Annotated in this window: 48 protein-coding genes, 2 pseudogenes and 1 riboswitch (1 of these 51 running past the window's edge); of the genes and pseudogenes, 25 read left to right on the top strand and 25 right to left on the bottom strand. The window is 69.8% G+C overall.

Going from position 1 to position 47,214, the window contains the following annotated elements; genetic code table 11:
* A protein-coding gene (locus J2X36_RS08175) for a GAF domain-containing protein (protein ID WP_310348120.1) crosses the window boundary here: on the bottom strand, positions 1-252 show its 5' end (the start). Its footprint begins 258 nt before the window's first position; only the first 252 of its 510 coding nucleotides appear in the window; its start codon is at positions 250-252; its stop codon lies off the left edge, out of view.
* A 203-nt stretch (positions 253-455) separates the two neighbouring features.
* Between J2X36_RS08175 and J2X36_RS08180 the strand changes: the two genes are divergently transcribed.
* The 3 genes from J2X36_RS08180 to truA are packed head-to-tail and all read left to right on the top strand — an operon-like array spanning position 456 to position 2,721.
* On the top strand, positions 456-974 hold the full coding sequence (locus J2X36_RS08180; protein ID WP_310348123.1) for a peptide deformylase: 519 nt from the start codon (positions 456-458) through the stop codon (positions 972-974).
* A 29-nt stretch (positions 975-1,003) separates the two neighbouring features.
* Positions 1,004-1,936 carry a methionyl-tRNA formyltransferase gene (gene fmt / locus J2X36_RS08185; RefSeq protein WP_310348126.1) on the top strand — a complete coding sequence of 311 codons (933 nt, stop codon included), beginning with the start codon at positions 1,004-1,006 and terminating at the stop codon, positions 1,934-1,936.
* Positions 1,936-2,721, top strand: coding sequence for a tRNA pseudouridine(38-40) synthase TruA (gene truA, locus J2X36_RS08190; protein WP_310348129.1), 786 nt, complete (start codon positions 1,936-1,938; stop codon positions 2,719-2,721). Before fmt ends, truA begins: the two co-directional genes overlap by 1 nt.
* Here the strand turns inward: truA and dapE are convergent.
* Complete coding sequence (gene dapE, locus J2X36_RS08195) at positions 2,706-3,866, bottom strand: succinyl-diaminopimelate desuccinylase (RefSeq protein ID WP_310348131.1); 1,161 nt, start codon at positions 3,864-3,866, stop codon at positions 2,706-2,708. The genes truA and dapE overlap by 16 nt on opposite strands.
* 111 nt (positions 3,867-3,977) lie before the next feature.
* Here dapE and J2X36_RS08200 point away from each other — a divergent pair, with 111 nt between their 5' ends.
* Positions 3,978-4,754 carry a molybdopterin-synthase adenylyltransferase MoeB gene (locus J2X36_RS08200; RefSeq protein WP_310348361.1) on the top strand — a complete coding sequence of 259 codons (777 nt, stop codon included), beginning with the start codon at positions 3,978-3,980 and terminating at the stop codon, positions 4,752-4,754.
* 523 nt (positions 4,755-5,277) lie between these two features.
* Here J2X36_RS08200 and J2X36_RS26845 read toward each other — a convergent pair.
* Positions 5,278-6,171: pseudogene (locus J2X36_RS26845) on the bottom strand (acyl-CoA desaturase); the annotation flags it as partial.
* Between the two features lie 82 nt (positions 6,172-6,253).
* Between J2X36_RS26845 and J2X36_RS08210 the strand changes: the two are divergent.
* Complete coding sequence (locus tag J2X36_RS08210) at positions 6,254-6,631, top strand: metalloregulator ArsR/SmtB family transcription factor (protein WP_132251996.1); 378 nt, start codon at positions 6,254-6,256, stop codon at positions 6,629-6,631.
* 554 nt (positions 6,632-7,185) lie between these two features.
* Here J2X36_RS08210 and J2X36_RS08215 read toward each other — a convergent pair.
* The 5 genes from J2X36_RS08215 to rpmI all read right to left on the bottom strand — a co-directional run bounded on the left by J2X36_RS08215 (position 7,186) and on the right by rpmI (position 12,417).
* Complete coding sequence (locus J2X36_RS08215; RefSeq protein ID WP_310348137.1) at positions 7,186-8,019, bottom strand: DUF1186 domain-containing protein; 834 nt, start codon at positions 8,017-8,019, stop codon at positions 7,186-7,188.
* Complete coding sequence (gene pheT / locus J2X36_RS08220) at positions 8,016-10,439, bottom strand: phenylalanine--tRNA ligase subunit beta (protein ID WP_310348140.1); 2,424 nt, start codon at positions 10,437-10,439, stop codon at positions 8,016-8,018. The genes J2X36_RS08215 and pheT overlap by 4 nt, the downstream gene beginning before the upstream one ends.
* A 98-nt stretch (positions 10,440-10,537) precedes the next feature.
* Positions 10,538-11,620, bottom strand: a complete 1,083-nt coding sequence (gene pheS, locus J2X36_RS08225; protein ID WP_310348142.1) for a phenylalanine--tRNA ligase subunit alpha — start codon at positions 11,618-11,620, stop codon at positions 10,538-10,540.
* A 171-nt stretch (positions 11,621-11,791) separates the two neighbouring features.
* On the bottom strand, positions 11,792-12,163 hold the full coding sequence (gene rplT / locus J2X36_RS08230; RefSeq protein WP_310348143.1) for a 50S ribosomal protein L20: 372 nt from the start codon (positions 12,161-12,163) through the stop codon (positions 11,792-11,794).
* A 50-nt stretch (positions 12,164-12,213) separates the two neighbouring features.
* Complete coding sequence (gene rpmI, locus J2X36_RS08235; RefSeq protein WP_007561407.1) at positions 12,214-12,417, bottom strand: 50S ribosomal protein L35; 204 nt, start codon at positions 12,415-12,417, stop codon at positions 12,214-12,216.
* Between the two features lie 432 nt (positions 12,418-12,849).
* On the opposite strand from rpmI, the gene J2X36_RS08240 reads away from it, so the two are divergent.
* On the top strand, positions 12,850-13,983 hold the full coding sequence (locus tag J2X36_RS08240; RefSeq protein ID WP_310348239.1) for a glycosyltransferase family 4 protein: 1,134 nt from the start codon (positions 12,850-12,852) through the stop codon (positions 13,981-13,983).
* 159 nt (positions 13,984-14,142) lie between these two features.
* Positions 14,143-16,476: an amylo-alpha-1,6-glucosidase gene (locus J2X36_RS08245; RefSeq protein ID WP_310348241.1), complete on the top strand. Its 2,334-nt coding sequence runs from the start codon at positions 14,143-14,145 to the stop codon at positions 16,474-16,476.
* A gap of 73 nt (positions 16,477-16,549) precedes the next feature.
* Here the strand turns inward: J2X36_RS08245 and J2X36_RS08250 are convergent, their stop codons facing one another.
* From J2X36_RS08250 to J2X36_RS08260, 3 genes are all read right to left on the bottom strand, one after another.
* Positions 16,550-17,407 carry an FkbM family methyltransferase gene (locus J2X36_RS08250; protein WP_310348243.1) on the bottom strand — a complete coding sequence of 286 codons (858 nt, stop codon included), beginning with the start codon at positions 17,405-17,407 and terminating at the stop codon, positions 16,550-16,552.
* 87 nt (positions 17,408-17,494) lie between these two features.
* Complete coding sequence (gene infC, locus J2X36_RS08255; protein WP_245516469.1) at positions 17,495-18,016, bottom strand: translation initiation factor IF-3; 522 nt, start codon at positions 18,014-18,016, stop codon at positions 17,495-17,497.
* 257 nt (positions 18,017-18,273) lie between these two features.
* Positions 18,274-19,491 (bottom strand): glycosyltransferase family 4 protein, encoded by a 1,218-nt coding sequence (locus J2X36_RS08260; protein WP_310348245.1) that lies wholly within the window; start codon positions 19,489-19,491, stop codon positions 18,274-18,276.
* Between the two features lie 199 nt (positions 19,492-19,690).
* Between J2X36_RS08260 and J2X36_RS08265 the strand changes: the two genes are divergently transcribed.
* Positions 19,691-20,482: an alpha/beta hydrolase gene (locus tag J2X36_RS08265; RefSeq protein WP_310348246.1), complete on the top strand. Its 792-nt coding sequence runs from the start codon at positions 19,691-19,693 to the stop codon at positions 20,480-20,482.
* Positions 20,483-20,516: 34 nt separating this feature from the next.
* Here J2X36_RS08265 and J2X36_RS08270 read toward each other — a convergent pair whose 3' ends face one another.
* Positions 20,517-20,801 carry a DUF1150 domain-containing protein gene (locus tag J2X36_RS08270; RefSeq protein ID WP_132252019.1) on the bottom strand — a complete coding sequence of 95 codons (285 nt, stop codon included), beginning with the start codon at positions 20,799-20,801 and terminating at the stop codon, positions 20,517-20,519.
* A gap of 83 nt (positions 20,802-20,884) precedes the next feature.
* A complete protein-coding gene (locus tag J2X36_RS08275; RefSeq protein ID WP_132252022.1) occupies positions 20,885-21,313 on the bottom strand; it encodes an Hsp20 family protein in 429 nt (142 codons plus the stop codon).
* Between the two features lie 429 nt (positions 21,314-21,742).
* Between J2X36_RS08275 and J2X36_RS08280 the strand changes: the two genes are divergently transcribed.
* From J2X36_RS08280 to J2X36_RS08315, 8 genes are all read left to right on the top strand, one after another.
* Positions 21,743-22,240 carry a hypothetical protein gene (locus tag J2X36_RS08280; RefSeq protein WP_310348254.1) on the top strand — a complete coding sequence of 166 codons (498 nt, stop codon included), beginning with the start codon at positions 21,743-21,745 and terminating at the stop codon, positions 22,238-22,240.
* Between the two features lie 88 nt (positions 22,241-22,328).
* A complete protein-coding gene (locus J2X36_RS08285) occupies positions 22,329-22,805 on the top strand; it encodes a Tat pathway signal protein (RefSeq protein WP_405029752.1) in 477 nt (158 codons plus the stop codon).
* A gap of 90 nt (positions 22,806-22,895) precedes the next feature.
* A complete protein-coding gene (locus J2X36_RS08290) occupies positions 22,896-23,588 on the top strand; it encodes a MotA/TolQ/ExbB proton channel family protein (protein WP_310348260.1) in 693 nt (230 codons plus the stop codon).
* Positions 23,589-23,705: 117 nt separating this feature from the next.
* Positions 23,706-24,212 carry a protein TolR gene (tolR, locus tag J2X36_RS08295; RefSeq protein WP_132252027.1) on the top strand — a complete coding sequence of 169 codons (507 nt, stop codon included), beginning with the start codon at positions 23,706-23,708 and terminating at the stop codon, positions 24,210-24,212.
* 4 nt (positions 24,213-24,216) lie between these two features.
* Positions 24,217-25,251: a TonB family protein gene (locus J2X36_RS08300; protein ID WP_310348263.1), complete on the top strand. Its 1,035-nt coding sequence runs from the start codon at positions 24,217-24,219 to the stop codon at positions 25,249-25,251.
* 338 nt (positions 25,252-25,589) lie between these two features.
* The gene (locus J2X36_RS08305; RefSeq protein ID WP_310348266.1) at positions 25,590-26,909 is read left to right on the top strand and encodes an MFS transporter; all 1,320 of its coding nucleotides are present in this window, start codon (positions 25,590-25,592) and stop codon (positions 26,907-26,909) included.
* 239 nt (positions 26,910-27,148) lie between these two features.
* A complete protein-coding gene (locus J2X36_RS08310) occupies positions 27,149-27,373 on the top strand; it encodes a hypothetical protein (RefSeq protein ID WP_132252033.1) in 225 nt (74 codons plus the stop codon).
* 4 nt (positions 27,374-27,377) lie between these two features.
* Positions 27,378-27,623 (top strand): BrnA antitoxin family protein, encoded by a 246-nt coding sequence (locus tag J2X36_RS08315; RefSeq protein ID WP_132252035.1) that lies wholly within the window; start codon positions 27,378-27,380, stop codon positions 27,621-27,623.
* A gap of 7 nt (positions 27,624-27,630) precedes the next feature.
* Here the strand turns inward: J2X36_RS08315 and J2X36_RS08320 are convergent, their stop codons facing one another.
* Genes J2X36_RS08320 through J2X36_RS08330 form a run of 3 tightly spaced genes read right to left on the bottom strand, consistent with a single transcriptional unit; the run spans position 27,631 to position 29,394 of the window.
* On the bottom strand, positions 27,631-28,098 hold the full coding sequence (locus tag J2X36_RS08320; RefSeq protein WP_132252037.1) for a YaiI/YqxD family protein: 468 nt from the start codon (positions 28,096-28,098) through the stop codon (positions 27,631-27,633).
* Between the two features lies 1 nt (position 28,099).
* Positions 28,100-28,279, bottom strand: coding sequence for a hypothetical protein (locus J2X36_RS08325; protein WP_245516471.1), 180 nt, complete (start codon positions 28,277-28,279; stop codon positions 28,100-28,102).
* A 17-nt stretch (positions 28,280-28,296) separates the two neighbouring features.
* Positions 28,297-29,394 carry an adenylate/guanylate cyclase domain-containing protein gene (locus J2X36_RS08330; RefSeq protein ID WP_310348272.1) on the bottom strand — a complete coding sequence of 366 codons (1,098 nt, stop codon included), beginning with the start codon at positions 29,392-29,394 and terminating at the stop codon, positions 28,297-28,299.
* Positions 29,395-29,659: 265 nt separating this feature from the next.
* Here J2X36_RS08330 and J2X36_RS08335 point away from each other — a divergent pair, with 265 nt between their 5' ends.
* Positions 29,660-30,499 (top strand): aldo/keto reductase, encoded by an 840-nt coding sequence (locus J2X36_RS08335; protein ID WP_132252044.1) that lies wholly within the window; start codon positions 29,660-29,662, stop codon positions 30,497-30,499.
* A gap of 15 nt (positions 30,500-30,514) precedes the next feature.
* On the opposite strand, the gene J2X36_RS08340 is transcribed toward J2X36_RS08335, so the two are convergent.
* A complete protein-coding gene (locus J2X36_RS08340; RefSeq protein WP_132252047.1) occupies positions 30,515-32,068 on the bottom strand; it encodes a diguanylate cyclase in 1,554 nt (517 codons plus the stop codon).
* Between the two features lie 135 nt (positions 32,069-32,203).
* On the bottom strand, positions 32,204-34,402 hold the full coding sequence (locus J2X36_RS08345; RefSeq protein ID WP_310348283.1) for a transglycosylase domain-containing protein: 2,199 nt from the start codon (positions 34,400-34,402) through the stop codon (positions 32,204-32,206).
* 260 nt (positions 34,403-34,662) lie between these two features.
* Between J2X36_RS08345 and J2X36_RS08350 the strand changes: the two genes are divergently transcribed.
* The gene (locus tag J2X36_RS08350) at positions 34,663-35,505 is read left to right on the top strand and encodes a glutamine amidotransferase-related protein (protein WP_310348285.1); all 843 of its coding nucleotides are present in this window, start codon (positions 34,663-34,665) and stop codon (positions 35,503-35,505) included.
* A 2-nt stretch (positions 35,506-35,507) separates the two neighbouring features.
* Here the strand turns inward: J2X36_RS08350 and J2X36_RS08355 are convergent, their stop codons facing one another.
* The 3 genes from J2X36_RS08355 to J2X36_RS08365 form a co-directional block, all read right to left on the bottom strand.
* On the bottom strand, positions 35,508-36,596 hold the full coding sequence (locus J2X36_RS08355) for an acyltransferase family protein (protein WP_310348289.1): 1,089 nt from the start codon (positions 36,594-36,596) through the stop codon (positions 35,508-35,510).
* 111 nt (positions 36,597-36,707) lie between these two features.
* Positions 36,708-37,082, bottom strand: a complete 375-nt coding sequence (locus J2X36_RS08360) for a restriction endonuclease (protein WP_310348292.1) — start codon at positions 37,080-37,082, stop codon at positions 36,708-36,710.
* A 72-nt stretch (positions 37,083-37,154) separates the two neighbouring features.
* On the bottom strand, positions 37,155-37,985 hold the full coding sequence (locus J2X36_RS08365; protein ID WP_310348296.1) for an alpha/beta hydrolase: 831 nt from the start codon (positions 37,983-37,985) through the stop codon (positions 37,155-37,157).
* A 93-nt stretch (positions 37,986-38,078) separates the two neighbouring features.
* Positions 38,079-38,187, top strand: a riboswitch (TPP riboswitch).
* A gap of 71 nt (positions 38,188-38,258) precedes the next feature.
* Between J2X36_RS08365 and thiC the strand changes: the two genes are divergently transcribed.
* The 5 genes from thiC to J2X36_RS08390 all read left to right on the top strand — a co-directional run bounded on the left by thiC (position 38,259) and on the right by J2X36_RS08390 (position 44,534).
* Positions 38,259-40,151, top strand: a complete 1,893-nt coding sequence (thiC, locus tag J2X36_RS08370) for a phosphomethylpyrimidine synthase ThiC (protein WP_132252061.1) — start codon at positions 38,259-38,261, stop codon at positions 40,149-40,151.
* Between the two features lie 503 nt (positions 40,152-40,654).
* Positions 40,655-41,020, top strand: a complete 366-nt coding sequence (locus tag J2X36_RS08375; protein WP_132252064.1) for a flagellar protein FlaG — start codon at positions 40,655-40,657, stop codon at positions 41,018-41,020.
* 136 nt (positions 41,021-41,156) lie between these two features.
* On the top strand, positions 41,157-42,479 hold the full coding sequence (locus J2X36_RS08380; protein ID WP_310348305.1) for a flagellin: 1,323 nt from the start codon (positions 41,157-41,159) through the stop codon (positions 42,477-42,479).
* 188 nt (positions 42,480-42,667) lie between these two features.
* Positions 42,668-43,990, top strand: a complete 1,323-nt coding sequence (locus J2X36_RS08385; protein WP_310348307.1) for a flagellin — start codon at positions 42,668-42,670, stop codon at positions 43,988-43,990.
* Positions 43,991-44,126: 136 nt separating this feature from the next.
* A complete protein-coding gene (locus J2X36_RS08390; protein ID WP_132256951.1) occupies positions 44,127-44,534 on the top strand; it encodes a flagellar biosynthesis repressor FlbT in 408 nt (135 codons plus the stop codon).
* 7 nt (positions 44,535-44,541) lie between these two features.
* Here J2X36_RS08390 and flaF read toward each other — a convergent pair whose 3' ends face one another.
* The gene (gene flaF, locus J2X36_RS08395; RefSeq protein ID WP_310348311.1) at positions 44,542-44,913 is read right to left on the bottom strand and encodes a flagellar biosynthesis regulator FlaF; all 372 of its coding nucleotides are present in this window, start codon (positions 44,911-44,913) and stop codon (positions 44,542-44,544) included.
* A gap of 179 nt (positions 44,914-45,092) precedes the next feature.
* Between flaF and J2X36_RS08400 the strand changes: the two genes are divergently transcribed.
* Complete coding sequence (locus J2X36_RS08400; RefSeq protein WP_132256947.1) at positions 45,093-45,335, top strand: hypothetical protein; 243 nt, start codon at positions 45,093-45,095, stop codon at positions 45,333-45,335.
* 53 nt (positions 45,336-45,388) lie between these two features.
* Here J2X36_RS08400 and J2X36_RS08405 read toward each other — a convergent pair whose 3' ends face one another.
* The 3 genes from J2X36_RS08405 to J2X36_RS08415 all read right to left on the bottom strand — a co-directional run bounded on the left by J2X36_RS08405 (position 45,389) and on the right by J2X36_RS08415 (position 46,608).
* Complete coding sequence (locus tag J2X36_RS08405) at positions 45,389-45,517, bottom strand: hypothetical protein (protein WP_281024598.1); 129 nt, start codon at positions 45,515-45,517, stop codon at positions 45,389-45,391.
* 144 nt (positions 45,518-45,661) lie between these two features.
* Entirely contained in the window at positions 45,662-45,973 is a 312-nt protein-coding gene (locus J2X36_RS08410) for a hypothetical protein (RefSeq protein ID WP_132256945.1), read from the bottom strand.
* Between the two features lie 119 nt (positions 45,974-46,092).
* Positions 46,093-46,608, bottom strand: a complete 516-nt coding sequence (locus J2X36_RS08415) for a metallophosphoesterase family protein (RefSeq protein ID WP_132256943.1) — start codon at positions 46,606-46,608, stop codon at positions 46,093-46,095.
* A gap of 472 nt (positions 46,609-47,080) precedes the next feature.
* Here J2X36_RS08415 and J2X36_RS08420 point away from each other — a divergent pair.
* Positions 47,081-47,214: pseudogene (locus tag J2X36_RS08420) on the top strand (oxalate/formate MFS antiporter); the annotation flags it as partial.

Consider the following 47,214-nt stretch of genomic DNA (forward strand, 5'->3'; position numbering starts at 1 on the left):
CGTCTCGCAGTAGATGCCGGAATCCTTGAGCAGGGTGCGCTCGCCGATCACGTGCGGGTTCCGGGAATCGTCGTTGGCGGCGATCACCTCGATCTCGGGACCGATCATGCGCATGATCAGGCCGACCGGCACGTCGAGGCGCCGCGCAACCTCATTGACGATGTACTGCCAGCTTTCGATGACCTCTTCCGGGACCTCGGGCTTGGCCGCCCGCGGGGTCGACGCGCCGGCGTCGAGACCCTGCTCCACCATGTCGTTCCCCCTTCGGTGTCCGGCGGCGTACTTAGGGCGGCGGCCGGGAGAGTGCAATCTGAGGTAGATTGGACGTGGTCGGGAAGGGCCGGTGTGGAACGGGGGCCGCAAGAGCCGGGCGAATTGACCGGCCCCGTCCCACCCCTTATCTGCGAAAATCCTTCGGGCGCCGCGGTTTGGCGCCGTGCTCCCGGTTCCCCACCATGGCCGTCCGTCCTCTCGTCATCCTGCCCGATAGCCGCCTGCGGCTCGCATCCGAGCCGGTCGGTCCCGTCACGGAGGAGATCCGCAAGCTCGCCGCCGACATGCTGGAGACGATGTACGACGCGCCGGGCGTCGGCCTCGCCGCGATCCAGATCGGTGTGCCGAGGCGCGTCGTGACGATCGACACCTCGAAGGACGAGAACGCCCGCGAGCCGCGGGTCTTCCTCGACCCGGAGATCGTCTGGTCGTCGGAGGAGAAGCGGGTCTACGACGAGGGCTGTCTCTCGATTCCCGAGTTCTACGCCGAGGTGGAGCGGCCGGACCGGGTGCGGGTGCGCTTCCGCGACCTCGACGGCAGAGAGCAGGAGATCGAGGCTGACGGGCTCCTCGCCACCTGCATCCAGCACGAGATCGACCACCTGAACGGCGTTCTGTTCATCGACCACCTGTCGAAGCTGAAGCGCGACCGCGTGGTCAAGAAGTTCGCCAAGGCGGCCAAGCGCGGCGAGGCCGCCTGACGCCCCACGCCGGACGCGAGGGCCGAGGCTTGAGAATCGTCTTCATGGGCACCCCGGATTTCGCGGTGCCGACGCTCGCGCGCATCGCGGAAGACGGCCACACGGTCGTCGCCGTCTACACCCGCGCGCCGGCCAGGGCCGGACGCGGGCTCGGCCTGCGCCCCTCCCCCGTCCATGCGCTGGCCGACGAGCTCGGCGTGCCGGTCCTCACCCCTGCCACCCTGCGCGACGCGGAGTCGGCCGACACGTTTTGCGGGCATGAGGCCGATGTCGCCGTGGTGGTGGCCTACGGGCTTCTCCTGCCGCAGGCGATCCTCGACGCGCCCCGCCACGGCTGCCTCAACCTGCACGGCTCGCTGCTGCCGCGCTGGCGGGGCGCCGCGCCGATCCAGCGCGCGGTGATGGCGGGCGACGCCGAGAGCGGCGTCGGCGTGATGCGGATGGAGGCGGGGCTCGACACCGGCCCCGTCGCCCTGGAGGCGCGAATGGCCCTCCATCCCGGCATGACGGCGGGCGAGTTGCACGACGCGCTGATGCCCCTCGGTGCCGAGCTGATGAGCCGCGCGCTCTCCGAACTCGCGTCCGGCCGCCTCGCCTTCACGCCGCAGCCGAAGACGGGCGTCGTCTACGCCCACAAGATCGCGAACGAGGAGGCGCGGATCGACTGGTCGCGCGGCGCGCGCGAGGTGGCGAACCACGTCAACGGCCTCTCCCCCTTCCCCGGCGCCTTCTTCGAGGCCGATCTCGGCAAGGGGCCGGAGCGCGTGAAGGTGCTGCGGGCCGAGGCGGCGGAAGGGTCGGGCGAGCCCGGCGCGCTCCTCTCGGCCGACGGCCTCGTGGCCTGCGGCGCCGGCGCGGTGCGCCTTGCCGAACTGCGACGGGCCGGCCGTGGCGGCACGGTCTCCGGTTCCGACTTCCTGCGCGGCGCCCGGCTCGAGCCCGGCGCGCGCCTTTCCCGCTGATGCCCCGCTACAAGCTCGTCATCGAGTACGACGGCGCGCCCTTCTGCGGCTGGCAGCGGCAGGCGGAGGATCTCACCGTCCAGGGCGCGATCGAGGCGGCGGTGACGCGCTTCTCCGGCGAGGGTGCCCGCCTCACCTGCGCGGGCCGGACGGATGCGGGCGTCCACGCGATCCATCAGGTCGCCCATCTCGACCTCGCCAAGGCGTGGCGCACGGACACGGTGCGCGACGCGCTGAACGCGCATCTGCGCCCGCTGCCCGTGGCGATCCTCTCGGCCGAGATCGTCGGCCCCGATTTCGACGCGCGCCACTCCGCGATCCGGCGCCATTACCGCTACCGCATCCTGAACCGGCGCAGCCCCGCGGCGCTGACGCGGGCCCATGTCTGGCACGTGCCCTGGCCGCTCGACGCCGAGCTGATGGGGGCTGCCGCGAGGCGCCTCCTGGGGCGACACGACTTCACGGCCTTCCGCGCCGCCGAGTGCCAGGCGGCGAGCCCGGTGCGCACCCTGGAGCAACTCGACGTGGCGCGGAGGCCGATGGGGCTGCACGACGAGATCGTGATCGCCACCTCGGCCCGTTCCTTCCTGCACCATCAGGTCCGCAGCATGGTCGGCACCCTGATGCTGGCCGGAAGCCGCCGCCTCAGCGCCGACGACGTCGCCGACATCCTGGCCTCGCGCGACCGCAGCCGTTGCGGCCCGATGGCGCCGTCCTGCGGCCTCACGTTCGTCGGCGTCGATTACGCGGAAGGCCCCGCCCCGCCTGATCAGGCTGGGAAGTAGGATTCCAGCACCCGACGGTAGATCGCGGTCAGCCGATCGAGGTCGGCGACCGGCACCCGCTCGTCCACCTGATGCATGGTCTCGCCGACGAGGCCGAACTCGACGACGGGGCAGGCATCCTTGATGAAGCGCGCGTCCGAGGTTCCGCCGGTGGTGGAGAGGGCGGGCCTCAGACCCGTCTCCGCCTCGATCGCCTCGCCCACCAGATCCACGAAGGCGTCGGGCCGCGTCAGGAAGGCGGGGGAGTTCGAGGGCTGCAGGTCGAGGCTGAAGCGCACCGTGTTCCCGGCCGCGGATTCCAGGCGGCGCCGGATCTCGGCGCCCAGCCTGTCGGCGGTCCAGCCTTCGTTGAAGCGGATGTTGAACACGGCGCGCGCGTCGGCGGGGATCACGTTGGTCGCCGCGTTGCCGACGTCGATCGTCGTGAATTCGAGGTTCGAGGCGTCGAAATGCGCCGTGCCGCCGTCGATCGGCTCGGCGACGAGGGCGGAGGCGAGGCGCAGCATGCCGGGGATCGGGTTCTCGGCGCGGTGCGGATAGGCGACATGACCCTGGCGCCCGTGCACCGTGATCTTGCCCGTGAGCGAGCCGCGCCGGCCGATCTTGATCATCTCGCCGAGCCGGCTCGGATTGGTCGGCTCGCCGAGCAGGCAATGGTCGAAGCGCTCGCCGCGCCCCTGCGCCCAGGCGAGGAGCTTGACCGTGCCGTTGACGGCGGGACCCTCCTCGTCCCCCGTGATCAGGAAGGCGATGGAGCCGCCGAAATCCGGCCCGCGCGCGCCGAGAAAATCGAGCGTCGCGGCCATCAGGCAGGCGATGCCGCCCTTCATGTCCACGGCGCCGCGCCCGTAGAGCACGCCCTCGGTCACCTCGCCCGAGAACGGCCCGTGGCGCCACGCGCCCGCTTCGCCCGGCGGCACCACGTCGGTGTGGCCGGCGAGGAGAAGGCAGGGCTCTGCCGTGCCGATGCGCGCGTAGAGGTTGTCGATGTCGGGCGTGCCGGGCTCGGAGAAGACGGGGCGCTCCACCGCGAACCCGGCCTCGCCGAGGATCCGGCCCATGAGGTCGAGGGCGCCGCCCTCCTCCGGCGTCACGGAGGGGCAGCGGATCAGGGCCTGGGCGAGATCGAGGGGCGAGTGGGGCACGAGGCAACGCGGCGCGGTGGACGGGGCGGCCACCCTAGTGAAGCGGGGCCCCGAACGGAACAGGCCCGGAGGGGCTTCCGCCCGGCGCGAAGCGGGTCTATGGCCCTCGCCATGGCCCTCTCCGCCGACGAGATCGAACGCTACGCCCGCCACCTCGTGCTGCGCGAGGTCGGCGGCCCCGGTCAGGCGAAGCTGAAGGCCGCGCGGATCCTAGTGATCGGCGCGGGCGGGCTCGGGGCGCCGCTGATCCAGTATCTCGCCGCCGCCGGCATCGGTACGATCGGCATCGTGGACGACGACGCGGTGTCGCTGTCCAACCTGCAGCGACAGGTCATCCACGGCACGCCCGACATCGGCCGTCCGAAGGTCGAGAGTGCGGCGGAGGCGGTGGCGCGCCTCAACCCGCATGTGCGGATCGTCCCGCACGCCACCCGGATCACGGCCGAGAACGCGCCCGCCCTCCTCGCCGAGTATGATTGCGTCGCGGACGGCTCGGACAATTTCACGACCCGCTACGCCGTCTCGGATGCCTGCTTCCACGCGAGCAAGCCGCTTGTGACGGCGGCGCTCGGTCAGTTCGACGGCTCGCTCACGACGATCCGCGCCCACGAGACCGGTCCCGACGGGCACCCGAACCCGACCTACCGCTGCCTCTTCCCGAGCCCGCCGCCACCCGGCAGCGTGCCTCCCTGCGCCGAGGCCGGCGTGCTCGGCGCGCTCGCCGGCGTCATGGGCTCGCTGATGGCGCTGGAGGTGATCCGTGCGGTCGCCGGCTTCGGAGAGCCGCTGGTGGGCCGCCTCCTCATGGTCGATGCCCGCGCTATGCGGTTCGAGACCCTGTCCTACGGTTGGGACGAGGCGAACCCGCTGAGCGGGATGCGCACCTGACCCACAGGTAGAAGGCGAGCGCCGACACGGCGGGGCTCAAGAGGAACAAGAGATTGTCGGCGCCGGTGAGGAAGCTGGAGAGCTTCTCCAGGAAGCCGCGACCGCGGCCGGCCGAGTCGGGTCCGGCCGACATGACCATGCCGACGAAGAGCCAGACGACGACGGGGGCCGCGAGGCACCAGAGGGCGGTACGCCGCGCGATCGAGCGCCGGAAGGCGATGCCGCAGACCACCGCGATCGCGATCAGCGGGTGGATGAGGGCGACCACGATCGTGAGGAGGCAGAGCGCGCTGACCGCAGTGATCGCCAACTCGTCGACGGAAACATGCCAGGGACTCGAGAATGCGTCGCCGTAGTGGTGCCACCTGTGCAGCTCGCTGCCGAGCGGGATCAGGACGAAGAGGCCCGCGGCGACCCCGATTACGCCGGCGATCGCAACGCTCGCCGCGACCGCGGGCCCGGAGAGCGGATCCGGCGCGTGTGCAGCGCTGTTCTCAGGGCGGGGTTCATCGGCCTCGGGGAGAATCCGGCGCACCCCTGGGCGCTGTTCCAGCGTGTGCGGCGTCTTGAGACCCCAGACCCAGCCCAGCCGCTCGAACAGGCGCAACAGCCACCAGCCCGGATCGGCCTGGCCGGGTTCGAGTCCCATCCGCGCCGAGTTCGGCCACGCGTGGTGATTTCCGTGCCACGCCTCGCCGAAGGTGATCCAGGCGGCGGCCGGAAGGTCGTGGCCCTGCACGGCCGCCCCGTCGACGACCCAGCCCTGCGGGCCGCGGCGATGCGTGAGATGTCCCACGAACCAGTGGCCGGTGAGCGAGACCGTGATTCGCACCGGAATGCCCCAGACGAGCCAGGGCATTCCGCCGGCCGTGTAGAACAGGACGGCCCAGGGCAGCTGCTGCAGCATCCACGTCGCTTCCAGCCAGCGGTAGAACGGGTCCCCGGCAAGGCGCGCCTCCGGGCGAAAACTTGGCGGCCGCGCGAGGTCGAGGCGCGCATGCATCTGCAGCCACGCATCCTTCCAGGGCGGAGCGCGGTGGGCGTGCAGATCGTGGCAGACGGCCTGACGCTGCGACCAATCCCGCATGTCGTGCAGCCGCACCATGCCGACCGGCCCGGCCATGCCGACGAGCGTGCCGAGATACACGAGCGCGTGCTCCAGCCAGAGGGGCGCCCCGAAGCTGCGGTGGATGAGGAGCCGATGCATGCCCACCGAATGGCCGGCGCAGAGTGTCAGCGCCGTCGTGACCGCGAACAGGCCCACCGCGCCCGGCGTCACGTAGAGCGGCCCGAGGATGAGCGCCGCTGCCAGCATCCCGCCGGTCCAGAGGGAGCGGGCCGGCGCCCAGGCGATACGGCCCTCCGTGCTCGAAGTGTCAGGGCCAGCGATCACGCGTTCGGTCGAGAGGCAAGGCATGGCATCACCGTAGGTATTTAGTGAATTAGCTAAATAAGCAGACGACTTTGTCAAGCCCGGCCGTTTCGCCTATGTACCTGCCATGCAGCGCGTCTTCGAAGCTCTGGCCTCAACACCCCGGCGCAAGATCCTCGCCCTGCTCGCCCACAGCGAGCTGAGCGCCGGAGAGATCGCGGCCCGCTTCGAAATGACGAAGCCCTCGATCTCGCAACATCTCGCGGTGCTGGAGGCGGCGGGCCTCGTCGTCAGCGAGAAGCGTGGCCAGTTCGTCTTCTACCGGCAGGTCAGCGAGAACCTGATCAACGCGCTGCACGGCTTCGTGCAGGAGGTCTGCCCGGTGGCGCGCCCGCTCAAGCGTGAGAGTGCCGTGCTCGGCCGGAAGCGGGGGAAGGCGGCGGACGAGGCCGGGAGAGCGGCGGATGAGCCCGTTGACATTCCGGGCCGAGGCAGCGGGCGCTGACCGCCCTGTCCCGATGGTAGGGGTAGGGATCGGTGCAGCAGACACGTCGTTCGGCATTCGGCGTGGTTTCGTACGCAGTTCCACAAAATTCTTGCTCGCCCTGACGGGTGCTGCCCCCTGGAAGCCGGCGATCCTTAAAATAAAGGGGCCATTTTGGTGAACTAGATTGCGTCACGCAAGTATTTTTCTAGAAAATATTTTAAATATTATATAATTTCTCTTGCGATTTTCGTCTACAAAGCGCGACGAGGCACGATCTGGCGTGCGGCAGAAGATTGAGTACAGTTATCAGGTTCGGAGATCGTCACCAGCGGCGAAACACTCCGTTCAGGTCGCGTGTCGCGCAGGCTCGGGCGGCGCTCGGCGTGGATCGAGACCTCGCAGCCTGCCACATCGGCATCGCGTTCGTTGCGCGACGTTCTCTAGAACAGCGCCGTTCCCAAACATCCCGGCCGGACCCGCTCGCCTTCGAACCATGAGGCAGCCGCCCCGCTCGCGGTGGCGATCCCAGTTTCAGGAACGGGTTCGTCCCGCAGCGCGTGCGCATCGGCGCGTCAGGCGCCGAGGCAGCACTTCTTGAACTTCTTTCCCGAGCCGCAGGGGCAGGGATCGTTGCGGCCGACGTCCCGGAACGGGTTGTGGGCGGGCTCGCCCGCGCCCTCCAGGGTCCAGGCCAGGGCCGCCAGCGGATCGTCGAGATAGCCGAGGCCGCGCTCGTCGAGGTCCCGAGTGTCGTCGGGTCGTGTCTCGGACCGGCGGAGCGCGCCGCGGAACCAGGCTGGGTCGGAGAATTCTGGCGGCAGCCGCCCGTCCTTGCGCGCCGCCTCGACGCGGGGCGCGAGGTCGCGCAGGCCGGTCAGCGCGATCGCCTCCTCCCAGCCCACCCAGCCGGCATCGCCCTCGACCGCGACGCGCTTGTCGTCGAATCGCGCGAGCATCCCGGCGGCGGCGTCCCTGGCGATGCGGCCGTCCCGAACCAGGAAGGCGGTGGCGGCCAGAGCCTCGTTGCGCACGAGGTCGTCCGTGGTGCTGTCGAGGACGAGCGCGAAGAGCGCGTCGGAGTCGCCGTCGTAGAGGCTCGCGAGAACCTGCGGCAGCGTCGTGCCGGCGGCGTCGCCGAGAAGGTCGTCGATCGTCTCGCCGTCCTGCCGGAGCAGGCGGAGCAAGGGCGGAAAGGCGCGCCCGTCCCGCACGGCGGCGAGCACGTGCAGGCCCCAGAACAGGAGGTTCGCCTCCTCGTCCGTCAACTCCGCGCCGGTTCCGGCCGCGTCGAGGAGGCGCAAGACCTCGCCCGAGATCGCCTCCGGCGCGGCGAGGGCCTCGCGCAGCGCCTCCTCGGGCAGGAAGTCGGCCTGCCCGAGGCGCCGGATGAGGTCGGTGCCCGTCACGAGCGCAGGGTCGCGCCGGTCTTGCGGGCGACCTCGGCGACGATCCTGGCGCTCACCGCCTCGATCTCGGCATCCGTCAGCGTCTTCTCGACGGGCTGGAGCCGGACCGCGATCGCCACCGACTTCGAGCCCTCGGGGATGCCGGTGCCCTCGTAGATGTCGAACACGTCGATGCCGGCGATCAGCTTGCGCTCGGCGGCCTGCGCGGCCTTCACGACATCACCCGCGGCGACGTCGCGGCCGACCACGAAGGCGAAGTCGCGCGAGACGGGCTGGAAGTCGGAGAGGGCGAGCGCCGGCTTCACCTTGGTCGGCTTGAACTTCGGCAGCGGCAGCGCGTCGAGGATGATCTCGAACGCGACGAAGGTCCCCTTCAGGTCGAGCGCCTTGAGGATGCGCGGATGGACCTCGCCGAAATGGCCCACTTGGTTCTTCGGTCCGAATTGAAGGGTGCCCGAGCGGCCGGGATGGAGCCATTCGGGGCCGCCCGCCGCCACCTGCAGGCCGCCGGTGGGCACGCCGAGGCCGGCCAGCAACGCGAGCGCGTCGGCCTTTCCGTCGAAGGCGTCGACGGCGCCTGCCGTGCTGTCCCAGTGGCGCCCGCCGCCCACGTGGCCCGCGCTGCCCCGGCGCACGGCCGCCGCGCGCATGGTCTGATCCTCCGGCTCGTCCCCCGCGAAGCACTGGCCGACCTCGAACAGGGCGACGTCGGGATAGCCGCGGTCGGCGTTGCGCTGGGCGGCGCGCAGCAGGCCCGGCACGAGGCTCGGGCGCATGTCCGAGAGGTCCGAGGCGATCGGGTTGGCGAGCGCCAGCGCCTCGCCGCCGCCGCCGAAGAGCACGGCATCCTCGTGCGGGATGAAGGACCAGGTCACGGCCTCCATCAGGCCGCGGCTCGCCAGCGCGCGCTTCGCCACGCGGGTGCGCTTCTGGATTACGGTCAGCACCGGCTTGGCGGCGCCCGCCACGAGGCGCGGCAGGGGCTTCGGCTCGATCCGGTCGAGGCCAGCGATGCGCACGATCTCCTCGACGAGATCGGCCTTGCCCTCGATGTCCGGCCGCCAAGAGGGCGCGAGCACCTTCACCCGGTCGCCGGTGCCGGCCACGTGGAAGCCGAGGGTCTCCAGCGTCACCTTCATCTCGGCCCGCGAGAGTTCGATGCCGGCGAGCCGCCGGACCTCCGTCCAGGGGAAGTCGATGACGTGGCCGGTCTCGGGCACCTCGCCCGCGATCGTCGCCTCGCTGGGGCTGCCGCCGCAGATGTCGAGGACGAGGCGGGTCGCGAGGTCGAGCCCGGGCAGGGTGAAGGCCGGGTCGACGCCGCGCTCGAAGCGGTAGCGCGCGTCCGTGATGACGCCGAGGCGGCGCCCGGTCTGGGCGATGTTGGCCGGGTCCCACAGGGCCGATTCGATGAGCACGTCGACAGTGCCCTCGTCGCAGCCCGAAGCCTCGCCGCCGATGATGCCGGCGATCGATTCGACACCGCGCTCGTCCGCGATCACGACCATCTCTTCGGTGAGCGTGTGGGTGCGGCCGTCGAGGGCGCGGAGCGTCTCGCCGTCCCGGGCCCGGCGCACGGTCAGCCCGCCCGCGACCTTGGCCGCGTCGAAGACGTGGAGCGGGCGCCCGCGGTCGAAGGTCATGTAGTTCGTGATGTCGACGAGGGCGTTGATCGGCCGGAGCCCGATCGCCCGCAGGCGCGCCTGCATCCAGGCCGGCGACGGGCCGTTGCGCACGCCGCGCACGAGCCGCAGGGCGAAGAGCGGGCAGAGCTTGGCGTCCTCGCCCGCGAAATCGAGGGCGACGGGGACCGGGCAGGTCCCTTCTCCGCGCACGGGCGGCAGCGGCTCGCGCTTCAGGATCCCGATCCCGGTCGCCGCGAGGTCCCGGGCGATGCCGTGGATGGAGGTGCAATCCGGCCGGTTCGGCGTGAGATTGATCTCGATGGTCGGGTCGTCGAGCCCGGCATAGAGGGCGTAGGGCTCGCCGACGGGGGCGTCCTCCGGCAGGTCGAGGATGCCGTCATGGTCGTCGCCGAGGCCGAGCTCGGCGCCCGAGCAGAGCATGCCGCGGCTCTCGACGCCGCGGATGGAGCCGACCGACAGGGTGATGTTCTTGCCCGGGACGTAGGTGCCGGGCGGCGCGAAGACCGATTTCATGCCTGCGCGCGCGTTCGGCGCCCCGCACACCACCTGCAGCGGCTGCCCGTCGCCCGCATCGACCGTGCAGACGCGCAGGCGGTCGGCGTTCGGGTGCTGCTCGGCGGTGAGCACCTTGGCGACGACGTAGGGCTTCAGCGCGGTCGCCTTGTCCTCGATGCCCTCCACCTCGAGGCCGATGCGCGTGAGCGTCTCGGCGATGGTGTCGAGGGAGGCGTCGGTCTCGAGGTGGTCCTTGAGCCAGGAGAGGGTGAATTTCATCGGAGCCGTCCTTCGGCGCCGCTTCCCGTCGGAGCGGGGGGCGCCGGCCTGGATGAGGGAGCGACCCGGCCGACGCCGGGATCGTGGGAGAGCTCAGGTCAGCCGGTGAGGCCGCTCACGAGGCTCGGCACGTCGAGGGGCCGGAAGCCGTAATGGTCGAGCCAGCGGACATCCGCCTCGAAGAAGGGGCGCAGGTCCGGCATCCCGTATTTCAGCATGGCGATGCGGTCGATGCCGACGCCGAAGGCGAAGCCCTGCACGCTGTCCGGGTCGAGCCCGCAATTCCGGAGCACGTTCGGGTGGACCATGCCGCAGCCGAGGATCTCCAGCCAGTCGTCGCCCTCGCCGAAGCGGATCTCGCCGCCCTTGCGCGAGCACTGGATGTCGACCTCCGCCGAAGGCTCGGTGAAGGGGAAGAAGGAGGGGCGGAAACGCATCTTCACGCCCTCCACCTCGAAGAACGCCTTGCAGAACTCCTCCAGCACCCATTTCAGGTTCGCGATGTTGGCCGAGCGGTCGATCACGAGCCCCTCGACCTGGTGGAACATCGGCGTGTGGGTCTGGTCCGAATCGTGCCGGTAGGTCCGTCCGGGGATGATCACCCGGATCGGCGGCGCCTCAGCCCGCATCGTGCGGATCTGGACGGGCGAGGTGTGGGTGCGCAGCACCTTGCGCTGCCCGTTCCGGTCGGGGCGCAGGAAGAAGGTGTCGTGCATCTCGCGGGCCGGGTGGCCCGGCGGGAAGTTGAGCGCGGTGAAGTTCAGCTCGTCCGTCTCGATGTCCGGCCCCTCGGCCACCGAGAAGCCCATATCGGCGAAGATCGCGGTGATCTCGTCGATGACCTGGCTGATCGGGTGGATGCGCCCGCGCGCCTCCGGCGCCTCGCGCAGGGGCAGGCTCACGTCGATCCGCTCGGCCGCGAGCCGCGCCGACAGTGCCGCCTCGGCCAGCGCCTCGCGCCGGCTCGTGAGAGCGCCCTGCACCCGGTCGCGCAGGCCGTTGATGAGGGGGCCGCGCTCCTTGCGCTCCTCCGGGCTCATGGAGCCGAGGGTCTTCAGGAGGTCCGACACGCTGCCCTTCTTGCCGAGCGCCGCGACGCGCAGGGATTCGAGCGAGGCCTCGTCGGAGGCCGCCTCCACTTTCGCGAGGAGATCGCGTTCGAGGGTGTCGAGATCGGTCATCGCTGTCCTCGGGCCGCCCGGCCGGGCGGGTCGGTGATGCGGGGTGCTTGTTCCGGCTCGCGCGCCGATGCAAGGGGCGCCGGCCGGCAGGGCCCGGAAATGACGAGGGCGCGGCGCCATCCGCGCCGCGCCCCTCGCCGGAACGTCCTGCTCTCGCGTGCGCCGGAGCCGTTACGCGGCCTTGGCGGACGGGAGGGCGGCCTTGGCCTTCTCCACCACCGCCGCAAAGCTCGCGGGCTCGTGGATGGCGAGCTCGGAGAGCGCCTTGCGGTCCACCACGATGCCGGACTTGGCCAGCCCGTCGATGAAGCGGGAATAGGTCAGGCCGTGCTCGCGCACCGCCGCGTTGAGCCGCTGGATCCAGAGGGCGCGGAAGGTGCGCTTCTTGTTCTTGCGGTCGCGGTAGGCGTATTGCAGACCCCTCTCCACCGCCTGCTTGGCGATGCGGATCGTATTCTTGCGCCGGCCGTAATAGCCGCGGGCGGCCTTGAGGACTTTCTTGTGCTTCGCGTGACTGGTCACGCCGCGCTTGACGCGGGCCATGGTCGATCTCCTGGACTAAAGAAAAACAGATTCGAAACGTCGTGAGGCACTTACCGCGCGTTCGGCAGGAAGTACTTCTTCACGTTGGCGGCATCGCCCTCGAAGAGGGTCGTCGTGCCGCGCAGGTTGCGGATCTGCTTCGTGGTCCGCTTGATCATGCCGTGGCGCTTGCCGGCCTGGGCATACATCACCTTGCCGGTGCCGGTGATCTTGAAGCGCTTCTTGGCGCCCGACTTCGTCTTCAGCTTGGGCATTTGGCTCTCCGTTGGGCAAGGCCCGTCCGACCCGGAAAGGGCCGGACCCCTCGCGTGCGATCGATGCTTCTGGTGGAGCAACACGAACCGCCACGGCAGCCCTATCCGGCCGGGCGGTTCGACGCGCGGGGCTTATGACAGATCGGCGACGCCGATTCAATCACTTCGCGGCGCCCGGTGCGACTTCCGCGCGACGCGCGCGCCCGGATATGGCCCCGGACGTGCATCGGCGTGTCTAGCCGGGCTGGCAGGACTCGTGAGTGCGGGCGAACAACAGGAGGGATAGCGGGGACATCTGCGGCGTGCGCCAAGATTTCGGTAACGCGCCAGCCCCACCGGAACCATAACCTTGGCTGTCAGTTTCGTTCATGTCCCACTCAGGCCGGATCGGGTTAGCTCTCCGAAACGCTCGTCCTCACAGGAGACTTTTTCGTGCGCATTGCCCAGATCGCCCCGCTCTCGGAGGCCGTGCCTCCGAAGTTCTACGGCGGCACAGAGCGCGTCGTGTCCTGGATCACCGAGGAACTCGTCCGGCAGGGACATGACGTGACGCTCTTCGCGAGCGGCGACTCGGATACCTCGGCCAAGCTCGCGGCCTGCACCCCCGAGGGGCTGCGGCTGCTCGGCTACCGCGACCACACCGCGAGCCACCTCGCGATGCTGCATCACGTCCGCCGCCGGGCGCACGAGTTCGACATCCTGCACTTCCACATCGACCTGCTGCAGTACCCGATGTTCGAGGACATGAACCACAAGTGCATCACCACGATGCACGGCCGCCTCGACGTGCCGGACTTCATGCCGGTCTACCGGACCTTCACCGGCATGCCGCTGGTCTCGATCTCGGACAACCAGCGCGAGCCGATGCCGCCGAACGTGAACTGGGCCTCGACGATCCATCACGGCCTGCCGGCGCAGAACTGCCCGTACTACCCCGACGCCAAGGGCGGCTACCTCGCCTTCCTCGGCCGCATCTCGCCCGAGAAGCGCCCCGACCGCGCGATCGAGATGGCGAAGCGCTCCGGCGTGCCGCTGAAGATCGCCGCCAAGGTCGACAAGGCGGACCAAGAATATTGGGACGAGGTCATCGAGCCGATGATCCACCATCCGCTGATTGAGTATATCGGCGAGATCAACGAGGAGCAGAAGAAGGACTTCCTCGGCAACGCCCTCGCCCTCGCCTTCCCGATCGACTGGCCGGAGCCCTTCGGCCTCGTCATGATCGAGGCGATGTCGGCCGGCACGCCGGTGATCGCCTTCCGCAACGGCTCCGTGCCCGAGGTGATCGCCGACGGCGTCAGCGGCGTCCTGTGCGACAGCATGGACGAGGCGGTCGCGGCGGTGGACAAGGTCAAGGCGATGAGCCGGGCCGGTGTGCGGCGCCATTTCGAGAGCCAGTTCACGGCCGAGTGCATGGTCCGCAAGTACGTGGCGGCCTACGAGCAGCTCCTCGCCGGCCAGACCGACGTCATCAAGCTGCCGACCGCGTCCGCCTTCGCCCCGCATTACGGCGAGATGAACGGCTCCGCCCGCCCCTCGCTCTCGGCCGCCGCGATGCCGGCCTGAACGACCCAGCGCGGCACGGCGCCTGCACGGGTTAACAGGCCCTCGCAGGCGTCGTAAGATCGCCCAACTCAGACGGTCCCAAGGGCCGCCGCTTCGCGATCCAGAGCGATTCGGCGGCCCTTTCGATTCGCGTCCCTCGACAATCCGGAGAAGCCCAGCATGGCGGCGGAAGACATGACGGCGAAGGCACACGCTCCCGATGCCGAGGCGCCGCAGCGCGCCTTCGGGTTCCAGGACGCCGACGAGGTTCTTCCGCAATACCACATCGAGGCGCAGACCTCCCTGGTCGAGCGCCCGCTGCGCTCGCTCAAGTTCGGCGAGGCCTTCGCCGTCCTCGACAGCTACGGCGACATCGGCGTGCTGCCCGGCCCCGAGGGGCTCTACTTCCAGGACACGCGCTACCTCTCGCGCCTGCATTTTACGATCGAGGACCAGCGGCCCCTCCTGCTCTCCTCGGTGATGCAGGACGACAACGGCGCGCTCAGCGTCGACATGACGACGCCCGACATCCGGATCGACGCGCACGACGACAGCTCGATCCCGCGCGAGGTGATCGCGATCGAGCGCACCAAGTTCCTGTTCAAGGGCAGCTGCTACGACCGGATCGGCCTGCGCTCCTACGATTCGCGCAAGCGCACCTTCCGCATCACCCTCACCTTCGACGCCGATTACCGCGACCTGTTCGAGGTGCGCGGCACCAACCGCACGCAGCGCGGCAAGCGCTCGGTGCAGGTGGCGAGCGAGCGCGAGGTGCAGTTCCGCTACGTCGGCCTCGACGAGGTGGTGCGCACCACCGCCGTGCATTTCGGGCCGAAGCCGAACCGGATCGAGGCGGGCCGCGCCGAGTTCGAGGTGACGCTGGCTCCGGGCGAGCGCGCCTCGCTGTTCATCCGCGTCGTCTGCGAGTCGCACCGCGCCTTCACGAGCGCGCCAGCGGCCGAGAAGGTCGGCGAGGAGGCGGCGGCCGGCCTCTCGGCGGCCGCGGGCAGCACGGGCGTGCGCCCGCCGAAGGGCCTCGCGGAGGGCGTGGTCTTCGCCCGCGCCTACCGGGACGCGCGGCGCGACCAGCGCCAGCTCACCGCCGGCATCACCACGATCATCTCCTCGAACGACCAGTTCAACGAGGCGGCCTGCCGCGCCACCGCCGACCTCTACATGCTCGCGAGCCGGACGCCCGAGGGCATCTATCCTTTCGCCGGCATCCCCTGGTACTCCACCGTGTTCGGCCGCGACGGCATCATCACGGCGATGATGTCGCTCTGGATCGACCCGAACTTCGCCAAGGGCGTGCTGCGCTACCTTGCCTCGACCCAGGCCAAGACCATCGATCCGGCGGCCGACGCCCAGCCCGGCAAGGTGCTCCACGAGACCCGCCGCGGCGAGATGGCGATGCTCGGCGAGGTGCCGTTCCGGCACTATTACGGCACGATCGACGGCACGCCGCTCTTCGTGATGCTGGCCTGGGACTATTACGCCGTGACCGGCGACCGGGACACGATCGCCAGGATCTGGCCGGCGCTCGAACTGGCGCTGACCTGGATGAACGAGTACGGCGACCGGGACGGCGACGGCTTCGTCGAATATGCCCGCGACACCGACAAGGGCCTCGAGAACCAGGGCTGGAAAGACAGCCACGATTCGATCTTCCACGCCGACGGGCAGCTCGCCAAGGGGCCGATCGCGCTCTGCGAGGTCCAGGGCTACGTCTACGCCGCCAAGAACGGCATGGCGAAGCTCGCCGCCATGCTCGGCCACGACGCCCTCGCCGAATCGCTGACGCATCAGGCCCGCCAGCTCCGGGAATCCTTCGACAAGGCGTTCTGGAACGCCGAGATCGGCACCTACGTGCTCGCCCTCGACGGCGAGAAGCGGCAATGCGCGGTGCGCTCGTCGAATGCGGGCCACGCCCTCTTCACCGGCATCGCCCTGCCGGAACGAGCCGCGAGCGTGGCCGCACAGCTCCTGTCAAAGGACGGGTTCAACGGCTGGGGCGTGCGCACGATCGCCCGCGGCGAGGCGCGCTACAACCCGATGTCCTATCACAACGGCTCGATCTGGCCGCACGACAACGCCCTGATCGCGCTCGGCCTCGCCCGCTACGACCTGAAGCCCGAGGCTTCGCGCATCTTCCAGGGCATGTTCGACACGGCCCTCTACCAGGACCAGAAGCGCCTGCCGGAGCTGTTCTGCGGCTTCATGCGGCGCCGTCAGCGCGGACCCGTGGCCTATCCCGTGGCCTGCAGCCCGCAGGCCTGGGCAGCGGCCGCCCCCTTCGCGTTCCTCGCGGCCTGCCTCGGCCTCGAGATCGACCACGCCCGCAACCGGGTCCGCTTCCGCAACCCGACCCTGCCGGCGTTCCTCGACGGCGTCTCGATCTTCAACGTGAAGGTCGGCTCCTCGCGCATCGATCTGCGCATCCAGCGCCACGCCGACGACGTGACGGTGAACGTGCTCCGGCGGACGGGCGACGCGCAGATCGCGATGCTGAAGTGAAGCGGCACGCACCCTCTCCCGTTCGGGAGAGGGTCGGGACGAGGGGCCGCGTCGGCTCAGGAGCGTCGGCCCCTCAGAGGCCGAGGCGTTTCCGCAGGCCGGCCAGCCCCCGCCCCTCCTGCTGCGCCCTCAGGCGTTCGAGCCGCTCGCCCGAATAGGCCGCGACGAGGTCCGTGTTGCAGCGGTGCTGCGTCAGGTTGCGGTGGAGGAACTCGTAGACGCCGATGGCGCGCACGTCCGTGAGCCGGCCGTCGCGCCAGATGTGGAGCTGGGGGAATGTGTCCAGCAGCCATTCGAGGAAACGGCGCGGGCTCTTGTCGTAGGACGCGATCTGGCACCACGAGTTGAACTCAAGCATCACCACGGGCTCGAACCGGGCGAGGATCTCTGACGCGCCGAGCAGCGCCTCCTGTTCCAGCCCCTCGATGTCGATCTTGATGGCGTCGAGCCGCGTGATCCCGGCCTCGGCGGCGATGTCGTCGAGGCGGCGCATCGGCACCGGCGTGCTCGGCACCGAGGCCATGGTCGCCTCGGCCACCACGAAGCCGAAGGCGGAATGGTCGAAGAACGGGACCGTGCCGGTCTCCGATCCCACCGCGCAGTGGATCGGGCGGATGACCGAAGCGCCGTGCTCGTAGACGTTGCGCGAGAGGGCCGCGAAGTTCCGCGGGGCCGCCTCGATCGCGTAGATCCGGCCCCGGCGCGCCGTCTCGGCGGCGACGAGCGCCGTCAGGCCGATATTGGCACCGACGTCGAGCGCGACGGAATCCGCCTCCAGCACCCCTTCGCAGAACTGCCGGTAATGCCGGAAGCGGCCGGCCGTGTAGCGGGCGAAGGCGGGGTCGCCGGCGGGCGCGTGGATCAGGCGCATCCGCCCGGCGAGCGGAACCCGCCTGGACAGGAAGGCGTCGGTCGGGGCAGCGGTGGCCACAGGGTCCATCTCATGAAAAGGGCGCCGCCCCTGGAGGAGGCGGCGCGCTGTCGAAACGGTGTGGGCGAGGAAGTCGTTCGCCGCGCATCAGCGCGGGGCGAGGACCATGATCATCTGGCGGCCTTCGAGCATCGGCTCGCTCTCCACCTTGGCGATCTCGGCGGTCTCGACCTTCACGCGCTCCAAGAGACGCAGCCCGAGATCCTGGTGCGCCATCTCGCGACCGCGGAAACGCAGCGTGATCTTGACCTTGTCGCCCTCCTCGAAGAAGCGCTGCACGGCCTTCATCTTCACGTCGTAATCGTGCTTGTCGATGCCGGGGCGGAGCTTGATCTCCTTCACCTCGACCGTCTTCTGCCGCTTGCGGGCCTCGTTCTGCTTCTTCTGTTCGTTGAAGCGGAAGCGCCCGTAATCGAGGAACTTGCAGACGGGAGGCGTGGAATTGGGAGCGATCTCGACGAGATCGAGGCCAGCCTCTTCGGCAAGCTGAAGGGCATCGAAGAAGGGCACGATGCCACGGTTCTGGCCGGTGTCATCGATGAGCTGCACTTCGCGAACGCCGCGGATGTCCCGGTTGGCGCGCGGCCCGTCCTTCTGCGGGGCCGGCATGGCTCTCATAGGTCTACGAATGGCTGTATTCTCCTCAAGCAACGACGAAACGGCAGTCTGCGGCACCGAACGTGAGTGCCCCGACCACCGAACGCTCCGGCCTTTCCCGGATGCGACACCTTGGCCGATCCGCTTCACAAGTCAACATCCGAGACTTGCCGCAGTTCACGGGCGGTGACGGCCTGTCGGGCCGGATCCCCGAAGACCTTGGCCGGCCTCTGTACGATCCCGTATTGTCCTCAGATGCGAACGATCCTTCACCGGGGCAAGAGCCGGGCGTAGACGCCGAGCGTGTCGGCGACCATCCGCTCCAGCGAGAAATGGGCCTCCACATGCGCCCGCTCGCGCCGCGCCAGCGCGTCCCGGGCGCTCGCCCCGAGGGAGAGCGCCTCCGCCAGGGCCTTGGCGAGCGCGCCCGCATCGCCCGCGGGCACGCGCCAGCCCGTGCGCTGTCCCGGCGCCACGTCGGGCGGGCTCAGCACCGTCTCCGGTACCGCCCCGAGGTCGGACACGACGACCGGCGTGCCGAGCGCCTGCGCCTCAACGGCCGAGCGCCCGAAGGCTTCGGGCTCGATCGAGGGGACGGCGACCACCGAGGCGGCGCGGAAGGCGGCCGGCATGTCGGTGCAATGGCCGACGCGGCGGACCACGCCCGCGAGGCCATGGGCAGCGATCAGCGCGTCGAGTTCCCGCTCGTAGGCCGCCCTGCCCTGCGGATCCCCGGCGAGTATCACGGCGAAATCCCCGAGGCCGCGGTCGCGCATCAGCGCCGCCGCCTCGATCAGGACGCGCTGGCCCTTCCAGGCGGTGAGACGCGCCGCGAGCAGGATCACCCGCTCGTGCGGAGCGACGCCCCAGCTCCGCCGCAGCGCCTCGACCCGGGCGGCACCGACCGCCACAGGGTTGAAGGTCGCGAGATCGGTGCCGCGGTGGATCACCTCGACGCGGTCGCCTGCCTGCTCGGCGTGGAGCGTCCGGATCCGGTCCGCCGTGTAGCGCGAGTTGGCGATGACCACGTCGCCGCGCGCCATCACCGAATTGTAGAGCACCTTCACGCCCGTCCGGCCGGAATAGCTGCCGTGATAGGTCGTCACGAAGGGGATCTTCAGCCGCCGCGCCGCGCCGAGGGCCACCCAGGCCGGCGCCCGCGAGCGGGCGTGGATCAGCTGCACGCCCTCGCGCCTGCACAGGCTCATCAGGCGCCGGACGTTGAGGGCCATCGCGACCGGGTTCTTCGCGGCCGCCGGGAACGGGACCCAGATGCCGCCCTTCGCCTGCAATTCGCCGACGAGGCGGCCGCCCTCGGTGGCCACCAGCGGTCGCGCGCCGGCCGCGGCGAGCCCCGCCGCGACGTCGACGGCCGTGCGCTCGGCACCGCCCGCCTCCAACTCGGGGATGATCTGCAGGATGCAGGCGCCCGCGAGCGGGCCGATCTCCGCCGGAAAGGCGTGACCAGGGCGTGGCTCGCCGCTCATCGGAGCGCGGCCCGCGGCGGGGCGTGAGGATGGCGTGCCGGGGCTCGGCCGCCCCCTGAATGTGCGGTCATGGTCGGAAGGATCGCTGCACCCCCTAACGTCCGGGTAAACGGAACCCTTGCGCGCCGCATCGACATTGGTGGATGCCCGCAATCAACAGGTAACCCTCGCAACAGCTAACCCCCGCGGCAGGAGATCGATGCAGACCGAGAGCGCTCATCCGGCCGAGGCAGGCCCGGACTTCATCACCGTCGAGGCGGGAGGCGCGCGCCGCCGCATCGCCGTGAGGGTGCGCGAGGGGGCGGGGCCGCCCGTGATCTGGCTCGGCGGCTTCCGCTCCGACATGGGCGCCACCAAGGCGATGGCGGTCGATGCTTGGGCGAAGGAGTCGGGGCGCAAGCTCGTCCGCTTCGATTATTCGGGCCACGGCGCCTCGGACGGCACCTTCGCCGAGGGCACCATCTCGGCCTGGCTCGCGGACGCGGAGGCGGTGATCGCGATCTACGCCCGGGAGCGTCCAATCATGATCGGTTCGTCCATGGGCGGATGGATCGCGTGCCTCGCGGCGCGCGCCCGCCGCGAGCGCGGCGAGGCGCCGCCGGCGGGCCTCGTCCTGATCGCCCCGGCCCTCGATTTCACAGAAACGCTGATGTGGGATCGCTTCCCGCAGGAGGTCCGGGACACTCTGTTGCGGGACCGGGTCTGGCACCGTCCGACGGACTACGCCCCCGAACCCGACCCGATCTCCCTCGACCTGATCGAGGACGGGCGCCGGCACCTGATGCTCGATGGCCCGCTCGATTTCGGCTGTCCGGTCCACATCCTCCAGGGCCTGGAGGATCCGGACGTGCCGGCAGCCCATGCCTTCCGCCTCGTCGAGCGGCTGCCGAAGGCGGGGCTCGTGCTCACGCTGATCGCGGACGGCGACCACCGGCTGTCGCGCCCCCAGGACATTCGCCGCCTGGTCGCGGCGGTGGCCGAGATGGCGTGACGGCGGCCCGGATGCGATCCGGGCCGCGGGACGGTCAGTGCAGGCTCACGGTGTGGAGGTCGTGCGCCATCGCGTTCGCGACGACGACGTCGCGCGAATCGGCGAGGAGGATCGGCGCGCCGCTGGCCGAGAGCAGGGCGAACAGATCGAGCCCGGGCGTCAGTTCCGGCGCCTGCGGGAAGAATCGCTTCACGTCGTCCGAGCGGATCGGGCGGACATAGGCGATGTGGCCTTCGCCGAGAGCGGCGAGGTCCGCGGGGTTGAACTCCGCCGGATCGAGATCGGCGGCCGTCAGGGGGTTCTGGTTGAGGTCGGTCATGTCATGCCCTCCTTCCGAGGCAGAGCTTGGGGCCGGTTTGCAGTCCCGAGGCGACGCCGGCCGGTGGGAAGTGGCCGAGCGCGTCAGTCGCGGGACGCGATGGCGATCTTGCGGACGACCCGCTCCGGTTCCGGCCGGGCGAGGTCGATCGAGAGGAGCCCGTTCGAGAGGTCGGCGCCGAGCACCTCCATGCCGTCCGCCAGCAGGAAGGCCCGCTGGAACTGACGCGCGGCGATGCCGCGGTGGAGGAATTGCCGCTCGCGCTCGTCCACCTGCCGTCCGCGGACGACGAGCTGGTTCTCCTCGAGCATCACGTCGAGCTGGTCGCGGGTGAAGCCCGCCACCGCCAGGGTGATGCGGAGCCGGTCCGGCTCCTGCTCCGTGCGCGTCAGACGCTCGATATTGTAGGGCGGATACCCGTCGTTCGCCGCTTTCGAGACGCGATCGAGAGCCTGCTCGATCTCGTCGAAGCCGAGGAGGAACGGATGTCCGAACGGAGAGGGACGCGTCATCGCCGGTCTGAGTCCTTTCCGAAGCCCCAGGCCGTGAGACCGAGCGGGCACTTCGTCGTGGGAGCCCGCGGATGCAGCGCTCCGGCCGACGGGACCCCGCCGGTGTTCCGGATATGGAGGGCTCGCGAAGCCTCATCAAGGGGCGCGCAGGCCGCCGGCCTCGCTTCTTCCGCGAGCGCGGTCGCCCTAGCGCGAGCGCGCGGGGACAAGCCCTCTCGGGATCGGGATTTTTGCGCAGGCCAATCCAGGATTTTTCGGCAAAGCTTCGCCGCGCCGAATCACGATCTCGCGGTAACAGTTTGGAACTGCTCTATAATTCAGGGCAGACCTTGATCCCGAGGGGTGTCCTCGGATACTCCCGCGGCCAAGCGTTGTCCGGTGGCTTGTGCAGTGCCCGTGCCGGCAAGCTCGAGCTTGACCGGGATCTGCATGAGCGCGTCCTCGATTCCATCCGTCACCGATCGGATGCTGAAGGTCAGCGAGGTCTGCGCGGACGACGCGGACGTGCTCGCCCTGTCGGTAGCCCGTTTCGTGGCCTCGGGATACATGACGAGCGACGTCGCCTGCTGGGACGCGGCCTTCGACGGCGCGGAGCGGCTCCTCGGTGCGGCCGAGGGCGGCCGCCTCGTCTCCGGCATGGTCGGGGTCCTGCGGGCCCTGCGCGCGGAGCGGAGCGGGGATTGGCAATTCATGCCGGCCACGTGCTGCCGGGTGACGGCGAATGAATGTGCCCTGGTCGCGCTGATCCGGCGCGGCCGGTGCCGGCATTGGGAGGCGGTCCGGCGGGAAGCGGCGGAACTCGCGGGTCGGCCGGAGGCGCCACGCCTCGCGGAGGCGGTGCGCGATGCCGCCGAGACGATCAACGCCGCGGCTGCGCGGCTGCAGCCTGCCGAGGCGCGCAGGCCGCGCGGCACGCCGCTGCACTGAAATCGGGACGGTCAATGAACCGGGTCGTCCGAGAGGGACGGCGGAACATCAGGGGGAAACGAGCGTGACGGCGAACGGGCAGGTGGCGATGCGGGAACGAGGCGAGAATGGGTGCGGCGAGGATCGGCGCCGGCGGGTCACCCGCTTCGCGGCGCTTGCCGCACTCGCTCTTCCGCTTGCCGGCCCGGCCTCGGCGCAGGAGGGCGGCGCCAGGGGCGCTCCGATCAAGCTGCAGCTCAACCGCCTCGAGGCGACGGGCGATGCCTGCCGAACCTACCTACTCGTCGACAACAGCCGCGGGACGGCGCTGAAATCCCTCAAGGTCGATCTGTTCGCCTTCGACACCGACGGGGTGGCTCAGAAGCGCATCGCCGTCGAGCTCGGACCGCTCGCCGAGAAGAAGACCAGCGTGAAGATCTTCGACTTCGCGGGCATCGCCTGCCCGAAGATCGGCCGCGTCCTCCTCAACGACGTTCTCTCCTGCGAGGGAGGTGAGTCCAGCCGGGAAGCCTGCCTCGAGCGGACCGAGACCGAGAGCAAGGGCAGCGTCCCGTTCGACCGCTGACCTGACACCGTCATCCCGTCCGGCCCTTGCGGCCGGGCGACCCGCGGGCTCGTGCCCGCACAGGATTTGAGAGAGTTCGAGGAGCCCGTGATGGATCCCACACCCGCAGCCGCCGAAGCGGTGCACGATTTCTCTTTCGTCGGTCTGTTCCTCCAGGCCGACCCGATCGTGAAGGGCGTCATGATCCTTCTGGTGGTCGCCTCGATCGCCTGCTGGACCGTCGTCTTCGAGAAGATCGTGCGGCTCGCCGCCGCCAAGCGTCAGGCGAAGGCCTTCGAGGCCCTGGTCCGCTCGGGCGGGGCGCTGGAGGCCGGCCGCAAGGGAATCTCGTCCCACATCGTCAACGCCGCACTCGAGGCGTGGCGAGACCAGGATCCGACCGAGACCCGCGCCGAGCGCCGCGACCGCATCGAGCGCGCCATGCGCGCGGCTCTGGGGCTCGAGGTCAAGCGGCTTCAGACCGGCCTCCCGCTCCTCGCCACCGCAGGCTCCACGGCCCCGTTCGTCGGGCTGTTCGGCACCGTCTGGGGCATCATGAATTCGTTCTCGTCGATCGCGAAGAGCCAGGACACCTCGCTCGCCGTGGTGGCGCCCGGCATCGCCGAGGCGCTGTTCGCCACCGCGATCGGCCTCGTCGTCGCGATCCCGGCGGTGATGGCCTACAACAAGCTGACGAACGATGTCGGCCGCATCCAAGGCGCCTTCGTCTCCTGCATCGGCGTGCTCGGCAACCGGCTCGCCCGCGACCGCGGCGTGCACGGCCGGGCGGCGGCCGCCGAGTAGCCGTCCGGCGACGTCCAACCTCCCGACCGGTCGCCGCTCCGAGCGGCGGGCCGGCACCCCACGTTTCGCGGCGGGCCTCGTGCCAGCGTTCGCCGCCCGAGCCCCGGAGGGCGAGTCATGGCCATGGGTTCGATCCGCGCGAGCGGCGACGACGAGGACGGTCTCGATACGACGCCGATGTCCGAGATCAACGTCACGCCGATGGTCGACGTGATGCTGGTGCTGCTGATCATCTTCATGGTCGCGGCGCCGCTGATGACGACCGGCGTGCCGGTCCAGCTGCCGAAGACCTCGGCCGCCAAGGTCGCGCAGGCGAAGAAGCCCCTCGAAGTCACGATCGACAAGGACGGCAACCCCTCGATCGCCAAGGAGGTCTTCACCCAGGAGACCCTGATGCCGCGCCTGCGGGCGCTGGCTGCGGAGGATCCCAGCCAGGTGATGCTGGTGCGCGGCGACCGCGACGTGCCCTACGGCAAGATCATGGAAGTGATGGGCCTCGTCGGCCAGGCGGGCTTCACCAAGGTGTCGCTGATCGCCCAGTCGCCGGGAGGACCCCTGCCGGCCGCGCCCTCAGGTGGCGCTCCGGCCGCGCCGGCGGCCCCGGCGAACGGAGCGGCCCGCTAGTCCCATGAGCGTCCTCGTTTCCAGCGGTGAGCCTGAGAACGGGCGGTCCCCGCTCGCCGCCGCCTTCCTCGTCGCCCTCGCAATGCACGTCGCCGCGCTGATCGGGATCGCGCTCTACCGCCTGAGCCCGCCCGCTCCTCCCGGCGAGCAGCAGATCTCGATCGACCTCGCGCCTCAGATGACGGAGGCCGATGTTCAGGCGCCGAGCGAGACGCAGGCCAGCGAGACCGCGCCGCCGCCGCCGACACCGGTCGAGACTTCGAACGAGACCGAGGCCGTAAAGCCTCCGGACGTGACCGCGGTGGCGCCCGAGGAGACCGTGGCGGAGAAGCCGCCGGAGATTTCCGAGCAGCCTCCGGTGACGGCTCAGACGGAGCCGCCGCCGGACGCGATGCCGGTCGAGCCGGAGAGCCAGGTCATCACCTCGACGGCTCCGCAGGCCGAGCCGCTCGCCCCGCCGCCGCCGCTGCTTGCGCAATCGCCCGAGCCGCCGAAGCCCGTCGAGCAGGCCAAGCCGAAGCCGGACCCGGTCAAGATCGCGGCCGAGCGCGAGGCCAAGCTGAAGGCCATCCGCGACGCGAAGCGCAAGGCCGAGGCGGAAGAGCAGCGCCGGGAGGCGGTGCGCGAGGCCCGGGAGAAGGCGGCGCGCGACGCCAAGGCGCGGGCCGCCCAGGCGAGTGCCGGCCGCGCCGATCGCAGCTCGGCCTCCTCGTCGGCCCAGAACGCCGCGGGACGCGCGGCCTCGGGCAACGACCCGAATGCCCTGCGCCAGTGGCAGGGCATGCTGAGCTCGGCCATCCACGGCCGGATGAACCGCAACGCCGCGGCTGGGACGGGCGGCGGCGTGGCCGTGGTTCGCTTCACCGTGACGCGTTCCGGGCAGGTTACGAGCGCGAGCCTTGCCGGCAGCAGCGGCGTCGGCGCGATCGACGGTGCCGCGCTCGCGGCCGTGCGCGGCTCGCTGCCCCCGGCACCGGCCGGGGTGACGCTGTCGTCCCTCTCGGTGACCGTGCCGATGCGATTCAGCCCCGGCCGGTAGCCGCGGCACGAGGCGATGATCCGACTCCTCGCCCGCCGGATGAGCGAGGCGTGGATCAAGACCCGAGGGCCACGCGTCCCGCCGATGATGCCGAAGCGGGCTCCCGCGATGCGCCTGGACGGGATGTCGGCGGCCGGCAAGATGCGCCACGGCCTGTCTCAGTCCAGCTGAGGTCGGGAGACGCGTGAAGCAACTCTGCGTGGCAGATCTCAGCTGACGTCTTCACGAAGAGTTTAATCCGCCGACCGGAACGGGTGCGGGGCAAGTCTGATTGCCGCGATCGGAGACGTGCGCACCATCGGTGCCGGGCTCCTCCCTGATCCGCCGAGGAAATGCGCATGTCCGGTGTGAGTGGTGTCGCAGACGCGCCCGGTCCCGTTCGGGCGCCCTCCGAGCGCGCCCTGCGTGGCCTGGACGCCCTGAACTTCTTCCTGGCCGACGTGCGCGACGGCCTCGGCCCGTACCTCGCCATCTATCTCCTGGCGGTGCGCGGTCCGGAGCAGGGCTGGAACGAGGCGACGATCGGCCTCGTCATGACGATTGCCGGTATCGCGGGTCTCATCGCGCAGACGCCCGCCGGCGCTCTGATCGACCGCACCAACCACAAGGGCGCGATCGTGATCGCTGCGGCCGTCGCGGTGACCCTGAGTTGCCTGATCCTGCCCTTCGTCTCGAACTTCTATCTCGTGGCGGCGACGCAATCGCTCGCCGGGATCGCCGGAGCGATCTTTCCTCCCGCTCTCGCGGCGATCACGCTGGGCGTCGTCGGACCGAAGATGTTCTCGAAGCGCATCGGCCGGAACGAGGGCTTCAACCATGCGGGCAATGCCACCTCGGCCGCGATCGCGGGCTCGACCGCCTATTTCTTCGGGCCGATCGTCGTGTTCTGGCTGATGGCGGTGCTCGCCGCAGCGTCCATCGTCGCCATGCTGATGATCCCGGCAAAGGCCATCGACGACGACCTCGCCCGCGGCCTCGATTGCACCGAGACCGAGGACTGCGAGCAGCCGTCCGGGCTCGCCGCCCTCTTCCAGAACAAGTACCTGCTCCTTTTCGCCGTGCTCTGCACGGCGTTCCACCTCGCGAACGCGGCGATGCTGCCCTCGGTCGGTCAGCTCCTCACGAAGATCTCCGGCAAGGACCACGCGACCTCGCTGATCGCCGTGTGCATCGTGGCCGCCCAATGCGTGATGGTGCCGGTTGCGGTCTTCGTCGGCGCCAAGGCCGACGTGATCGGCCGCAAGCCGATCTTCCTCGTGGCCTTCGGCGTCCTCGCCCTGCGGGGCGTGCTCTACACTCTCTCGGACAATCCGTTCTGGCTGGTGGGCGTGCAGTGCCTCGACGGCATCGGCGCGGGCATCTACGGAGCCCTGTTCCCCATCGTCGTCGCGGATCTCACCCGCGGCACGGGCCGATTCAACGTGGCGCAGGGGGCGGTGGCGACGGCACAGGGGCTCGGCGCGTCCTTCAGCGCCTCGCTGGCGGGGGTGATCATCGTCGCTGCCGGATTCTCGACGGCGTTCCTGTCGCTCGCCGCGATTGCCGCAGCGGGGTTCGTCGTCTACCTCGTGATGATGCCGGAGAGCCGGGGCTTCGAGCCTCAGGCTCGTCCGGACGGCGGTGCCGGGCCGCTGATGCCGACACCGGCTGCCGCCTGAACCGGCCGGCTCGGGGAATTCCGGGGGCAGGATTCGTTAGGCATTCGCCTTGCGTGGGACCTGCGTGCTACACAGGCGCATCCCGCCCGCATGCATCCGCGTGACGGGTGTGCGGACAGCAACGCCGGCCCAACCCCTCCCTCCCCTCCGGAGCCGGCGCGACCGATCGGAGCCTCGTCTTCCGGCCGTGCCCGAGCGCGCGGCCGCTCCGCTCGACGAGGCACCGAGAAAGGACATCGATGAGCCAGGACAGCGAAGTCCGCACCAAGGCCGAGGAGCGCGCCGAACGGGCCGAGCGCATGGCCAAGGAGGGCGCGCAGGCGATGGCCGAGCATCTCGCTTCTATCAAGGCTGTCGATGAGCGCACGGCTCGCCTGCGAGCCCTCCGCCTCGCCAAGGAGGCGTCCGACGCCGAGGCGCGGGCCGCTGCCCCGCCCTCCCCGAAGAAGCGCAAGGGAAAGTAAGGTCATGCCGATCGACCGCAGCCGCCGGACCAGCGATCCCCGTAAGGCGGCCGAGGCCGCTTTCCGCTCCGTCACCACGAAGCCGGCCGCCCCGGCGCCCACCGCGCCTGCCGCGCCCGCTGCCGTGCCGGGCATTCGCGAGAGCGTGACCCTGCGCCTCGACAGCGCCGTCCTGGAGCACTTCCAGAAGGATGGACCCGGCTGGCAGGACCGCATCAACGACGCCCTCCGGAAGCTCGTCGGCGCCTGAGCGAAGCTCAGCGCGCGCGTGCTCGGCGGAGGCGGTTCACGGCCTGGTCGAGCGCGCCGAGGAAGGCCGAGCGGTCCCGGGCGGAGAACGGCTTCGGGCCTCCGGTGATCAGGCCACCCTCACGCAGATCCTGCATCAGGTTGCGCGTCGCGAGCGCGAGGCCGATCGAATTCTCGCTGAACGGCTTGCCGGTCGGTGCGATCACCGTCGCGCCCTGCCCGACGCATCGGCTCGCGAGCGGCACGTCCGCGGTGATGACGATCGCACCCGGCCCGGCACGGGCGGCGATCCAGTCGTCGGCCGCATCGAAGCCGTCGCCGACCACGACCCGCTCGATCCAGGGCTCGCGCGGAAGATTCAGGAAGCTGTTGGCGACGACGTAGACATGGAGGCCGTACCGGCCCGCGACGCGATACGTCTCGTCCTTCACCGGGCAGGCGTCCGCGTCGACGTAGATCGCGATCTCGGTGCTCATGTCATCGGCCCCGGACGAGCCGCGCGGCGAAGCCGAGGGCGATGAGCAGGATCCCGAGGGCGAAATGGCTGCGCTCGATCGCGCCACCGATCGAGGCGACGATCGCCCGGCCGATCACGACGATCCCGACGATCGGCAGGCCGAAGCGGAGCGAGAGCCGCAGCGGCGTGCGCCAGGTCATGCCGGAGCCGTTTCCCATCAGCGCGCGCCCGAGACCTGACGGCGGCGCGGGCCGGCCCCTGCGACCGGCGCGGCGTTCGCCTCCCATGTCTGCGGCCCCGAGGACCGTTCCAGGGTTGCGACCGAGAGCGGCTGACCGCGCCCGCGCACGGTGTGGGCGCCGAGCGAGCGCGCCGTGATCCCCGGCGGCAGGGAGCCGAGGCGCGCGAGCAGATCCTCCGAGATCAGGATCTCCGCATCGAGGGGGCGGCAGAGGGACTCAATGCGCGAGGTCACGTTCACGGCATCCCCGAAATAGGCGATCTTGTGCCGGTCGACGCCGACTTCGGCCGTGACAACCGAGCCGCCGTGCAGCGCCGCGCGAAGCCGCGGCACCGTGCCGAAACGCGCCTTCCAGGCCTCGGCCTCCGCCTCGATGCGGTCGCGGACGTCGAACACGCAGGTGACGCACCGCGCATCCTTCAGGCCCCGCGCCATCGGCCATGTGATCATGGCGAGATCACCGATGTAATCGTCGGTCGAGCCCGCGTTGCGGCGTACCGGCTCGGCGAGGGCGGCGAAGACGGCGCTGAGATAGGCCTGCGCGCGCAGGTCGCCGTGGGTCTCGGCGAAGGCCGTCGAACCGACGACGTCGAGGAACAGGAAGATGCGCTCCTCCCGCACGGGCTTGTGATAGCGCCCGACCAGGAAATTCACGAACACCTCGCCGCCGATGAGGTCGCGCATCCGAACCACGAAGACGAGGAGCGCGGAGACGGCGAGGGAGTAGGCGAGCACCCGCGGCGTGATCTTCACGGCGGTCTGCAGCGAATCGTCGGTGAGGCCGAAGCACCAGACGACCAGCCCACCCAGCGCGATGCCGAGGGCGATCATCAGCACGTAGGCGAGCTCGGCCGCGGGCACGTAAAGCATCGCGGGCAGGCGACGCATCCGCGCCTGCAGGCCGGCGAGGATCAGGCCACGGTCGAAGGCGAGCCCTGCACCGCCGACACACAGCCCGTAGGTGAGCCCGGCGAGGGGCGTCGCGCCTCCCGCGAAGATGACGTTGTAGAGGAGGCCGGCCCCGCCGCAGGCCAGCAGCATCAGGACCCAGAACCAGCGGTGCTGCGGCAGCATCAGCCGGCCCTCCGCCCCGTGGCGCCCAACGGCGGAGCCGCACCGGAGGACATCGTGCTTGCGGGAAGAACAGCAGCGAGCACGACGGGTCCTTGGCCTAAAGTTATCGCCGCCGCGCGCCGATGCCCATTGCTCATTCCCCCATGATGGCGCGAATAAGGCGCGGGATGAAGCGCGGGGCGGCGGCAGCGACGCCGCGCGCGGACCCGTCGGCGGCCCCCACGGCCCTCCCGGCGACACCGGATCCGCACGCGAGGAGGCAGGCATGGACGCGCGCAGCTTCGGGTCGACGGGTGAGCGGGTCTCGGTCATCGGCCAGGGGACGTGGCGGATCGACGGGAGCCTCTGGGCGGAGGCGGTCGCGGCTCTCCGCGCCGGCGTCGATGCCGGCCTGACCCATATCGACACCGCGGAGATGTACGGTGACGGCGAGGCGATCGTCGGCGAGGCCATCGCGGGATTGCGGGAAGAGGTGTTCCTCGTCTCCAAGGTCGTTCCCGGCAACGCCACGCGCCGCGGCGTGGTGCGGGCCTGCGAGCAGTCGCTCCGCCGGCTGCGGACCGACCGCCTGGATTGCTACCTCCTGCACTGGCCGGGCAACCATCCCCTGGAGGAGACGATCGCCGGCTTCGAGGATCTGCGGCGGGACGGCAAGATCCTCTCGTGGGGCGTCAGCAACTTCGACGTCGACGATCTCGAGGCGGCTCTGCGCATTGCCGGGCCCTACCGCATCGCCTGCAATCAGGTGCTGTACCACTTGCGCGAACGTTCGATCGAGCACGCGGTCATCCCCTGGTGCGCGGCGAACGGCGTGGCAATGGTCGGCTACTCGCCCTTCGGGAGCGGCGACTTCCCCGACCCGACGAGCGGGGATGGGCGCCTCCTGTCCCGCATCGCCGAGGCGCACGGGACCACGCCCCACGCCGTGGCCCTCGCCTTCCTGACGCGGCTCGACAACACGTTCACGATCCCGAAGACCGGCCGGGCGGCGCGGGCGGCGGAGAACGCGACGGCGCGGGATCTCGCGCTCGACGAGGCCGAGATCACCGCCCTCGACGCGCAGTTTCCGAGAGGACGGCGCCCGAAGACCCTGCCGATGCTGTGAGGCTGCGCGCCGCCCTCAGGCGCTGCGCAGCATCGATCCGCGCGGATCGGAGGTCTCCGCCAGCCGCACGCGGTTGCGGCCGCTGCGCTTCGCTTCGTAGAGCGCCGCATCCGCATCGCGGAACAGGATGTCGGACGTCTCATCCGCGTCCGGAACCCGGCTGGCGACCCCGACGCTGAGCGTGACCGTTCCGCCGACCGCTTCGGCGTGGGGGATCTCCATCCGCACCATCTCGCGGCGGATGCGCTCTGCGATCAGGCGGGCCGCCGCGGCCTCGACGCCCGGCAACAGGACGGCGAATTCCTCGCCTCCGATTCGGCAGGCCAGGGCGTCGATCGGGTCGAGGTGCCGGGTCATGCAGAGGGCGACGGTCTTCAGCACCTCGTCCCCGCGCTGGTGGCCGAAATGGTCGTTGTAGTGCTTGAAGCTGTCGGCATCGATCAGGAGCAGCGACAGAGGCATCTGAGTCCGGCCGGCGCGGCGCCATTCGCGGGCGAAGGCCTCGTCATAGCGACGGCGGTTCGGCAGCCCGGTGAGGCTGTCCGTCAGCGCCAGGGTCTCGAGTTCCGCATTGGCCGCCCGCGAGGAGGCCTCGGCGGCCGCCCGGCGCAGGACCTCGCGCTGGAGCAGCAAGGTCAGGCTCAGGGTTGCCGCGCTGAGCCCCAGCGTGAGGGCGATCACCATCTGTGCCCGCGGCCACCAGACCGCGCGGATGCTCTGTGCGCCGACCGCCACGTCCGCGATGAGCGGCAGGCCGTCGAGCTGGGCGAAGGCGTAGAGCCGCGCCGCCCCGTCGATCGCCGAGCGCTCGACGATCACGCCGCGACCCAGTTCCTTGAAACGCTTGAAGGCCGGCCCCGACGCGACGCTGCGGCCCACCACCTGCGGCAGATGCGGGTGGCGCACGAGCAGCGTGCCGTCCGTCTGGAACAGGTTGATCGCTCCTCCCTGCCCGACGTGCAGCCGCTCGAACAGTCGCTGGAAGTAGGAGAGATGGATCGCCCCGCTGACGATCCCGCCGAACGAGCCGTCCGGCTTGGTCACCCGCCGGCTCAGCGCCAGGATCGGTGTCCCGCTCACCCGCGACAGGCGGGGTCCGCTGACGGCAAGGCCAAGGGAGGGATCATCGCGCAGCGCCTTGAAATCCGGGTTCTCGATGAGCGTCGCCGTCGTCGGCACCGTAGGGTCCGAGGCGATCCGGATCCGCCCGGTCTCGTCGGCCACGAGCATGATCCCGAGGCCCGGTGCCGAGGCCGCCCGGTCGAACAGGACGCGGCGGCGCATCGCGGGATCGAGGTTCGAGATCTGCGGATCTTCCGCCCCCTCGGCCACGGCCTGCAGTGAGAGGTCATACATCTCGACGTTGCGGGCGATGCTCTGCTCGATCAGGCTCAGCAGGTTCTGGGCACCCTGCTCCGCCTGGAGCCACGCCCCATGGCGCATGTCGCAGATCAGGTACAGGCCGAGCGCGCACAGGCCGGCGGTGACCGAGACGCCGAGGATCGCGATGAGACGCGAGGCGCGGTCATTGAGATGCGCTGTCGCTGCGCTCAGCCACCGCGCTCGCATGCTCCCCTTCCCCCGACGCTTCGCCGCTCGATGACATTGAAGCGACAAGTCGTGAGCGAAGCCCTACGCAACCCCTTCGGGTGCCCGGAACCGTCTCGGATGCTCAACGGATCCTGAACGACCGGAGCGCGAGCGCTACTCGCCGATGCCGAACAGCTTCTCCAGGAAGTTGCGGTCGTCCTGGCTCGGGCCCCGCTGCCGCTGCTGGCTCGCCTGCGGCCGCGGTGCCGGCTGCGGCTCGCCGAGGAGTGTGCCCAGGAGGCCGCCGGTCGGTCCCCCGGCCGACGCGACCGAGGCGGTCGTCTCCGGCGCCTTCCGCCAGCGGTTCATGCCGGGAAGCGGCACCGGGGCCTGACCCTTGAGCGCGACCGTCATGTAACTCTTCCAGATCTCGACCGGCAGGTTGCCGCCGGACGCCTTCTTGGTCGGCTCGCTGTCGTCGTTGCCGAGCCAGATCCCGGTCACGAGGGTGCCCGAGTAGCCGATGAACCACGCGTCTCGGAAATCCTGGCTCGTGCCGGTCTTCCCGGCGAGGTCCCAGCCCGGGATGTCGCCCTTCTTGGCGGTGCCGATCACGAAGGTCTCGTGCATCATGGCGTTCATCATGCCGACGGCGTTCGGGTCGATGACGCGGCCGAGCCCGCCCTCCCCGCGCTTGTACAGGAGCTTGCCGTCCGTCCCCTTCACGGTGGCGACGACGTAGGGAATGACGCCGGTGCCGCCGTTGGCGAAGGCCCCGTAGGCGCCGACCATCTCCAGCGGCGTAACCTCCGAGGTGCCCAGCGCGATCGAGCCGTTCGCCTGGAGCGGCGAGGTGATGCCGAGGCGCTGCGCCGTCTGCACCACACTCTTCGGGCCGACCTCCTGCCCGAGGCGCACCGCCACCGTGTTGAGCGAGAGCGCCAGCGCCGTGCGCAGGGTGACGGCACCTTCGTACTGGTGCGAGTAGTTCTCCGGCTGCCAGTTTCCGATCTTGATCGGCGCATCCTCGCGGACCGTGTCGGGCGTGGCACCGCGCTCCACCGCCGCGAGATAGACGAAGGGCTTGAACGAGGAGCCGGGCTGGCGCTTGGCCGTGGTTGCCCGGTTGAACTGGCTCTGCGCGTAGTCGCGGCCGCCGATCAGAGCCCGGATGGCGCCGTCCGGCCGCATTGAGACGAGCGCCCCCTGGCCGACATTGTAGCGGCCTCCCTTGGCGTTCAGCTCATCGACTAGGGCCTTCTCCGCTGCGGCCTGGAGGCCGGTGTCGACGGTCGTCTGCACCACGATGTCGGAGTCGAATTTGGGCACGTAATCGTCGAGCACGTCCATCACGAGGTCGGCGACGTAGTTGGCCGAGCCGCCGCCGCGGCTGCTCGCGGGCCGGGCCGGTTGAGCGAGCGCGACCTTCACGTCCTGCGGCTTGGCGAAGCCGAGATCCTGCATGGCGGCGAGAACCTGTGCGGCCCGGGTCTGGGCCGCCGGCAGGTTCCGGTTCGGCGCGAGGCGCGACGGCGCCTGGACGAGGCCGCCGAGCATCGCGGCCTCCGCGAGGCTCACGCTCTTGGCCGGCTTGCCGAAATAGCGTTGCGCGGCCGCCTCGACGCCGTAGGCGCCAGCACCGAAATAGACCCGGTTGAGGTAGAGTTCGAGGATCTCGTCCTTGGTGTACTTGTGCTCCAGCCACAGGGCCAGGATCGCTTCCTGGATCTTGCGCGAGGCCGAGCGCTCGGGTGTGAGGAACAGGTTCTTGGCGAGCTGCTGGGTCAGGGTCGAGCCGCCCTGCGCAACGCCGCGGCGCGTGAGATTCTGGCCGATGGCGCGGGCGATGCCGACCGGGTCGACGCCGAGATGGCTGTAGAACCGCCGATCCTCGATGGCGACGAAGGCGCGGGGGAGATAGGGCGGCAGTTCCTTGATGCTCACGACGCGTCCCCCCGTCTCGCCGCGATTGGCGAGAAGGGAGCCGTCGCTTGCCAGGATCGCGATGTTCGGCGGCCGCTTCGGAACGGCCAGCTGGTCGATCGGCGGCAATTGCGAGGCGTGATAGGCGACGAGCCCCGCCACGCCGATGACGGCCCAGAGGCCGAGCACGATACCGGCATAGGCGAGCCGACCGAGGAACGATCCCCGGCGCTTGGCGGCCTTGCGCGGCTGGGCCGCCGGGCGTCGCCCCGCGGGAGCCGCGCGCCCGCGCTGCCCCTGCCCGCTCGCTCCTCGCTTTGCCGCCACGCCGCCTCCCGCCCGATCGTCGCGCGAGAGGCGGAGGTCGAGGGCGCCCGGGCTCGCGACGCGCCCTTCCGGCACGTCGAAGTTCGGCTCGTCCCGGCCCGTCCGTCCGCGTCCTCTCGTCATTGGGTTCCGTCGATGTCCTGGCCCGGCATCGGGCGACGACGCTGCACCCCGCGCAGCATCGGCCCGGTCGGCCCCGGTTCGCACGCTAAATACGGCGGGTTTAAGCCCCCTTAACCTGTCGAATTCGGGGTTCGTTAACCGTGAGAGGCCGGGGCGTGCGGCGACGGGTCTCCTGGATCGGTCCGGAACGGTACGCAAGGTACCCCGTTCCCGCAGGCCCGTTTCCGGGCACCCTCTCGAATGGGATCGGATTGGAACGGATGCTGCACTGTCTCGTCGCGGACGGAAATGTCCGCGATGCCCGGGAGGAGCATCTCCGCGCGACGGGGCGAACCTCGGCGCAGGCTTACGCCGCGCTCCTGAAGGCGCTCGCAACGGACGTCTCCTGCACCCTGATCAGTCCGGCCGACGTCGATGCGGCGCTGCCGGCGGGTGCCGATCTCGCAGGATTCGACGCCCTGGTCCTGACGGGCTCGGCGCTGCACGTGACGGAGGATCGCCCGGCGGTGCGGCGGCAACTCGACCTGATGCGCGCGGCGCTCGACGCCGGGCTTCCGGTCTTCGGTTCCTGCTGGGGCGTTCAGGTTGCCGCTGCCGTGGCGGGCGGTGACGCGGGACGCAATCCGCGCGGCCCCGAATACGGTTTCGCCCGGGGCCTCGTACCCAGCCGGGGCGGGCGCGGGCACCCGCTGCTCGATGGCCGCCCCGCCTCCTACGAGGCGCCGGCCATGCATCTCGACGCCGTGATCGTGCCGCCGCCCGGGGCCGAGGTGCTGGCCGGGAACGGCCGCCTGGATGTGCAGGCGATCGAGATCCGTGCGGGTACAGGCGTGTTCTGGGGCACGCAGTACCATCCCGAGCACGAGCTCGGCGCGATGCTGCGCCTGCAGGCCGCCGAGGTCGTCGAGGCGGGCTTCTGCCGGACGAGCGCGGAGGTCGAGGCCTACGCGGCCGATCTCGAGGCGCTGCACGCCGCACCGCGCGAGCGGACGGATCTCGCGTGGCGCCACGGTATCGGAGCGGAGGTGCTCGAGGCGTCGAACCGGCGTCGTGAGATCGCGAATTTCCTCGATCGGCTCGTCCGACCCCGCACCCGGCGCTGAGGTCAGGCAGCCCGAAACACGCCGACCGAGCCCTTCGGTTCGGGGGCGATGTGCAGCGGGCCCGGCCTGCGGAACAGGATCGCGAGGGGCGTATTCCGGATCGCGCGCTCGAAGCCGAGCGGCAGCACCACGGCGACCGCGGTGACGAGGAGGCTCGCGAGACCGACGTCGGCGACGATGCCCGTTCTGACCAGGAGGGTCCGGGTCGCCGCCATCGGCAGGAAGAAGGCGAGATAGATCACGATCGAACGGCGACCGCACATCCGGAGGGCAGCCGCGACGATTCCCCCGGCGCGGGTGAGCAGCGCGGCCACTGCCACGATGGCGAGCGCGCCCGCTCCTCCGAGGAGGAGGCTGACGAGCGGCAGGCTCGCGAGGGTGGGGAAGCCCGGCAGCGGCGAGGGCGCGAAGGCGAGCCAGCCCTCGATTCCGGCCCAGAGACCGAGGCCCGCGAGCGCCAGGGTGGGATGCGCGCGCACGGTGTCGGCGAAGGCGAAGATGCGCGAGGCGAACAGATATCCGCCGAGGAAGTAGACGTAGCGCGCGCAGAACTCCTCGAGGAGGTAGGACGAGGTCGCGACCGGCACGATCTGCAGGAGCGCGGCGAGCCCGAGGAGCACGGCCGGGGGCACCCCGCGCAGGAGCTTCGTGACCACCGAGAAGACCGCCAGGAGGTAGATGAACCAGAGCGTCGAGTAGGGCTCGACCAGCGCCCGTGCGAGATGGGCGAGGAACGCCGTTGGGCCGGCCCCGTCGACGATCTGGGCGTATTTGGCGGCCGACTGGATGAGGACCCAGAGCCCGTAGAAATAGGCGAAGTGCACCACTCTGCGATCGGAGAAGAGGCGCCAGTCCCGGTCGATCACGCGGCCGAGGAACAGCCCGGACAGCAGGAAGAAATCGGGGATCCGGAAGGGCTTGGCGAAGGCGACGACGGGATGCATGAATCCCTCCTCACCCATCGCCTCGCCGGTTCCCAGCGTCGAGTGCATCATCACTACGAGGATGATGCAGAGCCCTTTGGCGACGTCGACCCAGGCGAGGCGCATCGCCTCGTCGGGCCGCCCCGGTGCCGAACCCTCCACCGCCATGACGACGCTCCGCCGCTTGCTACGGCCCCGGAGCCTCCGCGCGCAGTCTTAACGGGTGGCCCTACGCGGCCGAGCGTCCCGGCGACATGCGAAACGCGGCGTTAAATCCCCTCAGCGGTCGCGCTTCGCGCCGCGGCGATCGCGCGTCATGCGGGTGGCGGCGTGAAAATCGTCGGGCTTCGTCCGCACCCAGGCGACGAAGCGCTCGATCTCCGGGTCCTCGCGAAGGGCCTCCACGGCGGACAGGCGCCGCGCGATCTCGGCCTCGCTGTAGCGGGCGTGGATGGCTGAGTGGCAGATCTGATGCAGGCGCACCGTCCCCTTGTGGGTACCACCCTTCAGCTTGGGCGTCAGATGGTGGAGGCTCGACCGGGCCCGCGCCGGAATCGGGCGTTCGCAGAGCGGGCAGATCACGGGCTCCGAGCGAGGGTTGTCCTGGGTCGCGGGGTCGTCCTCCCGCCAGCGCCGAGCCCGCCGTCCGACCATGCCCCTCCCCTCGCGATACGCCCTGCCAAACCCGTCATATGAGGCGGCGGACCGGCATCGGGAGGCGGCGCGTCACTCCGCCGTGCTCGGCAGGCACCGCGCCTCGATCCGCCCGCGGAAGAACGCCTCGGCCTTCCCGTCCGACGTGCCGAGGATCGAGACGTGGTCGCCCGGCACCGCCTCGAAATGGGCCGCTTGCCCGACCGCCTCCGCGAGCCTTCGGCCGAAGCTCGCCGGGATCACCGGGTCGGACAGGCCGTGGACGATTAGGACCGGGATCGTCGCGCCGGCGAGCCGCTCGTCGCTTCGGTAGGTGTCGAGCAGGAGGCCGGGCGGCGCCAGCGGGAAGCGCAGGCGCACCATGGCGGCCATCGAGTCGAACGGCGCCTCGAGATAGAGGCCGAGGGCCGCATGCCCGCGCGCGAGGGCGGCCGCGACGCCCGTGCCCAGCGAGTGACCGTGCAGCAGGATCGGGGCGCCCGGCGCGCGCCGGGCGACCTCGCGGTAGGCCGCCTCGCCGTCGGCGAGGAGCCCGTCCTCGCTCGGGCTTCCCGTCGATCCCGGGTAGCCGCGATAGGCGATGGCGAGCACGCCCCAGCCGCTCGCCGCCCACGGACCGGCCGTGAAGCGCGCGGCGTGCGGCTCCGGCCGCGAGCCGTTGCCGTGGAAGGTGAGGACGACGCCGCAGCCCGGCTCGGGCGGGCGCCAGAGGGCGCGCAGGGTCTCGCCGTCCCCGGTTCGCAGGCCGAAGCTCTGCACGCCTTCCGGCGGATCCGCCGCGATCGGAGCGCCCGGGAGCGACGCGCCGGGATAGATGAGCGACCGCTGGAAGGCGGCGAGAAGGCCGACGGCGCCGACATAGAGGGCGGTCGCCGAGAGGAAAAGGAGGCTGACGATGCGCATGCGGTCCGCTACCGGGAGGTGACGCTACGCTCGCCCTCGCCGCAAGGAGACCGATGCGCGCATTGACAAAGCGGGGCGCGGCGTCGAGATTTGAACCGTTCCGAGGGGAGCCCCGAGACAGGGGGCTGAGATTGGGCGCTCCGTCCTGACCCTTGAACCTGATCCGGCTCATACCGGCGGAGGGACGGGAACTCGCGGCCAGACGACTCGGCGGCCGCGCCCATTCTGACCTGTGACGAGTTCGGATCGCTCCAACGCCAGGAGAGATCCACGATGAACGCACCCGTCCGACCCCAAGACCTCCCGAAGGGCAGCCCCGAGACCGTGACGACCGGTCCGATCACCGGCTCGCGCAAGGTGTACGCCACCGTCGCCGGCCGCGACGACATCCGCGTGCCCTACCGCGAGATCGTGCTGAGCGAGCCCACCGAGGCGCCGGTGCGCGTCTACGACGCGTCGGGTCCCTACACGGAAACGGATGCGCGCATCGACCTCAATGCCGGCCTGCCGGGCGTGCGCGAGCCCTGGATCGCCCAGCGCGGCTACGCGTCCGTCGAGCCGCGCGCCGTCAAGCCGGAGGACAACGGCTTCGTCGGCGAGGACAAGCTCGTGGCCCCCTGCCCCGCCGAGCGCGTCGTGCGCCGGGCCGGGCCGGGCCAGAGGGTGACGCAGTACGAGTTCGCGAAGGCCGGCCTCATCACCGAGGAGATGATCTACGTCGCCCATCGCGAGAACCTCTGCCGCGCGGCGATGCTGGAGCAGGCCGAGGCCAAGCTCGCCGACGGCGAGAGCTTCGGCGCGGCGCTGCCGCCCTTCATCACCCCGGAATTCGTGCGGGACGAGGTGGCGCTCGGGCGGGCCATCATCCCGGCCAACATCAACCACACCGAGCTCGAGCCGATGGCGATCGGCCGGAACTTCCTCGTCAAGATCAACGCCAATATCGGCAACTCGGCCGTCACCTCGTCGGCGGCGGAGGAAGTCGAGAAGCTCGTCTGGGCGACGCGCTGGGGCGCCGACACGGTGATGGACCTGTCGACGGGCCGAAACATCCACAACATCCGCTCGTGGATCGTCCGCAATTCTCCCGTTCCGATCGGCACGGTGCCGATCTACCAGGCGCTGGAGAAGGTCGGCGGCGATCCTCTGAAGCTCGACTGGGAGGTGTTCAAGGACACCCTCATCGAGCAGGCCGAGCAGGGCATCGATTACTTCACGATCCATGCGGGCGTGCGTCTCGCGCACGTGCCGCTGACGGCCCGGCGCGTCACCGGCATCGTCTCTCGCGGCGGCTCGATCATGGCGCGGTGGTGCCTGGCCGGGCACCGGGAATCGTTCCTCTACGAGCGGTTCGACGAGATCTGCGACATCATGCGGGCCTACGACGTCTCGTTCTCGCTCGGCGACGGGCTGCGGCCGGGCTCGATCGCGGACGCCAACGATGCGGCGCAGTTCGCGGAACTCGAGACGCTGGGCGAACTGACGAAGATCGCCTGGGACAAGGGTTGCCAAGTCATGATCGAGGGCCCCGGCCACGTGCCGATGCACAAGATCAAGGTCAACATGGACAAACAGCTGCGCGAGTGCGGTGAGGCGCCGTTCTATACGCTCGGACCGCTGACGACCGATGTCGCGCCGGGCTACGATCACATCACGTCGGGCATCGGCGCCGCGATGATCGGCTGGTTCGGCACGGCGATGCTTTGCTACGTCACGCCGAAGGAGCATCTGGGACTGCCGAACCGCGACGACGTCAAGGTCGGCGTCATCACCTACAAGATCGCGGCCCATGCGGCCGATCTGGCGAAGGGGCACCCTGCGGCGCAGCTGCGCGACGACGCCCTGTCGCGCGCCCGGTTCGACTTCCGTTGGGAGGACCAGTTCAACCTCTCCCTCGATCCCGATACGGCGCGCAGCTACCACGACGAGACCCTGCCGAAGGATGCCCACAAGGTCGCGCATTTCTGCTCGATGTGCGGGCCGAAATTCTGCTCCATGAAGATCACCCAGGATCTTCGCGCCGAGGTTCTGGCGATGGAGGAAGCGGGCGAGGTCATCCACACCGCGCCCGTGATGTCGAGCGCCGAGCGGGAGGCCGGAATGCGGGCGAAGTCGGCGGAATTCCTGGCGGAGGGCGGCAAGCTCTACGTCGACGCCGCCGAATAGCCTTCCGCGATCGGACGAATACCGCGATCATCGGCCGGTCGGGCGCTCACGGGCTCCCGGCCGGCCGTTCTCGTTCCGGGCCGGAACCTCCACCGGAACGTGAGCAGCCGCGCCTTTGAAATCAGAAGATGTGTCGTCCGGCCCGCACGTCGAAGCGCGCCGCCGGGGCCTGTCAGGCCCCGTCCGGAAAGGTCAGCCCGTGATCGCATGCGATCTTCCGCCGATCACGGGCGCGTAGATCGCGATCATTGCTTCGCGGGGCACGACGCGGCGCGCGATAGACGCTTTTCCGATCAAGAAATTCTAGGGGGCCCGAACGTTCTGTTGCCAAAAGATGAAATTCATTTCTTTCGGCCCCGTGATTTTTTCGTCATTTCGTCGTTCGTGCTCACGATCTTTTAACGCTTTTTCGAGGTCCGCACGGGGCGCGGCCCGAATTTTACAGCGTGCTAACGGTGTTCGCGACTTGATGGGGCTCGTTTGCTTCCAACAGGAGCAGGGCCATGGACATCAGAGCCGTCGCAACATCCCCGCCGGTCGCCCCGGCAGCCTCGGTCCCGTCGACCCCGCAGCGTCAGGACGCGCGCCCGCAGGCGCAGGCGGCGCTCGCGCCCGCGGTCTCCCTCTCGATCGGCGAGGCGGCCGAGACGCGCAATGCGGCCGAGACGGCGCAGCAGAACGCGCGGAGCGGCGCCTACACCCGCGACGCCGAGAGCCAGACGCTGGTCTACCAAGTGGTCGACCCCGCGAGCGGCGACGTCGTCATCCAGATCCCCGACGAGGTCGTCCTGCGCGCCCGGGTCTATGCCCGGGAGGCGAGCGAGGCGGCGGCGCAGAAGCCCGGCGCCGCGGTGGAGCGGCGGGCCTGATCCGGCTCATGCCGACCAGAAAAGTCGGCGATCGTACAAATTTAACTGTCTCACTTAACGCGGCCGCAAGAGGCCCCGGTCCACAACGACGATGTTCTCCATGACGGAGGACAGAACTGCACAGGAAGCATCCATCATGTCCGCTGGTATCTCTCTCAACTCGTCCGTCCGTTCGAGCCTTCTGTCCCTTCAGGACACGGCTTCGCTTCAGGCGACGACGCAGAACCATCTCTCGACCGGCAAGAAGGTCGCGAGCGCCCTCGACAACCCGATCAACTTCTTCACCGCCGCCTCGCTGAACGACCGCTCGAGCGCGCTCTCGGGCCTGCTCGACGGCATCTCGAACGGCGTCCAGACGATCCAGGCCGCCTCCAAGGGCATCGACGGCATCACCAAGCTCGTGCAGTCGCTCCAGTCGACGATCACGCAGGCCCAGAACGACGCCGCCGCCAACCGCCCGACCAAGACCGGCACCGCCCTCTCGATCGCCGCGGAAGCGGTCGCCACCAACAAGGGCCTGAAGGACGTCACGCTCAACAAGAAGCTCGGCGGCGCCGATACCACGGCCGATCAGGCGACCTCGACCTCGTCGGGCGACATCGGCATCGACACCTCGACCAACAACACGCTGGCGCTGACGATCAACGCCGGCTCGACCACCTTCACGACGACCTTCTCCGCTACGCAGACGGTGCAGGATCTCGTGAACGCGGTGAACTCGTCCGGTATCGCGACCGCCAGCGTCGACGACAGCGGCAAGCTGACGGTGACCGGCACGGGCTCGAACACCCTGAAGGTCGGCCTCGGCTCGGGCACGGACGCGGCGACCGCCACGACCGACTCGAAGCTGGGCACGCTCAACGGCAAGCTCGGGCTTGCGACGACGGACTACACGACCGGCGTCACCGCCTCCGGTAACTCCACGGTCCGTTCGAACCTCGTCAAGCAGTTCAATGACCTGACGACGCAGCTCGACCAACTCGCCCGGGATTCGGGCTACAACGGCAAGAACCTGCTCGGCGGCGACACGCTGTCGGTGGTGTTCAACGAGAAGACCGGCAGCGCCCAGTCTTCGCTCAGCGTGCAGGGCACTACCCTGAGCTCCGCCTCGCTCGGCATCGGCCAGGCCGCCAACGGCACGGGCGGTCCGGCCGGGTCGTTCAACATCCAGGACGACACGTCGCTCACGACGGCCAAGGACACGCTGACGAACGCGCTGACCTCGCTGCGCTCGCTGGCCTCGACCTTCGGCTCCAGCCTCTCGACCGTGCAGACCCGTCAGGACTTCACCAAGCAGCTCTCCAACGTGCTGACCACCGGTGCGGACAACCTGACGAACGCCGACCTGAACTTCGAGGCGGCGAACTACACGGCCCTGCAAACCCGGCAGTCGATCGCCCAGCAGACGCTGGGTCTCGCCAACCAGGCCAACCAGGGCGTCCTCCAGCTCCTGCGCTGAGCTTTCGGACAGTCGAACATCGAGAGGCCGGGACGAAAGTCCCGGCCTTTTTTCTGTTTTGGTTATTCGCGAGCCGCCAACACTAACCGGGCCTTAACCACCTCTGCGTGATCTTCCCGATCATGTGATCCAAGCGAGCGCGGAGTTAACGATCCGTCGTCCTCGCGCTGGCGGTTTGGAGGCCCGAGATGGCGAACGACATCACCTTAAGTTCCTCGATCCGTTCGAGCCTTCTGTCCCTTCAGGACACGGCTTCGCTTCAGGCGACGACGCAGAACCATCTCTCGACCGGCAAGAAGGTCGCGAGCGCCCTCGACAACCCGATCAACTTCTTCACCGCCGCCTCGCTGAACGACCGCTCGAGCGCGCTCTCGGGCCTGCTCGACGGCATCTCGAACGGCATCCAGACGATCCAGGCCGCCTCCAAGGGCATCGACGGCATCACCAAGCTCGTGCAGTCGCTCCAGTCGACGATCACGCAGGCCCAGAACGACGCCGCCGCCAACCGCCCGACCAAGACCGGCACCGCCCTCTCGATCGCCGCGGAAGCGGTCGCCACCAACAAGGGCCTGAAGGACGTCACGCTCAACAAGAAGCTCGGCGGCGCCGATACCACGGCCGATCAGGCGACCTCGACCTCGTCGGGCGACATCGGCATCGACACCTCGACCAACAACACGCTGGCGCTGACGATCAACGCTGGCCCGACCACCTTCACGACGACCTTCACGGGCACGCAGACGGTGCAGGATCTCGTGAACGCGGTGAACGCATCCGGCATCGCGACCGCCAGCGTCGACGACAGCGGCAAGCTCACCGTGAAGGGCACGGGCTCGAACACCCTGAAGGTCGGCTTCGGCTCGGGTGCGAGCGCGGCCGCCGCCACCACGAACGCGCAGACCGGCGCGCTCAACACCAACTTGGGGCTCGCGGCGACGGACTACACGACCGGCGTCACCGCCTCGGGCAACTCCACGGTGCGCGCCAACCTCGTCAAGCAGTTCAACGACCTGACGACGCAGCTCGACCAGCTCTCCCGGGATTCGGGCTACAACGGCAAGAACCTGCTCGGCGGCGATCTCCTCACCATCGTCTTCAACGAGAAGACGGGCGCCAACCAGACCAAGCTCGATGTGCAGGGCACCACCCTGACCTCGGCCTCGCTCGGCATCAACCAGGCCTTCAACGGCACGGGCGGACCGGCGGGCTCCTTCGACATCCAGGACGACACGTCGCTCACGACGACCAAGGACACGCTGACGAACGCGCTGACCTCGCTGCGCTCGCTGGCCTCGACCTTCGGCTCCAGCCTCTCGACCGTGCAGACCCGGCAGGGCTTCACCAAGCAGATCGCGAACGTGCTGACGACCGGTGCGGACAACCTGACGAATGCCGACCTGAACTTCGAGGCGGCGAACTACACGGCGCTGCAGACCCGGCAGTCGATTGCCCAGCAGACGCTGGGTCTCGCCAACCAGGCGAACCAGGGTGTCCTCCAGCTCCTGCGCTGAACCGTACGCGGCATCCGATTGAGACGGAAACGGCGGGGCGCGAGCCCCGCCGTTTCCATTTGGTTAACCCTTCGCCGCGAAGGTCGGCCGATCGGAGAGCGCGCCGGCCCGGCCGGCGCCGGATCGGGAGGGCAGGATGCCGCTGCGGATCGAGCTGAAGCCCGGGGAGCGGGTCATCATCGGGGATTGCGCGATCCGCAACGGGCCGCGCCGCTCGGCCTTCATCGTCGAGACGCCGCACAAGGTGCTGCGCGAATCGGAGATCGTGCGCGAATCGGAGGCCGACACCCCGGCCAAGCAGATCTGCGTCGCCCTGCAGCGGGCCTACCTCCTCGACGATCCGTTCGACGCCGAGACGCAGTTCATGGAACTCGCCAACGCGGTGATGCAGGCCGCGCCGAGCGCCAGGCCCTTCATCGCCGCGATCTACGAGAAGCTGGCGGCCGGCGACCATTACCGGGCGCTCAAGGCGGCGCGCGACCTCGTCGCGCATGAGAGCCGCCTGCTGGCGCTCGCCGAGCCGGTGGAAGCTGCCTCCGCCTGAGCCCGGCTCAGCGGCCGGAATCGCCCTGGAGGCCGGCGGCGATGTTGTGGTTGATGGAGATCAGGGCGTCGAGGGTCTCGGCCTTCGGCTCGATCATCATGTCGAGGGTCGAGCGGAACACGAAGATTGCGAGCTTGCCGACATTCTGCTTGAGCGCCTCGGGCAGCGGGTTGGTCGGCTCCGTGGCGTCGCCCGCGATCACCGTCCAGACCTTGCGGTTGAAGGTCAGTGCCTCGTTCAGGTCCCGCTCCTGCTCGGGCCAGCCGGCGCGGATCGTCTGGAGCCGGTTGGCGGCCTTGATCAGGACGGCCGCCTCCGCCTCGCGCGGGGAGAGGACGCTGCGGGAGGTCTTGGCGTAGGCATTGGCGGCATGCATCATCGGATGGCGTCCCCCTGTCGCGGCCGCGGCGCGCGCGGCGGCAGGAGAGCGGTGTCGCATGCCCGGCTTAAGACAAGGTGTGCGCGGATCGCCCCATTGACGCCTCGATGCCGCGGGAGCACCCCGCTCAAAGGGCGCGGACCCAATCCGGCAAGGCCGAGTCGCGAGAATCCGTCGGGATGATGAATTTTCTGTTGGGCACCGTGGCCGGCGGCCTGATCGCGGGAATCGCGACCATCGCCGCCGCGCGCCATCCGGAGGTCCAGAACCGGCTCGGCCTGCTGCCGCCGCCGAGCACCGCGATCACGGCCGCCGCGGTGACGCGCCCCGAGATCCCCTGCCGGCCCGCGACGCCGACGCCGAAGGTCGGCGATCCCGAGATGCTGCTGTCGAAGCGGCGGTTCTGGTCGGTCGCGCCCTGAGGCCGGCGACCGACCCGCCGGCCCCGCGCCGGCTGGCCCGGCGCGCCCTCCCCTCAGACGCTGCTGAGGAGGAACATGACCATGGTGGTGGCGACCGTTGTGCTGAGGAAGCCGCACAGCGCCGCCGCGAAGGAGGGGCCGGTGGCGGGGAGCGCGTCGGAGCGGAGGGTCTCAGGGTTCATGGGCTTGGCCTTCGGTGGGCGACTCGGTCGCCGTGTCTGGGTGAACGGTGCCGTTAGGCGGTTGGAAAGGCTGTGCGTCGCCGCACAAGGGGGGTCGAGGATGGCCGGGGCGCAGGGATCGCGTCCCGGGCCGGGCGCGGCGCTCTAGTCGCAGCGGTTCGCGCGCTTGGCGACGCGCAGGGCGCGCAGCTCGCTGCGCAGATCGATGGCGACGACGCCCGCACCGCAATCCTCGAAGGCGTCCCGCGCATCGTTGTAGCGGTCGCCCACCTCGTCGAGGGTGTCGCAGATCCGGTCGTGGTCGCCGAGCCGCACCTCCTGGCGGGCCTGGAAGCGGAGGGCGTTGGCCTCGTCGACCTTGCGCTGGGCCTCGAGGCAGCGGGGCAGTGCGGAGGCGGGCGGAGCACAGGCAAGCAGGCTCAGCCCGGCCAGGACGGGGAGGATCAGGTAACGCATTGGAACACCGTGGGTTGTGACGGGAGCGCGGCTCGCACGCTCAATCGAAAGTTCGGCTTCGCTCGGTCATCGCCCGTTCAGGTCCTCAAACGGTGAAGCTGCCGCGATGGTTCCGCCTCTCACCCGGGCGCGCGGCCCCGCCGGCGCGAGGCGAGGATCGCGTCGAGCCGCACGGGCGCGAAGCCCTGCGCGTCGACGCCGACATCGTATTGCCGGGGGATCGGCCTCAGCTGCCCGTGGCTGTGGCCGTGCAGGTTCAGGACGCCCCGCCCGATCCCGTTCCAGGTCCGGAAGGCGTAGTGGCAGAGGACGAGGCGGCGCTCCTCGACCGTGATCTCGGCGTAATGCGCGATGCTCGCCCATCCGGGGGCGGCGAGCGTGCCGGGGCCGTCGTTGTTGCCGCGGATGAGGTGCTTGGTGCCCGGCAGGCTCGCGAGGATCTCGGCGACGCGCGCGTCGCTGGGGCCGAGGGCGAAGTCGCCGAGATGCCAGACCTCGTCTTCGGGGGCGACGACCGCGTTCCAGTTGGCGATCAGCGCCGCGTCGTGGGCGGCGAGATCCGGGAAGGGCCTGCGGTCGAGGCGCAGGATGCGCGGATCGCCGAAATGGGTGTCGCTCGTGAAATATATCGCCATCGACGCCCGCCGGTCCTCGCGAAACTGTGACGCCTGACAATGCGAGCGACGCGATTCGGATGCCCGAGGGGCGGCCCGGAGACGGTTTTCCGCGGCCGTTCGTGCGCCGAGCCCGCGCGGCGCCCGCCGCCGCGGCCTCTCCCCTCGCGACGGCCGACGGGCCCGCCCGGAGGCAAACCCTTGTGCCGCGAGCATCCCGGGTGGACAATCCGGTCGAGACGCAGGGGGTGACGGGACGTTTCGCGGCCTGCACGTTCAGCGCAGACATCTAATCCAATAAAATTTAGGCGGGTTGGCGAAACATTCCGATTGCCAAAGCTTGATCTGGAATAATAATGTATTCATCGCCGCGATCAGCACACTCATACAATGAAGTGGGCGATTGCCGCGCCACGGCGCACGTGCGCCCAGTCAACAGCGACATTTCGAGACTGGTGTCGGCGGGCTGTGCAGTCGGTAGAGGAGACGACGCATGACATCATACGCCACCCCTAGCGCCGCGGTGAAACCTTCACCCAATCGCTGGTTGCAAATCGTTCTCGGCGTCGCCTGCATGGTGGCGGCCGCGAACATCCAGTACGCCTGGACCCTGTTCGTCCCGGAAAT

The sequence above is a fragment of the Methylobacterium sp. BE186 genome, from assembly GCF_031457035.1.
In the GTDB taxonomy this organism is placed as follows: domain Bacteria; phylum Pseudomonadota; class Alphaproteobacteria; order Rhizobiales; family Beijerinckiaceae; genus Methylobacterium; species Methylobacterium segetis.

Bases quoted from the DNA above. Each gene is read 5' to 3' on its own strand.
- J2X36_RS08180 (WP_310348123.1), top strand. From the start codon at position 456: ATGGCCGTCCGTCCTCTCGTCATCCTGCCCGATAGCCGCCTGCGGCTC.
- truA (WP_310348129.1), top strand. From the start codon at position 1,936: ATGCCCCGCTACAAGCTCGTCATCGAGTACGACGGCGCGCCCTTCTGC.
- J2X36_RS08200 (WP_310348361.1), top strand. From the start codon at position 3,978: ATGGCCCTCTCCGCCGACGAGATCGAACGCTACGCCCGCCACCTCGTG.
- J2X36_RS08210 (WP_132251996.1), top strand. From the start codon at position 6,254: ATGCAGCGCGTCTTCGAAGCTCTGGCCTCAACACCCCGGCGCAAGATC.
- pheT (WP_310348140.1), bottom strand. From the start codon at position 10,439: ATGAAATTCACCCTCTCCTGGCTCAAGGACCACCTCGAGACCGACGCC.
- pheS (WP_310348142.1), bottom strand. From the start codon at position 11,620: ATGACCGATCTCGACACCCTCGAACGCGATCTCCTCGCGAAAGTGGAG.
- rplT (WP_310348143.1), bottom strand. From the start codon at position 12,163: ATGGCCCGCGTCAAGCGCGGCGTGACCAGTCACGCGAAGCACAAGAAA.
- rpmI (WP_007561407.1), bottom strand. From the start codon at position 12,417: ATGCCCAAGCTGAAGACGAAGTCGGGCGCCAAGAAGCGCTTCAAGATC.
- J2X36_RS08245 (WP_310348241.1), top strand. From the start codon at position 14,143: ATGGCGGCGGAAGACATGACGGCGAAGGCACACGCTCCCGATGCCGAG.
- infC (WP_245516469.1), bottom strand. From the start codon at position 18,016: ATGCCGGCCCCGCAGAAGGACGGGCCGCGCGCCAACCGGGACATCCGC.
- J2X36_RS08260 (WP_310348245.1), bottom strand. From the start codon at position 19,491: ATGAGCGGCGAGCCACGCCCTGGTCACGCCTTTCCGGCGGAGATCGGC.
- J2X36_RS08265 (WP_310348246.1), top strand. From the start codon at position 19,691: ATGCAGACCGAGAGCGCTCATCCGGCCGAGGCAGGCCCGGACTTCATC.
- J2X36_RS08270 (WP_132252019.1), bottom strand. From the start codon at position 20,801: ATGACCGACCTCAACCAGAACCCCCTGACGGCCGCCGATCTCGATCCG.
- J2X36_RS08275 (WP_132252022.1), bottom strand. From the start codon at position 21,313: ATGACGCGTCCCTCTCCGTTCGGACATCCGTTCCTCCTCGGCTTCGAC.
- J2X36_RS08280 (WP_310348254.1), top strand. From the start codon at position 21,743: ATGAGCGCGTCCTCGATTCCATCCGTCACCGATCGGATGCTGAAGGTC.
- J2X36_RS08285 (WP_405029752.1), top strand. From the start codon at position 22,329: ATGCGGGAACGAGGCGAGAATGGGTGCGGCGAGGATCGGCGCCGGCGG.
- J2X36_RS08290 (WP_310348260.1), top strand. From the start codon at position 22,896: ATGGATCCCACACCCGCAGCCGCCGAAGCGGTGCACGATTTCTCTTTC.
- tolR (WP_132252027.1), top strand. From the start codon at position 23,706: ATGGCCATGGGTTCGATCCGCGCGAGCGGCGACGACGAGGACGGTCTC.
- J2X36_RS08300 (WP_310348263.1), top strand. From the start codon at position 24,217: ATGAGCGTCCTCGTTTCCAGCGGTGAGCCTGAGAACGGGCGGTCCCCG.
- J2X36_RS08305 (WP_310348266.1), top strand. From the start codon at position 25,590: ATGTCCGGTGTGAGTGGTGTCGCAGACGCGCCCGGTCCCGTTCGGGCG.
- J2X36_RS08310 (WP_132252033.1), top strand. From the start codon at position 27,149: ATGAGCCAGGACAGCGAAGTCCGCACCAAGGCCGAGGAGCGCGCCGAA.
- J2X36_RS08315 (WP_132252035.1), top strand. From the start codon at position 27,378: ATGCCGATCGACCGCAGCCGCCGGACCAGCGATCCCCGTAAGGCGGCC.
- J2X36_RS08320 (WP_132252037.1), bottom strand. From the start codon at position 28,098: ATGAGCACCGAGATCGCGATCTACGTCGACGCGGACGCCTGCCCGGTG.
- J2X36_RS08325 (WP_245516471.1), bottom strand. From the start codon at position 28,279: ATGACCTGGCGCACGCCGCTGCGGCTCTCGCTCCGCTTCGGCCTGCCG.
- J2X36_RS08330 (WP_310348272.1), bottom strand. From the start codon at position 29,394: ATGCTGCCGCAGCACCGCTGGTTCTGGGTCCTGATGCTGCTGGCCTGC.
- J2X36_RS08335 (WP_132252044.1), top strand. From the start codon at position 29,660: ATGGACGCGCGCAGCTTCGGGTCGACGGGTGAGCGGGTCTCGGTCATC.
- J2X36_RS08340 (WP_132252047.1), bottom strand. From the start codon at position 32,068: ATGCGAGCGCGGTGGCTGAGCGCAGCGACAGCGCATCTCAATGACCGC.
- J2X36_RS08345 (WP_310348283.1), bottom strand. From the start codon at position 34,402: ATGACGAGAGGACGCGGACGGACGGGCCGGGACGAGCCGAACTTCGAC.
- J2X36_RS08350 (WP_310348285.1), top strand. From the start codon at position 34,663: ATGCTGCACTGTCTCGTCGCGGACGGAAATGTCCGCGATGCCCGGGAG.
- J2X36_RS08355 (WP_310348289.1), bottom strand. From the start codon at position 36,596: ATGGCGGTGGAGGGTTCGGCACCGGGGCGGCCCGACGAGGCGATGCGC.
- J2X36_RS08360 (WP_310348292.1), bottom strand. From the start codon at position 37,082: ATGGTCGGACGGCGGGCTCGGCGCTGGCGGGAGGACGACCCCGCGACC.
- J2X36_RS08365 (WP_310348296.1), bottom strand. From the start codon at position 37,985: ATGCGCATCGTCAGCCTCCTTTTCCTCTCGGCGACCGCCCTCTATGTC.
- thiC (WP_132252061.1), top strand. From the start codon at position 38,259: ATGAACGCACCCGTCCGACCCCAAGACCTCCCGAAGGGCAGCCCCGAG.
- J2X36_RS08375 (WP_132252064.1), top strand. From the start codon at position 40,655: ATGGACATCAGAGCCGTCGCAACATCCCCGCCGGTCGCCCCGGCAGCC.
- J2X36_RS08380 (WP_310348305.1), top strand. From the start codon at position 41,157: ATGTCCGCTGGTATCTCTCTCAACTCGTCCGTCCGTTCGAGCCTTCTG.
- J2X36_RS08385 (WP_310348307.1), top strand. From the start codon at position 42,668: ATGGCGAACGACATCACCTTAAGTTCCTCGATCCGTTCGAGCCTTCTG.
- J2X36_RS08390 (WP_132256951.1), top strand. From the start codon at position 44,127: ATGCCGCTGCGGATCGAGCTGAAGCCCGGGGAGCGGGTCATCATCGGG.
- flaF (WP_310348311.1), bottom strand. From the start codon at position 44,913: ATGATGCATGCCGCCAATGCCTACGCCAAGACCTCCCGCAGCGTCCTC.
- J2X36_RS08400 (WP_132256947.1), top strand. From the start codon at position 45,093: ATGATGAATTTTCTGTTGGGCACCGTGGCCGGCGGCCTGATCGCGGGA.
- J2X36_RS08405 (WP_281024598.1), bottom strand. From the start codon at position 45,517: ATGAACCCTGAGACCCTCCGCTCCGACGCGCTCCCCGCCACCGGCCCC.
- J2X36_RS08410 (WP_132256945.1), bottom strand. From the start codon at position 45,973: ATGCGTTACCTGATCCTCCCCGTCCTGGCCGGGCTGAGCCTGCTTGCC.
- J2X36_RS08415 (WP_132256943.1), bottom strand. From the start codon at position 46,608: ATGGCGATATATTTCACGAGCGACACCCATTTCGGCGATCCGCGCATC.